At 63.3% G+C, this 55,781-nt stretch carries 54 protein-coding genes and 1 pseudogene; 23 read left to right on the top strand and 32 right to left on the bottom strand.

Annotated features, from left to right (window positions below):
- Positions 1-11: 11 nt before the first annotated feature.
- A complete protein-coding gene (locus tag AAFM29_RS06350) occupies positions 12-476 on the bottom strand; it encodes a peptidylprolyl isomerase (protein ID WP_341711961.1) in 465 nt (154 codons plus the stop codon).
- A gap of 101 nt (positions 477-577) precedes the next feature.
- On the opposite strand from AAFM29_RS06350, the gene mgtE reads away from it, so the two are divergent.
- From mgtE to AAFM29_RS06335, 3 genes are all read left to right on the top strand, one after another.
- Positions 578-2,038 carry a magnesium transporter gene (mgtE, locus tag AAFM29_RS06345; protein ID WP_371830719.1) on the top strand — a complete coding sequence of 487 codons (1,461 nt, stop codon included), beginning with the start codon at positions 578-580 and terminating at the stop codon, positions 2,036-2,038.
- Positions 2,039-2,095: 57 nt separating this feature from the next.
- Entirely contained in the window at positions 2,096-2,407 is a 312-nt protein-coding gene (locus AAFM29_RS06340) for a GFA family protein (RefSeq protein ID WP_341711960.1), read from the top strand.
- A 108-nt stretch (positions 2,408-2,515) separates the two neighbouring features.
- Positions 2,516-2,908, top strand: coding sequence for a DUF1489 domain-containing protein (locus AAFM29_RS06335; RefSeq protein WP_341711959.1), 393 nt, complete (start codon positions 2,516-2,518; stop codon positions 2,906-2,908).
- Here the strand turns inward: AAFM29_RS06335 and AAFM29_RS06330 are convergent.
- From AAFM29_RS06330 to AAFM29_RS06315, 4 genes are read right to left on the bottom strand one after another with little or no spacing between them, the layout of a single operon-like run.
- On the bottom strand, positions 2,905-3,696 hold the full coding sequence (locus AAFM29_RS06330; RefSeq protein ID WP_341711958.1) for an SDR family NAD(P)-dependent oxidoreductase: 792 nt from the start codon (positions 3,694-3,696) through the stop codon (positions 2,905-2,907). The genes AAFM29_RS06335 and AAFM29_RS06330 overlap by 4 nt on opposite strands.
- Positions 3,693-4,376, bottom strand: a complete 684-nt coding sequence (locus AAFM29_RS06325; RefSeq protein ID WP_341711957.1) for a DsbA family oxidoreductase — start codon at positions 4,374-4,376, stop codon at positions 3,693-3,695. Before AAFM29_RS06325 ends, AAFM29_RS06330 begins: the two co-directional genes overlap by 4 nt.
- Positions 4,373-5,230 carry an NAD(+) diphosphatase gene (gene nudC / locus AAFM29_RS06320; protein ID WP_341711956.1) on the bottom strand — a complete coding sequence of 286 codons (858 nt, stop codon included), beginning with the start codon at positions 5,228-5,230 and terminating at the stop codon, positions 4,373-4,375. Before nudC ends, AAFM29_RS06325 begins: the two co-directional genes overlap by 4 nt.
- 8 nt (positions 5,231-5,238) lie before the next feature.
- Positions 5,239-6,543 (bottom strand): serine hydrolase domain-containing protein, encoded by a 1,305-nt coding sequence (locus AAFM29_RS06315; protein ID WP_341711955.1) that lies wholly within the window; start codon positions 6,541-6,543, stop codon positions 5,239-5,241.
- 108 nt (positions 6,544-6,651) lie between these two features.
- On the opposite strand from AAFM29_RS06315, the gene AAFM29_RS06310 reads away from it, so the two are divergent.
- Positions 6,652-6,873, top strand: coding sequence for a hypothetical protein (locus AAFM29_RS06310; RefSeq protein ID WP_341711954.1), 222 nt, complete (start codon positions 6,652-6,654; stop codon positions 6,871-6,873).
- On the opposite strand, the gene AAFM29_RS06305 is transcribed toward AAFM29_RS06310, so the two are convergent.
- Positions 6,870-7,883 carry an A/G-specific adenine glycosylase gene (locus AAFM29_RS06305; RefSeq protein WP_341711953.1) on the bottom strand — a complete coding sequence of 338 codons (1,014 nt, stop codon included), beginning with the start codon at positions 7,881-7,883 and terminating at the stop codon, positions 6,870-6,872. The genes AAFM29_RS06310 and AAFM29_RS06305 overlap by 4 nt on opposite strands.
- 29 nt (positions 7,884-7,912) lie before the next feature.
- Here AAFM29_RS06305 and AAFM29_RS06300 point away from each other — a divergent pair, with 29 nt between their 5' ends.
- The 5 genes from AAFM29_RS06300 (at position 7,913) to AAFM29_RS06280 (ending at position 14,227) form a co-directional block, all read left to right on the top strand.
- A complete protein-coding gene (locus AAFM29_RS06300) occupies positions 7,913-8,455 on the top strand; it encodes a DUF721 domain-containing protein (protein ID WP_341711952.1) in 543 nt (180 codons plus the stop codon).
- Positions 8,456-8,457: 2 nt separating this feature from the next.
- A complete protein-coding gene (locus AAFM29_RS06295; protein ID WP_341711965.1) occupies positions 8,458-9,159 on the top strand; it encodes a thioredoxin domain-containing protein in 702 nt (233 codons plus the stop codon).
- Positions 9,160-9,270: 111 nt separating this feature from the next.
- Complete coding sequence (locus AAFM29_RS06290; protein ID WP_341711951.1) at positions 9,271-10,014, top strand: thioredoxin domain-containing protein; 744 nt, start codon at positions 9,271-9,273, stop codon at positions 10,012-10,014.
- 33 nt (positions 10,015-10,047) lie between these two features.
- Positions 10,048-13,470: an AAA family ATPase gene (locus AAFM29_RS06285; protein ID WP_341711950.1), complete on the top strand. Its 3,423-nt coding sequence runs from the start codon at positions 10,048-10,050 to the stop codon at positions 13,468-13,470.
- A gap of 52 nt (positions 13,471-13,522) precedes the next feature.
- Positions 13,523-14,227 carry a VIT family protein gene (locus tag AAFM29_RS06280; protein ID WP_341711949.1) on the top strand — a complete coding sequence of 235 codons (705 nt, stop codon included), beginning with the start codon at positions 13,523-13,525 and terminating at the stop codon, positions 14,225-14,227.
- Positions 14,228-14,270: 43 nt separating this feature from the next.
- Here AAFM29_RS06280 and AAFM29_RS06275 read toward each other — a convergent pair whose 3' ends face one another.
- Positions 14,271-14,861: a DUF2239 family protein gene (locus AAFM29_RS06275; RefSeq protein WP_341711948.1), complete on the bottom strand. Its 591-nt coding sequence runs from the start codon at positions 14,859-14,861 to the stop codon at positions 14,271-14,273.
- A 106-nt stretch (positions 14,862-14,967) separates the two neighbouring features.
- On the opposite strand from AAFM29_RS06275, the gene AAFM29_RS06270 reads away from it, so the two are divergent.
- A complete protein-coding gene (locus AAFM29_RS06270; protein WP_341711947.1) occupies positions 14,968-15,303 on the top strand; it encodes a GIY-YIG nuclease family protein in 336 nt (111 codons plus the stop codon).
- A 6-nt stretch (positions 15,304-15,309) separates the two neighbouring features.
- On the opposite strand, the gene AAFM29_RS06265 is transcribed toward AAFM29_RS06270, so the two are convergent.
- From AAFM29_RS06265 to rpmF, 5 genes are all read right to left on the bottom strand, one after another.
- Positions 15,310-15,696 carry a MerR family transcriptional regulator gene (locus tag AAFM29_RS06265; protein WP_341711946.1) on the bottom strand — a complete coding sequence of 129 codons (387 nt, stop codon included), beginning with the start codon at positions 15,694-15,696 and terminating at the stop codon, positions 15,310-15,312.
- A 19-nt stretch (positions 15,697-15,715) separates the two neighbouring features.
- Complete coding sequence (locus AAFM29_RS06260; RefSeq protein WP_341711964.1) at positions 15,716-16,012, bottom strand: integration host factor subunit alpha; 297 nt, start codon at positions 16,010-16,012, stop codon at positions 15,716-15,718.
- A 106-nt stretch (positions 16,013-16,118) separates the two neighbouring features.
- Positions 16,119-17,084, bottom strand: a complete 966-nt coding sequence (locus tag AAFM29_RS06255) for a beta-ketoacyl-ACP synthase III (RefSeq protein ID WP_341711945.1) — start codon at positions 17,082-17,084, stop codon at positions 16,119-16,121.
- A complete protein-coding gene (gene plsX, locus AAFM29_RS06250; RefSeq protein WP_341711944.1) occupies positions 17,081-18,118 on the bottom strand; it encodes a phosphate acyltransferase PlsX in 1,038 nt (345 codons plus the stop codon). Before plsX ends, AAFM29_RS06255 begins: the two co-directional genes overlap by 4 nt.
- 27 nt (positions 18,119-18,145) lie before the next feature.
- Positions 18,146-18,325 (bottom strand): 50S ribosomal protein L32, encoded by a 180-nt coding sequence (gene rpmF, locus AAFM29_RS06245; protein WP_173212176.1) that lies wholly within the window; start codon positions 18,323-18,325, stop codon positions 18,146-18,148.
- A 242-nt stretch (positions 18,326-18,567) separates the two neighbouring features.
- On the opposite strand from rpmF, the gene AAFM29_RS06240 reads away from it, so the two are divergent.
- Complete coding sequence (locus tag AAFM29_RS06240) at positions 18,568-18,966, top strand: MAPEG family protein (protein ID WP_341711943.1); 399 nt, start codon at positions 18,568-18,570, stop codon at positions 18,964-18,966.
- A 24-nt stretch (positions 18,967-18,990) separates the two neighbouring features.
- On the opposite strand, the gene AAFM29_RS06235 is transcribed toward AAFM29_RS06240, so the two are convergent.
- On the bottom strand, positions 18,991-19,632 hold the full coding sequence (locus AAFM29_RS06235) for an MBL fold metallo-hydrolase (RefSeq protein ID WP_173216077.1): 642 nt from the start codon (positions 19,630-19,632) through the stop codon (positions 18,991-18,993).
- Positions 19,633-19,753: 121 nt separating this feature from the next.
- Between AAFM29_RS06235 and AAFM29_RS06230 the strand changes: the two genes are divergently transcribed.
- Positions 19,754-20,089 (top strand): hypothetical protein, encoded by a 336-nt coding sequence (locus tag AAFM29_RS06230; RefSeq protein WP_341711942.1) that lies wholly within the window; start codon positions 19,754-19,756, stop codon positions 20,087-20,089.
- 11 nt (positions 20,090-20,100) lie between these two features.
- Here AAFM29_RS06230 and AAFM29_RS06225 read toward each other — a convergent pair whose 3' ends face one another.
- Positions 20,101-20,532 (bottom strand): hypothetical protein, encoded by a 432-nt coding sequence (locus tag AAFM29_RS06225; protein WP_341711941.1) that lies wholly within the window; start codon positions 20,530-20,532, stop codon positions 20,101-20,103.
- 535 nt (positions 20,533-21,067) lie between these two features.
- Here AAFM29_RS06225 and AAFM29_RS06220 point away from each other — a divergent pair.
- Positions 21,068-21,241, top strand: coding sequence for a hypothetical protein (locus tag AAFM29_RS06220; RefSeq protein WP_341711940.1), 174 nt, complete (start codon positions 21,068-21,070; stop codon positions 21,239-21,241).
- 8 nt (positions 21,242-21,249) lie between these two features.
- On the opposite strand, the gene AAFM29_RS06215 is transcribed toward AAFM29_RS06220, so the two are convergent.
- Positions 21,250-21,927 carry a LexA family transcriptional regulator gene (locus tag AAFM29_RS06215; RefSeq protein WP_341711939.1) on the bottom strand — a complete coding sequence of 226 codons (678 nt, stop codon included), beginning with the start codon at positions 21,925-21,927 and terminating at the stop codon, positions 21,250-21,252.
- A gap of 112 nt (positions 21,928-22,039) precedes the next feature.
- Between AAFM29_RS06215 and AAFM29_RS06210 the strand changes: the two genes are divergently transcribed.
- From AAFM29_RS06210 to AAFM29_RS06195, 4 genes are all read left to right on the top strand, one after another.
- The gene (locus AAFM29_RS06210; RefSeq protein WP_341711938.1) at positions 22,040-22,252 is read left to right on the top strand and encodes a hypothetical protein; all 213 of its coding nucleotides are present in this window, start codon (positions 22,040-22,042) and stop codon (positions 22,250-22,252) included.
- A complete protein-coding gene (locus AAFM29_RS06205; RefSeq protein ID WP_341711937.1) occupies positions 22,242-22,595 on the top strand; it encodes a hypothetical protein in 354 nt (117 codons plus the stop codon). Before AAFM29_RS06210 ends, AAFM29_RS06205 begins: the two co-directional genes overlap by 11 nt.
- 78 nt (positions 22,596-22,673) lie before the next feature.
- Complete coding sequence (locus AAFM29_RS06200) at positions 22,674-23,351, top strand: TonB-dependent receptor (protein ID WP_341711936.1); 678 nt, start codon at positions 22,674-22,676, stop codon at positions 23,349-23,351.
- Between the two features lie 243 nt (positions 23,352-23,594).
- The gene (locus AAFM29_RS06195) at positions 23,595-24,044 is read left to right on the top strand and encodes a hypothetical protein (RefSeq protein WP_341711935.1); all 450 of its coding nucleotides are present in this window, start codon (positions 23,595-23,597) and stop codon (positions 24,042-24,044) included.
- A gap of 41 nt (positions 24,045-24,085) precedes the next feature.
- Here the strand turns inward: AAFM29_RS06195 and AAFM29_RS06190 are convergent, their stop codons facing one another.
- The 3 genes from AAFM29_RS06190 to AAFM29_RS06180 form a co-directional block, all read right to left on the bottom strand.
- Entirely contained in the window at positions 24,086-25,519 is a 1,434-nt protein-coding gene (locus AAFM29_RS06190) for an aldehyde dehydrogenase family protein (RefSeq protein ID WP_341711934.1), read from the bottom strand.
- Positions 25,520-25,545: 26 nt separating this feature from the next.
- Positions 25,546-27,201, bottom strand: coding sequence for an acetolactate synthase large subunit (locus AAFM29_RS06185; RefSeq protein WP_341711933.1), 1,656 nt, complete (start codon positions 27,199-27,201; stop codon positions 25,546-25,548).
- 109 nt (positions 27,202-27,310) lie between these two features.
- Entirely contained in the window at positions 27,311-28,249 is a 939-nt protein-coding gene (locus AAFM29_RS06180; protein ID WP_341711932.1) for a D-2-hydroxyacid dehydrogenase, read from the bottom strand.
- Between the two features lie 15 nt (positions 28,250-28,264).
- Between AAFM29_RS06180 and AAFM29_RS06175 the strand changes: the two genes are divergently transcribed.
- Entirely contained in the window at positions 28,265-28,918 is a 654-nt protein-coding gene (locus tag AAFM29_RS06175; protein ID WP_341711931.1) for a 2OG-Fe(II) oxygenase, read from the top strand.
- Here the strand turns inward: AAFM29_RS06175 and AAFM29_RS06170 are convergent, their stop codons facing one another.
- The 9 genes from AAFM29_RS06170 to fsa all read right to left on the bottom strand — a co-directional run bounded on the left by AAFM29_RS06170 (position 28,919) and on the right by fsa (position 45,799).
- Positions 28,919-29,377 carry an RES family NAD+ phosphorylase gene (locus tag AAFM29_RS06170; protein WP_341711930.1) on the bottom strand — a complete coding sequence of 153 codons (459 nt, stop codon included), beginning with the start codon at positions 29,375-29,377 and terminating at the stop codon, positions 28,919-28,921.
- Positions 29,377-29,685: a DUF559 domain-containing protein gene (locus tag AAFM29_RS06165; RefSeq protein ID WP_341711929.1), complete on the bottom strand. Its 309-nt coding sequence runs from the start codon at positions 29,683-29,685 to the stop codon at positions 29,377-29,379. Before AAFM29_RS06165 ends, AAFM29_RS06170 begins: the two co-directional genes overlap by 1 nt.
- 1 nt (position 29,686) lies before the next feature.
- Positions 29,687-31,132, bottom strand: coding sequence for a cysteine--tRNA ligase (cysS, locus tag AAFM29_RS06160; protein ID WP_341711928.1), 1,446 nt, complete (start codon positions 31,130-31,132; stop codon positions 29,687-29,689).
- 58 nt (positions 31,133-31,190) lie between these two features.
- Positions 31,191-37,616 (bottom strand): hypothetical protein, encoded by a 6,426-nt coding sequence (locus AAFM29_RS06155; RefSeq protein WP_341711927.1) that lies wholly within the window; start codon positions 37,614-37,616, stop codon positions 31,191-31,193.
- Between the two features lie 2 nt (positions 37,617-37,618).
- Entirely contained in the window at positions 37,619-39,379 is a 1,761-nt protein-coding gene (locus AAFM29_RS06150; RefSeq protein WP_341711926.1) for a ShlB/FhaC/HecB family hemolysin secretion/activation protein, read from the bottom strand.
- Entirely contained in the window at positions 39,369-42,479 is a 3,111-nt protein-coding gene (locus AAFM29_RS06145) for a CHAT domain-containing tetratricopeptide repeat protein (RefSeq protein ID WP_341711925.1), read from the bottom strand. Before AAFM29_RS06145 ends, AAFM29_RS06150 begins: the two co-directional genes overlap by 11 nt.
- 154 nt (positions 42,480-42,633) lie before the next feature.
- Positions 42,634-43,305 carry a nitroreductase gene (locus AAFM29_RS06140; RefSeq protein WP_341711924.1) on the bottom strand — a complete coding sequence of 224 codons (672 nt, stop codon included), beginning with the start codon at positions 43,303-43,305 and terminating at the stop codon, positions 42,634-42,636.
- A 2-nt stretch (positions 43,306-43,307) separates the two neighbouring features.
- Entirely contained in the window at positions 43,308-45,131 is a 1,824-nt protein-coding gene (cobT, locus tag AAFM29_RS06135) for a cobaltochelatase subunit CobT (RefSeq protein ID WP_341711923.1), read from the bottom strand.
- 8 nt (positions 45,132-45,139) lie between these two features.
- On the bottom strand, positions 45,140-45,799 hold the full coding sequence (gene fsa, locus AAFM29_RS06130) for a fructose-6-phosphate aldolase (RefSeq protein ID WP_173212208.1): 660 nt from the start codon (positions 45,797-45,799) through the stop codon (positions 45,140-45,142).
- Between the two features lie 56 nt (positions 45,800-45,855).
- On the opposite strand from fsa, the gene AAFM29_RS06125 reads away from it, so the two are divergent.
- Positions 45,856-46,509 carry a DUF2490 domain-containing protein gene (locus tag AAFM29_RS06125; RefSeq protein ID WP_341711922.1) on the top strand — a complete coding sequence of 218 codons (654 nt, stop codon included), beginning with the start codon at positions 45,856-45,858 and terminating at the stop codon, positions 46,507-46,509.
- On the opposite strand, the gene AAFM29_RS06120 is transcribed toward AAFM29_RS06125, so the two are convergent.
- On the bottom strand, positions 46,506-47,201 hold the full coding sequence (locus AAFM29_RS06120; protein WP_341711921.1) for a DUF4197 domain-containing protein: 696 nt from the start codon (positions 47,199-47,201) through the stop codon (positions 46,506-46,508). The genes AAFM29_RS06125 and AAFM29_RS06120 overlap by 4 nt on opposite strands.
- A gap of 64 nt (positions 47,202-47,265) precedes the next feature.
- Here AAFM29_RS06120 and AAFM29_RS06115 point away from each other — a divergent pair, with 64 nt between their 5' ends.
- Complete coding sequence (locus AAFM29_RS06115) at positions 47,266-49,431, top strand: primosomal protein N' (RefSeq protein ID WP_341711963.1); 2,166 nt, start codon at positions 47,266-47,268, stop codon at positions 49,429-49,431.
- Here AAFM29_RS06115 and AAFM29_RS06110 read toward each other — a convergent pair.
- From AAFM29_RS06110 to AAFM29_RS06100, 3 genes are read right to left on the bottom strand one after another with little or no spacing between them, the layout of a single operon-like run.
- Positions 49,428-50,171 (bottom strand): isocitrate lyase/phosphoenolpyruvate mutase family protein, encoded by a 744-nt coding sequence (locus tag AAFM29_RS06110; RefSeq protein ID WP_341711920.1) that lies wholly within the window; start codon positions 50,169-50,171, stop codon positions 49,428-49,430. The two genes, AAFM29_RS06115 and AAFM29_RS06110, sit on opposite strands and share 4 nt — an antisense overlap.
- Positions 50,171-51,205, bottom strand: a complete 1,035-nt coding sequence (gene ada, locus AAFM29_RS06105) for a bifunctional DNA-binding transcriptional regulator/O6-methylguanine-DNA methyltransferase Ada (protein WP_341711919.1) — start codon at positions 51,203-51,205, stop codon at positions 50,171-50,173. The genes AAFM29_RS06110 and ada overlap by 1 nt, the downstream gene beginning before the upstream one ends.
- A complete protein-coding gene (locus AAFM29_RS06100; RefSeq protein ID WP_341711918.1) occupies positions 51,205-51,672 on the bottom strand; it encodes a DUF1203 domain-containing protein in 468 nt (155 codons plus the stop codon). Before AAFM29_RS06100 ends, ada begins: the two co-directional genes overlap by 1 nt.
- Positions 51,673-51,771: 99 nt before the next feature.
- Between AAFM29_RS06100 and AAFM29_RS06095 the strand changes: the two genes are divergently transcribed.
- Positions 51,772-53,316, top strand: a complete 1,545-nt coding sequence (locus AAFM29_RS06095; protein ID WP_341711917.1) for a serine protease — start codon at positions 51,772-51,774, stop codon at positions 53,314-53,316.
- A 36-nt stretch (positions 53,317-53,352) separates the two neighbouring features.
- Here the strand turns inward: AAFM29_RS06095 and AAFM29_RS06090 are convergent, their stop codons facing one another.
- The gene (locus AAFM29_RS06090; RefSeq protein ID WP_341711916.1) at positions 53,353-54,183 is read right to left on the bottom strand and encodes a TauD/TfdA family dioxygenase; all 831 of its coding nucleotides are present in this window, start codon (positions 54,181-54,183) and stop codon (positions 53,353-53,355) included.
- 207 nt (positions 54,184-54,390) lie between these two features.
- Here AAFM29_RS06090 and AAFM29_RS06085 point away from each other — a divergent pair, with 207 nt between their 5' ends.
- Positions 54,391-54,945, top strand: a complete 555-nt coding sequence (locus tag AAFM29_RS06085; RefSeq protein WP_341711915.1) for a F0F1 ATP synthase subunit delta — start codon at positions 54,391-54,393, stop codon at positions 54,943-54,945.
- Positions 54,946-54,960: 15 nt separating this feature from the next.
- Positions 54,961-55,781: pseudogene (locus AAFM29_RS06080) on the top strand (F0F1 ATP synthase subunit alpha); the annotation flags it as partial.

Below are 55,781 nucleotides of genomic sequence, written 5' to 3'. Positions count from 1 at the left end.
CTCGCGTTTCGTCAGGCCACAGTTGCCTTCACGATCTTGCCCGGCGCACGCGGCGGTTCGCCCTTGGGCAGCGCGTCGACGTGTTCCATGCCGCTCTCGACCTGGCCCCACACGGTGTACTGGCGGTCGAGGAAGGTCGCGTCGTCGAAGCAGATGAAGAACTGGCTGTTGGCGCTGTCGGGCACCTGGGTGCGCGCCATCGAGCACACGCCGCGCACATGCGGCTCATTGTTGAATTCGGCCTTGAGGTCGGGCTTGTCGCTGCCGCTCATGCCGGTGCCGGTCGGATCACCGCCCTGCGCCATGAAGCCGGGGATCACGCGGTGGAACACCACGCCGTCGTAAAAGCCTTCCTTGGCCAGCGTGGTAATCCGCTCGACATGGCCCGGCGCGAGGTCGGGGCGCAGCTTGATGACGACATCGCCGCCCTTTCCATCACCGCAGTCGAGCGTGAGCGTGAGTGTTTCATCGGCCATGTCGTATGTCTCCTGTAACTGGTTGGCGCCCGATATAGGGGCTGTGGGCCGCGTGTCACCCTCTGCTTGCTTTTGAAGCCCCCTCGCCTAGAGCAACCCGCATGACCGAGGATGAGCGACCCCCTCTGGATCGTGACGAAGACGATGTGATGCTGGCCGAAACGCCGGTTGAAGAAGCGCGCCCGGACGACCGCATCGACGACGAGCGGATGGACGAGGAGAACACGCTCAAGCCCGAATATGTCCGCGCGGTCGAAGATGCGCTGGAGGAAGGCGACTCGCAGGCGGTCTATGACCTGGTCGAGCCGCTCCACCCCGCCGACATCGCCGACCTGTTCGAACTGGTCGAGAAGGACGACCGCGCCCCGCTGGCCGCCGCGATCACCGATCTGATGAGCGGCGAGGTTATCGCCGAGCTGAACGATTACGTCCGCGAGGACATGATGGAAGCGCTGCCCGCCGAGGCGGTGGCGCAGATCGCCGAACAGCTCGACACCGACGACGCAGTCCAGCTGATCGAGGATCTGGACGAAGAAGACCAGCGCGCGGTCCTCGCCGAACTCGACGCGGAGGACCGGATCGCGATCCAGTCCGCGCTCGCCTATCCGGAAGAGACCGCCGGACGCCTGATGAGCCGCGAATTCGTTGCGGTGCCCGAAGCGATGACCGTCGGCGACCTGATCGACTTCCTGCGCGACGGGCGCGACCTGCCGAGCGAATTCCTCGAAGTCTTCGTGGTCGACGAACGCCATCACCCGGTCGGCACCTGTCAGCTTTCGTGGATCCTGCGCACCCCGCGCGCGATCGCGCTGACCGACGTGATGAAGCGCGACCAGACGCTGATCCCGGCGATGCTCGACCAGGAAGAGGTCGCGCTGATGTTCCAGAAATACGCGCTGATCAGCGCCGCCGTGGTTGACGAGAGCGGCCGCCTGGTTGGCCAGATGACCGTCGACGACGTGGTTCACATCATTTCCGAAGAGGCGGGCGAAGACGCGCTGCTGATGTCGGGTGCGGGCGAAGGCGACATCAACGAGCCGATCCGCGATGCCTATTCGGCACGCGTGCGCTGGCTGGTGGCGAACCTCGGCACCGCGCTGGTCGCCAGCCTGATCATCGCCGCCTTCGGCGCGGCGATCGAGAGGTTGGTTGCGCTGGCGGTGCTGATGCCGATCGTCGCCAGCATAGGCGGCAATGCGGGCACGCAGACCATGGCGGTGACCGTGCGCGCCATCGCCACCAACCAGCTGACCCGGTCGAACACCCGCCGTATCCTGTGGCGCGAAATGCGCGTCGCCATGCTCAATGGTGCGACCGTCGCATTGCTGGTCGGGGCGGCGACCGCGGCAATCTTTACGCCCCAGCTTGGCGCGGTGATCGCGCTGGCGATGGTGATCAACGTGTTGATCGCCGGTTCCGCCGGGGTCCTCGTCCCGGTCGCTTTCGAGCGGCTTGACCAGGATCCGGCTGTAGCTAGTAGCGTCTTCGTGACGATGATCACTGATTCCATGGGCTTTTTCGCCTTCCTCGGGCTCGCAGTGGCGAGCGGCATAGTGAGCTAGACCTTGAGCGGACACCGACCTGTCGCGGACTATCGTGGTAGCTGCCATTGCGGCGCCGTGACCTTCCGTATCACCACCGATTTTCCCGAACTCACCACCTGCGACTGCTCGATATGTCGCCGCAAGAACGCGCTGATGGTGAAGGTGCACGAAAGCGAGTTCGAGCTGCTGTCGGGCGCGGAAAGCCTGACCGAATACCAGTTCCACACGCATACCGCGCGGCACTTCTTCTGTTCGACCTGCGGCATCTACCCCTTCCACCGCAAGCGCGTGACGCCGGACTATGTCGGGATCAACGTCTTCTGCCTCGAAGATTTCGACCCCGAAGGCATCACGGTTCGTGCGACGGTCGGTGCGGGCATGCCCTGACGCTGCCAAACTACGCAGCGGGTTTCGCTAGGGTCGACCTTGCTACATGGAGAACCCTGCGCCTCTCCCCGGTTGAGCTTTGGGAGAGAGTCTCTAAATCGCAGACCGATGCCGTTGCACATGACCAAGATCGCCTTCGGGGCGAAAAGCTACGCCGATCTCGAAGGTTGGTTCGAGGAGCGCGAACCGTTCCTGATGACCACGCGCTACCTGCCAAAGCGGCACGAAGAGATGATCGGCGGATCGCTCTACTGGATTCTCAACCACACGCTGGTCGCCCGCTCTCCGATCATCGACTTCCCGCAGGCGAAGGACGGCCGCTGGCACATCCACCTGGAAACGCGACTGATCCGCACCTACCCACAGCCCAAGCGCGCGCACCAGGGCTGGCGCTATCTCTCCGAGGACAAGGCCCCGCGCGACCTGGAGGAGGGCGAGGATATCGGTGACGCGCTGCCGGGCCAGCTGGCCGGCACGCTGGAGAAGCTGGGGTTGATCTAGCGGCCTTCGCGCAATCGCGCGATCACGTCGCGGACGTCCATATCGTCGTCCACCCCGAATTCGGCGTAGCTTTCCCGCAATGCGTCGATCCGCTCATCGATGCGCTTCACATTGGTGCGGTGGCTAACCACGAAACGACGACGGGCGAGGATTTGCGGCACGGTGATGCGCGCAAACTCGCCCGCATCCATGCCGTTCCGCATGACGCGGGCATCGCCGATCGCCGTGAACACCCAACCGGGAACGATCAGCCCGGCGTGGACATGTTCGGGCAGGTCCTCGCGCAGGCTCTCGGTCAGGCCGAGTACGGCGTGCTTGGCGGCGATATAGGCGGCCGTTTGCGGGACCGCGCAGAACAAGCTGTTTTCGCTGCCGGTGTTGTAGATCGCCGATACGATCTGCTGGTCAGCCATCCGCCCGGCGAAGGCGCGGCAGCCGTTCCACACGCCCCAGAAATTGACGTCGAAATGTGCACGCGCCGCTATCGGATCGACTTCCCACAGCTTGCCGCGCGGGCCGCCGACACCGGCGTTGTTGAGCAGCAGTTCGACCGTGCCGAGCTGGTCGAACGCGGCAGTGGCCAGCGCTTCAACCTCACTCTCGCTCGCGACGTTGCAGGATTGCGCGAGCGCGCCCGGTATTGCGGCCTGTGCGGCGGAGAGCTTCTCGCCCGGAAGGTCCGCGAGCATGACCCTGGTTCCGCGCGCCGCCAGCTCTTGCGCAATGGCAAGTCCGATGCCCGACGCACCGCCGGTAATCACGGCGGTGGCGGGCAGCCAGTCGTTCACGCAGGAACCCGTTCGGCCACGCGGCGAAGCGCCGTCGCATAAGCCTCAGGCGGCTGCGCGCCGGGGATCATGAAGCGATTTTCGACGACCATCGCCGGGACGCCGGTGATGTTCATGTCCCAAGCCGCACGCTCTTCGGCGCGGACCTTGTGCGCCAGCTCCTCGCTGTCGAGCGCGGCCTGGGCCGCCGTCCGATCGAGCCCGATGCTTTCGGCAGTTTCAAGCAGCACTGCATGATCGCCGATCTCGCGCCGATCGTTGAAATGCGCGCGGAACAACGCGAGCTTGAGCTCGGTCTGCTTCTCTGGGCCGAATTCCTCGGACACCCAGGTCAGCAGCTTATGCGCGTCGAAAGTGTTCCACATACGGCGTTCAGGCGCGGGCTCCGGCCCTTCATAGTCGAGCGACACACCCGCGCCCTGTGCCGCCTCGCGCATGCGCGCCTGGTTCGCGCGCGACTGTTCGGGGGTCGAACCGTATTTGCGCGCGATATGCGACAGGGCTTCCTCGCCCTCGCGCGGCATATCCGGGTTCAATTCAAATGCGTGCCAGCGTATGTCGGCTTCGATCTCGCCATCGAGCAGTTCAAGCCCCTTCTGCAAATTACCCCAGCCGACCAGGCACCAGGGGCACATGACGTCGGACCAGATGTCGATACGCAGGGTTCTTGCTTCGCTCATTTTCTTACCCACCAATGCATCAAGTGATGCGCTATAGCATGCGTCGGCGGAGCCACGAAGGGACCGTTCCCCGCCAGCGCGTCCTTCACCTCGTCGCGAGTGAAGAAAACCACCTCGGCCATCTCGGTGGTATCAATGTCCAGTTCGTCGCTATCGGCGAAAGAGTGACACCCGATCATCAATTGGCTGGGAAAAGGCCATGGCTGGCTGGCGATATAGGTCACGTCGCGCACACGTACGCCGGCCTCTTCGAAGACCTCGCGTGCAACCGCTTCCTCGATGCTCTCGCCCGGCTCTACAAAGCCTGCCAGCGCGGAAAAGCGCCCTTCGGGCCAACCGAGCCCACGGCCCAGCATCAGCCGGCCTTCGTGCTCGACCAGCATGATCGTGACCGGATCGGTGCGCGGGAAGTGCTGGGTGCCGCAGGCCTCGCAATTGCGCTGCCACCCGCCCTTGGCGATCACGGTGGAACCTCCACATTGTGCGCAAAAGCGGTGTCGCGCGTGCCAATCGACCAGGCTGCGCGCCCCGCCGTACAACGCGAGGTCTTCGTGTTGCAACGTCGCCATGAGCGACCACAACTGCGGATTTGCCATGCGGGGGGAAGCATCGCCGCGCGGCGGGACGGCGGCGAAACAGGCCTTCCCATTTTCGATGCCGAGGAAGCACAGCTCGGCATCTTCGGCGGCATCGGCCAGCGTGCCCCAGGCCAGGCGCCCTTCATCGTCGAGCGAAGGCATCAACCCGTCCAGCGCGAGCAGCCGCGCCTTCCAGTTCATGTATCCGGCCAACTGGTCTGGGTCGGCGCGGACGTGATCTGCGCGGTCGAGGCGTGATCCGGTGAACGACAGCATGCCTGAACTCACGCGCCAGTCATCGCAGCAAGGTCGGCAAGGACCGCTTCGGGGAAGGCAGCATGCAGCGGATAGGCATCTGACGGCATGTATTGGGTCATCATGTTCGCGCGCAGACCGGCCTTGTAGCTGACGAAAGCGACCGTGCCGGCGGCACCGCCCCAGCCATAGGCACCATCGTTCGATCGCCCGCCAGCTCCGAAGCCCTGGCCTTCAACCCAGGTCCCCTTGGTCGTGGCGGATTCGGGCAGCAGGTTGGACGTACCGACGCGCACCGCCGCCTCGCTGATCACTCGCTTGCCGTCGATCACACCGTAGCCGAGCAGCATTTCGAGGAATCGGTCGTAATCGCGTGGGCTGGAGACGAGTCCCGCGCCGCCCATCGGGAAGGCCGGAACGTCGAGGTAGATCGAGCTTGCCGCCGGATCCATCGGCAGCGGCGTACCGTTAAGGATGCCGTAATTGGTCGTCAGGCGACCGACTTCGCTCTCCGGAACGGTGAACCAGGTGCTGGTCATCCCGGTCGGATCGAAAATGCGCTCCTTGAGGAAAGCATCGAAGCTTTGCCCGCTGACCACCTCGATCACGCGGCCCATCAGATCGAGTCCGACCGAATAGCTCCACTTGGTGCCGGGCTGCAGCACCAGCGGCGCCTTGGCCAGCCGATCGGCGAAGACATCGAGGCCATGCACGGGTTTGCCGCGGCCAAGGCCGGGAATAGGCAAGCGGCTAACCTGGCCGGGGATCAGTCCCTGGTCTTCGTAGAGATCCTTGATCGCCCCCTTCTGGACGATGCCATATCCCAGGCCCGCCGTGTGGGTCAGCAGCATGCGCATGGTGATCGGGCGTTCGGCCGGAACAAGGTCGGTGACCGAGCCGTCATAGGTCTTCTGGACCATCATCTCCGAATAGGCCGGAAGGACCTCCGCGAGCGGCTGATCGAGGCCAATCTTACCCTCGTCCACCAGGATCATCGCGGCCATGCCGGTGATCGGCTTGGTCATGGAATAGATGCGATAAAGGCTGTCGGGTCCGGCCTTGGTAGCGCCGCCGATGGCCAGGGTACCCTGCGATATGACCTGTGCAGCCTTGTCGCCCCAGCCCAGCGTGGCGACCATGTTCGCGACCTTGCGCGAACCGGCATAATTCTCAACCAGAGAGGTCACCGCGGGCCAGACGGAAGTGGATTCGCGCGCCAGTGCGAGGCTGGACAGCGGCCCCCCGGCCAGCGTTGCCCCGGCGGTGAGCCAGGCGCCCGAACGCAACAGGGCGCGACGCGACAATTGGGGGGATTCGAAACTGCGATAGGCCATGAATTTCCTCTCCGGTGTGGGCGGCGCATTAGTGGTGGAGCCATGCTGAACGGTCAATTGCGAAGTGAAACTGTTGCAATTCCATACTGTCTTATCTAGATAAGACACATGTTCAACCTGATCTCGATCCTGCTGGGCCTTGTCGCCCTGGTCATCGCCATTCCTTCGTCGATCCCGTTGCTCGGCTGGGGCAACTGGATTGCCCTGCCCTTCGCCGTGGCCGGGGCGGGACTGGGAGCGCTCTCGTCGAGCAACGGCGGGCGCAACTTCTGCCTGGTAGTGCTGGTCATCGCCGCGATCAGGCTCAGCCTCGGCGGCGGAATTATTTAGCGCGCAAGCGCTAGCCGCGCGGCCTTGGCGAACAGCGTCGGCAGGCCCGCACTGTCAAGCTCCTCAAGCGGCCACCATTCGCCGTCGCCAAATGGTTCGGCAACCTGTTCGACCGAAAGCTCGAGGTCGAAGTGAGTGAAACCGTGCCGAACGAGGCCCAGCGTTTCCCCCTTCGGCCCGCCTGCCCCATTGCTGCGCGCACTCCAACCGTCATCGGGCAAGGCACGCATCCCGCCGAGCATGCCCTTCCCCTCCCGCCGGACCAGCCAGACCGCATCATGGCGTTCGGCCCAGAATGCACGGCCCTGGCGCAAGGGCTTCGCCTTCTTCGGTGCCTTGATCGGCAGCCGAGCCGGATCGCCCGCGTGGCGGCCCACGCATTGGCTTGCAAGCGGGCATAGCAGGCATTTCGGATCGCGCGCGGTGCATATCCCCGACCCCAAATCCATCATCGCCTGGGCGAAATCGCCTGCCCGCCGGGCCGGAGTGATGCGCTCGGCATGGTTGCGGATCGCTTTGCGTGCGCCGGGCAGAGGCTCTTCGATCGCGAACAGCCTTGCGACCACGCGTTCGACATTGGCATCGACCACTACCGCGCGTTCGCCAAAGGCAATCGCGGCGACTGCGGCCGCAGTATAGGCACCCAGTCCCGGCAGTTTGCGCAGTTCCTCCTCGCTCGTCGGGAAACCGCCGAGTTCGGCTACCGCCCGCGCGCATTTCACCAGATTGCGGGCCCGCGAGTAATACCCCAGCCCCGCCCAGGCCGCCATGACGTCCTCTTCTTGGGCTGCGGCCAGTGCCTCGACACTCGGCCAACGTTGGGTGAAGGCGGCGAAATAGGGCTTCACCGCTGCAACCGTGGTCTGCTGCAACATGACCTCGGACAGCCAGACGCGATAGGGCCAGGAGCCATCGCTTGGCGGCGCGTGACCCGGCCTCGCACGCCATGGCAGATCGCGGGCATGCGCATCGTACCAGTCGAGAAGCAAGTCGGAGACGGTGGCGGTCACGCCCCGCCTATGGCATGGGCCCAGACGCAATGGAACGGGACGAGAGCAAACCGAAGCGCGCAAAGGGCGCCAAGCCCTACGAAAGGCAGCGCGGAGGTGCGGCCAAGCCGATCAGCGATCTGATGCCACAGATCGGGCGCAGCGCATTCCGCCGCTTCGGATTCGTGCAGAGCTCAGTGGTGAGCCGCTGGCCCGAAATCGTCGGCGAAACCCATGCCCGCGTCTGCACCCCGGAAATGATCCGCTTTCCGCCCGGCGAGAAATCCGAAGGGATCATGCATCTTGTCGTGCTGCCCGCCCATGCCCCGCTGGTGCAGCAGATCCTCCCGGAAATCGCAGAACGGGTAAACCGCTTCTTCGGCTATCGCGCCGTCGCGCGGATCAAGCTGCGGCAAGGTGAGGTTAAGCCACCGCCCGGCAGGGACCCTCCCAAAGCGCCGCCGTCGCTCAAGCCGATTCCGATGGAATTGGGCGACAGTCTGCGCGATATCGGCGATCCCGAATTGCGTGCGGTGCTCGAATCGCTCGCGCGCAGCTTCGGTGACCAAGACGACGGGAACGATACCAGGTGAAGATGAAAGCGGGTCTGCTCAAATCCATCCTCCTCCTTGCGGCCGGCGCCATGGCGCTTGGCGCCAGTGCAGAGGACAATCCAGCGCCCAAGCGCGGCAACTGGATTGCGACAGTCACCGAGACCGAGGGCGGCCACCTGCTGGGCAATCCCGATGCCCCGGTAAAGCTTATTGAATTCATGAGCTACACCTGCTCGCACTGCGCCGATTTCGCGCGCGAGGGCGATGGTGCGCTCAAGCTGTTCTACATCCCCACCGGCAGAATGAACTACGAGATTCGTCACTTGATCCGCGATCCGGTGGATCTGACGGCGGCACTGCTCACCCAATGTGGCGATCCGAAGAAATTCGCTCTCAACCACGAAGCGTTCACATCACGCTATCCGCAATGGATCGAGAAGGCGCGTCAGACCACGCAGGCACAACAGTCGCGTTGGCAATTCGGCACACTCGCCGCGCGCTTCCAAGCGATCGCGAGCGACCTTGGCTTTTACGAGATCATGGAAAGCCGCGGTTACAGCCGCATCGAAGCAGAAAAATGCCTGGCGGACGAGGGCAAGGCCCAGGAGATCGCCAGCACTTCGCGTGCCGACGTGACCAAATATGGCCTGCAGGGCACTCCCAGCTTCGTGCTCGACGGTAAACTACTCGATGGGACCCATGCGTGGGAAGTCCTTCGCCCCCAGCTCGACGAGGCCCTCTGACGAGCTTGAAACGCCGGAATCCGGGGGAAAGCCCTGTGGATACCCCCCCTTCCGCCTTTCATTCGCATCACCCCCTGCTCTAGCCTTCCCTGTACAGACACGAGGATCCAGATGACCAAGACCTTCCGTTTCGCCCTCGCCGCCCCATTCGCCCTGGCACTTGCCGCCTGCGGTGCGGGTGCAGATGACACGGCCAAGCTGGAAGGCGATGCGATCGCTGCAATCCCAGCCCCCGAAGGTACGCAGTGGATCGACAAGGCGATGGCCACTCCCGAAGGCGGAACACTGGTCGGCAACCCCGATGCGCCGCTCAAGCTGATCGAATACGGTTCGCTCACCTGCCCGACCTGCGCCCGCTTCGGGATCGAAGGCTCGGACGAATTGCTCAACGACTACGTCAATTCTGGTCGCGTCAGCTTCGAAGTACGTCAGTTCGCGATCCACGGCCCGATCGACTTGCTGCTTGGCCGTCTGACCAAGTGCGGGACTGTCGAAGCTATCGTGCCGCTGGCCGACCAGGTGTGGAAGAGCCACGAGGAGATCATGGCGCCACTCACCTCGAACCAGGCTGCCTTCGAAGCCGCGATGCGGCTTCCGATCGAACAACGCTTCGTGGTCGCCGCCGAACAGATGGGCTATCTCGAATTCTTCGCTCAGCGCGGTCTTTCCGAAGACCAGGCACGCTCGTGCCTTGCCGATGCGGCCAAGCTTCAGGAAGATGCCGACTTGACGCAGAAATATGCGAACGAGTTCAAGATTTCCGGAACCCCGACCTTCGTGCTCAACGGACAGACGGTCGAAGCCAACACCTGGTCAGCGCTAGAACCCATTCTCCAGCGCGCCGGCGCCCGCTAAGGCGTCGGGGCGGCTGGGGGGCCTGAGCCGACGATGCGCATCTCGAAGCTCCGATTGAGCGGCTTCAAGAGCTTCGTCGAACCTGCCACGCTGCATATCGAGCCGGGGCTGACGGGCGTCGTCGGCCCCAATGGCTGCGGGAAGTCCAACCTGCTCGAAGCGATTCGCTGGGTCATGGGCGAAAACTCGCCCAAATCCATGCGCTCGGGCGGAATGGAAGACGTCATCTTCGCCGGTACGCAAAGCCGCCCGCAGCGCGATTTTGCCGAGGTCGTCCTGCACGGCGCCGATGACGAGGGCGAGGAACTCGAGGTCGTGCGGCGGATCGAACGCGGCGCCGGTTCCGCGTATCGCCTCAACGGTCGGGACGTTCGGGCGAAGGACGTCGCGCTGATCTTTGCCGATGCGGCGACCGGAGCACACAGCCCGGCGCTGGTCAGCCAGGGCAAGATCGCCCAGGTCATCGCCGCCAAGCCGCAGGAACGGCGTATGATGTTGGAAGAGGCGGCTGGCATTGCCGGCCTGCACGTCCGCCGTCGCGATGCGGAAAGCAAGCTACGCCAGACCGAGACCAACCTCGAACGGCTCGAAGACATCATGGCTGGGCTGGACAGCCAGATCGCCTCGCTGCGCCGTCAGGCCAAGCAGGCGGAACGCTATACCAAGCTGTCCGACGAAATCCGCACGGCAGAGGCGCGCTTGGTCTTCGCGCGCTGGCGCGATGCGGCCGCGGCGGCCGAAGAAGCCAAGCAAGCCGCGCAGGCAGCCGAGGCGCGGGTCGCAGAAATGCAGAGGGCCGCCGACGAAGCGCAAAAGGCACAGCGCGCGGCTGCGGAAGCGCTCGCCGAGGCGCGGGACGAGCATGCCGACCGGCGCGACGATGCCACAGCGCATGGCCACCGCATGGCAACCCTCACCAGCCAGCTCGAGGCGGCGGAAGAGCGGCTCGCCGACCTCGACCGACAGAAGGCGCGGCTGGAGGCGGATCGCGGCGAAGCCGATCGCCTGACCAAGGATGCTGCCGAAGCGCTCTCGCGGCTCGAACGCGAACTGGCAGCGAGCGAGAAAGCGCTGGCTGAAGACGAAACCAAGCGCCCAGGCTTCGAACGGGCCTATGACGATGCCGAGAAAGCCAGCCGCGCTGCCGAACTGTCGCTGGCCAAGGCCACCGCGGACAATGCGGGTGTGGAGGCCGAATGGCGCGTCGCCGAAGCCGAGATCGCGCAGGCTCGCACCCGGCTTGATCGCGTCGAGGCTGAGGGTCGTCGCATGGCGGAACAGCGTGCTGCGCTGGCAAGCGAAAACCCCGGGGCCGATGTCGACGCTGCAAAGGCCACGCTGGCCACCGCGACCGCCACCTTGGCCACCCAACGCACCCGCCTCGATGCCATGCAGGCTCGCAAGACAGAGCTGCAGGCCTTGCGCGACGAGGCATCGACCACCCTCGCCGAAGCCAAGGCCGAACTATCGGGCGTCCAGCGTGAATGGGACGCACTCAAGCGCGACCGTGACGCCCGCGAACGCGCCGCGGAAAAGCGCAGCGGACGCAAACAGGCGATCGACGGTGTCCGCGCAGCCAAGGGCTACGAGCACGCGGTCGCGGCCGCACTGGGTCGCGACGGTCGAGCACTGCTTGGTGCGCCTGATGGCGATGCTGAGGGACGGTATTGGACGGGCGCAGCTGCCCCCGCACCAGTCGAGGGCGGCCTTGCCGCACATGTCGAAAGCGCCCCCGATGAGCTGCGCGCCTTGCTCGCATTGGTCCACGTCGCCGAGACCGATGACGGCCGCACACTTGCACCGGGGCACGCGCTGGTCACACTGGCGGGCCAGCTGCGCCGTTGGGACGGTCTGGTAGTCCGGGGCGAAGGCTCTGCTGAAGCGGCCCGGCTCGAGGCAGACAACCGCTTTGCCGATCTCGAAGCCCAACTCCCTGCATTGCGCGAAGCCGCCGAACAATCGCAGGCCGCACTCGATACGGCGAGTACCGAACTGTCCCAGCTCCAGCGTGACCTGGTCTCCGCCGAGCGTGACTTGGCCGCTGCAGCCGAGGCAGAACGGCAGGCATTGCGCGCCCTCGACCAGGCCGAGGCGGCGCGTGAGCGGCTTGCCGCAAAGCTCGAGGAACTCGCTCGTGCCGAGCGCGAGCAAGACGAGGTAATCACGGCCACCCAGGCGGAGGTGGCGACCGCTGAGGCCAAGCGTGACGCTCTGCCCGATCCGGCAGCCGGGCGGGCCACGCTTGAGGCTGCGCGGGCGCAGAACGAAGCCGCGCGATCGCTGCTGCAGGCACGGGCGGCGGAACTTGCCGCGCATGACCAGGCGCTTGCGGTCGCGCGCGAACGTACGAGCGCCCAGCGAAGCGACATGGCCGGATGGCAGGCCCGTTCGGGTGATGCCGCCCGGCGTCTTTCGGACATGGAGATCCGCGCCGAGGAGATCGAGCAGGAACGCGCCGTCGTCGCCGCCAAGCCCGAAGGCCTGTTGCGCGAGATCGAACAAGGCGACGTGGTACGCGAACGCCTGGGCAAGGAACTCGCCGAAGCCGAGGCGGCAGTCGCGGCGGCAAACGGGGTTGCGCAGGCCGCGGAACGTGCTTTCGCCACCGCCAACGAGGCATTGGCCGAAGCGCGCGAAAGCCGCGCCGGGCTGGCTGCCCGGGCGGAAAGCCAGGACGGCCGACGGATCGAGATGGCGCGCATCTCAGGTGAGCGCTTCCAGTGCCCACCACCGTTGCTCGCAGAGCGTTTTGCCTTCGATGAGACCAAGATCGGTAGTGCCGAGGCCGAAAGCGTGGAGATGGATCGCCTCACGGCCAGCCGCGAGCGCATCGGCCCGGTCAATCTCGTCGCCGCCGAAGAATTGGAGCGGATCGAGAGTGAACATGGCGCCAATGCCGAAGAGCAGGCCGAACTGCGCGAAGCAGTAAGCCGCTTGCGCGGATCAATCGGCAGCCTCAACCGCGAAGGCCGCGAACGACTGCGCACCGCTTTCGAGCAAGTCGACACCCATTTCCGCCGCCTCTTTACTCGCCTGTTCGAAGGTGGCGAGGCGCATCTCGCGCTCGTCGACAGCGACGATCCGCTGGAGGCGGGTCTTGAAATCTTCGCTCAGCCGCCGGGCAAGCGGCTGCAATCGCTTACCCTGCTGTCGGGCGGCGAGCAGGCGCTGACCGCGACCGCGCTGATCTTCGCGCTGTTCCTGACCAATCCCGCACCGATCTGCGTGCTCGACGAAGTCGACGCGCCGCTCGACGATGCCAATATCGACCGTTTCTGCGACCTGCTCGATGCGATGGTCCGCGAGACCGACACGCGCTACCTGATCGTCACGCACAATGCCGTGACCATGAGCCGCATGCACCGCCTGTTCGGCGTAACGATGATCGAGAAGGGCGTAAGTCGCCTGGTCAGCGTCGACCTCGGCGGCGCCGAGGAATTGCTCGCGGCGGAATGAGGGTTCCCACCCGCCGCATCGGACCAAGCGAGTTTATGAAAGGGATCCGGCGATGAGCCGTCTGCACAAACATATCGAAGCCCACGCGACATCACGGATCGGATGGCTGAGGGCGGCAGTGATGGGCGCAAACGACGGTATCGTTTCCACCGCCAGTCTAATCGTCGGCGTTGCCGCCGCGGGCACCGGTCGCAGCGAGATTCTCGTCGCGGGCATGGCTTCGCTGTTTGCGGGGGCCATGTCGATGGCGGCGGGCGAATATGTCTCTGTCAGTTCGCAGGCGGATACCGAGAAGGCCGACCTTGCGCGGGAGACGGCAGAGCTCGCGACCGACGGCGATTTCGAACACAAGGAACTGGCCAAGGTCTATGAGGACAGGGGTGTTGATCCGGAGACTGCAGCGCTCGTCGCAAAGCAGATGATGGTGCACGACGCCCTCGCGGCGCACGCCCGCGACGAGCTCGGCATTTCCGAGATAACAACAGCCCGACCGCTGCAGGCCGCCATGGCCTCCGCGTTGACATTTACTGCCGGTGCCGCAGCGCCGCTGCTGGTGGTGCCCTTGGCGCCAATGGACATGATGGTCCCGTCGGTCGCAGTTGCTTCACTGGTCTGTCTTGCGGTCTTGGGCGCGCTTGGCGCCCGAGCTGGAGGCGCCCCGACAGTTCCCTCAGTTTTGCGCGTTGCCTTCTGGGGGGCAATGGCGATGGTCGTAACCGCGCTTGTCGGAAAGCTGTTCGGCGCGGCTGTCGCCTAGACTCCTAAGTAAGGGATTAGGATGTTCAGCTAGGGCGGCGGGTCTAAGCTCCGGCAAGCCTTAACGCGTAGTTGCGCATATCCTGCGGCCAGGATTCCATGCGTTCGTCAAACCCCGCCCTGTCGCCTGCGAACAATGCGCGGATCACCTCTTCATAGCCGGGAAGATCGCCAGCCTTCGCCGATAGGAAACGATAGGCCCTCTCCTGCGCTGCACGCTGCGCCAAGCCGCCATCGGCACGGCGCGCCTCGTCGACAAGCTTGCGCAGCACCTGCGACACACTGCCGGGCTGGGCTGCGAGCCATTCCCACTGGCGCGGAAGCAGAGTGACTTCGCGCGGGACGACACCAAGCTTGGGGCGACCGCGTCTGCGCGGCTTGGCCACCTGACGAGTCTCTGCCGTCTTAGCCTTCAGAGATTCAGTCTCAGCCAGCCGCCTGATGGCATCTGCCGGCGTCCCCCTCAGGTCGAGGTCGACCACGCGCCCGTTGGCATCGTCGAAAACAAGCACCGGATCATGTGCCCCATCACCCGGACGGGTCATGATCGCCATCACCACCTCGACAAGCGGCCCACTGGCGATCTGGCGGTCACCGACAAAGGCAGTGCAGAGTTGAGAAAGGGAGTTGGCCATACCCTCCATTACCCGGGTAAATTTCTGGCAGTCAACATTTATCCGGGTAATATTGTGAAATGTCTGTGCCCTCGCTATGAGCGATCGACCCGAAAGGACGCGACTCATGAAAACCCAGCATCGCAAGGCAGCGATCACGGCGTACAAGGATCGAATGATCGAAAGCGGTATCTACGCGATCCGCAGCCTTGCGTCCGGCCAGGTCTGGGTCGGAAGCGCCCCCGATCTTTCAACGATCCGCAACCGCGTGTGGTTCACGCTCAGACAGGGCGGCAACCCGCATCGCGCGCTGCAGGCGGCGTGGAACGCGGGCGGCGATGAAGACCTGGCGTTCGAAGTACTGGAAGTGCTGGACGAGGACCTCAGTCCATCAATGCGCAGCCACGTGCTGCGCACGCAGTTGGGTCATTGGCTAGAAGAACTGGGCGCTGCCAGAATCTGACCTAGGTCAGGCTGCGAGCGCGCGCTTGAGTTCGTCGCGGATCGATTTGAGACGCAGCAGAACGTCATCCCCAACCGATAGTGTTTCAGCTGCTGGTGCCCGTGGTGCCGGCGTAGATTGGCTCGCGACCTCGTCCGCGGCACCACTCTTCAGCGCTGCCTTGGCCCCCTTGAGCGTATAACCCTCGCGATTGACGAGCCGATCGATAGTTTCGACCAGTGCCACATCTTCAGTCCGGTAATACCGGCGACCACCGCTACGAGTGAGCGGCTTGAGCATCGGGAACTGCTGTTCCCAATAACGCAGGACATGGGGTTTGATCCCGGTGGCCTTGGCTACCTCGCCGATCGTGCGCAGCGCGCCTTCGTCCTTGCCGTCGTCGAATACCGCCATGCCTTGCGTTCCCCTGGCCTCAGCCGTTGGCAATGCGTTCCTTGAGCAGCTGGCTCGCCCGGAACGTCATCACCCGGCGGGGCGTGATCGGCACCTCGACCCCGGTCTTGGGGTTGCGGCCGATCCGTTCCTTCTTGTCGCGCAGCACGAAGCTGCCGAAGCCCGAGATCTTCACATTCTCACCGGCCGCCAGCGCGTCACACATCTTCCCCAAGATCGCTTCGACCATGTCGAGCGATTCGGCACGCGACAGGCCCATCTTGCGGTTGATCGTTTCGGCGAGGTCTGCACGGGTCAACGTGCCAACGGAGCGCATGTTATCCATTTCCCTTCCCCCGGTGCGACCCTGAGTGAAGTTCGTCTGACAAACTAAGGGTTTGTCGCGCGAATCGCAATGTTGACGTTGGTTTTTTCGACCGACCTTACATGCGGGCCAGCGAAGCGCCCCAGGTGAAGCCCCCGCCCATGGCCTCGAACATGACCAAATCGCCTGGCTTGATGCGCCCGTCGCGCACCGCAACATCGAGCGCAAGCGGCACCGACGCGGCCGAGGTATTGGCGTGTTGATCGACTGTGACCACAACCTTTTCGGCGGGCAGGTTCAGCTTGCGCGCAGTCGCGTCGAGGATCCGGGCATTAGCCTGGTGAGGCACCACCCAGTCAATATCCGCCGAACTTAACCCCGTGTCTTCAAGGACTTCCTTAAGTACGTCCGCAAGGTTTACCACGGCATGCCGGAAGACCTCGCGCCCCTTCATCCGCAGCTTGCCAACAGTGCCCGTCGTCGACGGGCCGCCATCAACGAATAGCATGTCACAGTGTGCGCCTTCGGCGTGCAGGCGGCTGGCAATAATCCCCGGGCCGTCTTCCGCAACATCCTGCGCTTCCAGAACCACCGCACCCGCGCCATCGCCAAACAGCACGCAGGTAGTGCGATCTTCCCAATCGAGGATACGGCTGAAAGTCTCCGCGCCGATCACCAGTGCCTTCTTCGCCATGCCGGTCCGCAGCATCGCATCGCCCGTAGTCAGGGCATAGAGAAAGCCAGAACAGACCGCCTGGACGTCGAAGGCGATCCCGCCGCCGCAACCAAGCGCGGCCTGGACCTGCGTCGCCGTGGCCGGGAAGGTATGATCCGGGGTTGCCGTTGCCAGCACGATCAGACCGATCTCGCTCGCATCCATTCCCGCCGCTTCAAGAGCGGCGCGAGCTGCGGCTGTAGCCAGCGTTGAAGTGGTTTCACCCTCACCAGCGATATAGCGTTGGCGGATGCCGGTCCGCTCGACGATCCATTCATCCGAGGTATCGACCATCTGCGCCATTTCGGCATTGCTGACGCAGCGTTCGGGCAGTGCCGAACCGGTACCCCGGATAACCGAACGGATCACTTAGCGACCAACCCTTCTGTGCCCACTTCGCCCAGATCGTGACGGATGCGGTTGAGAATATCATCTTCGAGCAGTCGCGCTGCGACTTCTACCGCATTGGCAACGCCCTTGGCATTGGCGCTACCGTGGCTCTTCACCACAACACCATTCAGGCCCAGGAAAACCGCGCCATTGTGATTGTTTGGATCGAGATGGTGACGCAGCAGTTCAGTCGCAGGGCGCGAGACGAGGAAACCGATCTTCGAGCGCAGGCTGGAGGTGAACGCGCTGCGCAGCAGGTCGGTGACGAAGCGCGCCGCACCTTCGATCGCCTTGAGCGCGATATTGCCCGAGAAACCGTCACAAACGACTACGTCGCATTCGCCGCGATTGATCTTGTCGGCCTCGACATAGCCTTCGAAGTCCATCGCGAGACCGGTGGCGGCACGCAATGCCTCGGCCGCGGCCTGGATATCCTCGGTGCCCTTGGTTTCTTCTGTCCCGATGTTGAGCAAGCGCACGCGCGGACGTTCGCGCCCGGTCACGATACGTGAATAGGCTGCGCCCATGATCGCGAACTGCACAAGGTTGCGGGCGTCGCAATCCCGATTCGCACCAAGATCGAGCATGATGACGTCATCTTCGCCGAGTGTCGGCAGCAGTGCCGCGAGCGCCGGGCGATCGAGCCCGGGCATAGTACGCAGCGCCAGCTTGCTCATCGCCATCAGCGCACCGGTATTGCCGGCCGAGACGGCGGCACCGGCATGGCCCTGCTTCACCGCATCGACGGCGAGGCCCATGCTGGTGGTCTTGGCACGACGTAGCGCTTTCGAAGGCTTCTCGTCGCCCGCGATCACATCATCGCAATGGAGTATCTCGGATGCGCCCGACATGCCGGGATGATTCTCGAGCGCCGCTTTGATGCGCGCCTCATCACCGACCAGCAGGAACTTGAACTTGTCGTGGCGCCGACGCGCAAGCGCGGCGCCTTCGACCATCACGCGCACGCCTTCGTCGCCGCCCATCGCATCAACAGCGATACGCGGCAAACTCATGTGCGTCTCCGGGTCTTGGCTACGGTCTTAGAGACCGACGGCGATGATTTCGCGTCCGTTGTAGTGGCCGCAGTGCGTGCACAGGTTGTGCGGACGCTTCAGCTCGCCACAATTCGAGCACTCGTGGAAGGCCTCTGCCTTCAGCGAATCATGCGCACGACGGTTGCCGCGGCGGTGGGGCGATACTTTCCTCTTGGGGACGGCCATGGCGGCACCTGTTCCTCAAACAATTTCGATACAATTTCGGTGGCCGCCCTAGTGGAAGGTCCGGCAACGCACAAGAGCGCGTGAACCCGAATATTCCCGACCGTGGCGGTGAAGGCGGGCGATATAGCGAATTTTGCGGGGGATGCAAGCCAAGTGGCACCACCAGCCACGTTGCTTCGACATGCCCCTCCGACTAGCACATCCCGGGTCTGTACACAGACGCTTTCGAGAGGAGGGATCGCTTGGGTATTTTTCTGCCAGTAACACTGACGGCCGCTGCGGCTGCCGCAATTATCAATCTCTGGCTCGCCATTCGTGTCGGTCAGATGCGGGTGAAGCAGAAGGTTTCGATCGGCGACGACGGCGGTGGCCCGCTGACCGCGCGGATGCGAGCGCAGCTGAACTTCGTAGAGAATACAGCCTTCGTGCTGATCCTTGTCGCAGCGATCGAGCTGTCGTCCAAGGGCGGCGAGTGGCTCACCTGGGTCGTGGCGGTCTACATGCTTGCGCGCGTAGCACACGGGCTGGGCATGGATGGCGGCGCGCTCGCCAAGGGGCGGTCGATCGGGGTAATCGTCACGATGCTGACCCAGCTCGGCCTGGCGGTGACCGCCACGCTGATTGCGATGGGCGTGATGTAAATCGCGACTCGGGACAGCAGACCTTCAGCCCAGCGCGTAATCGCTGACAAAGGCGTTGGTCTTGCGCTCCCGACCAAAGGTGCTGGTGGGGCCGTGACCGGGAATGAAGGTCACGTCCTCACCCAGCGGCCACAACTTCTGCGTTATCGAATCGATCAGGTCCTGATGGTTCCCCATCGGGAAATCGGTGCGCCCAATGCTGCCCTGAAACAGCACGTCGCCAACGATCGCGAACTTGGACGGACGGTGGAAGAAGACCACGTGCCCAGGCGTGTGCCCGGGACAATGGATGACTTCGAGTTCAAGCTCGCCCACGGTAACCGTATCGCCATCCTGCAGCCAGCGATCGGGTTCGAACACCTGCCCGTTCACGCCGTAGCGTGCGCCGTCTTCGTCGAGGCGGCTGATCCAGAACCGATCTGCCTCATGCGGCCCTTCAATCGGCACGCCGAGTTCCTTGGCCAGGATGCCCGTCTCGCCGCAGTGATCGATATGGCCATGCGTGACGAGCAGTTTCTCGATCGTCACTCCGGTCTGCGCGATTGCTGCGCGCAATTTCGCCAGATCACCGCCCGGATCGACCAGCGCGCCCTTCATCGTCTTGGTGCACCAGATCAGCGAGCAATTCTGCTGGAGCGGGGTCACCGGAACGATTCCGGCTTTCATCGGCGGCTGGGTAGTGGGTTCTGTCATGCAACCGATTGTGGGGAGAATGCGGCCAGCCCGCAAGCGCGAGTTCGCGGGGCCATCGATTGCGCATGCCTGACCCAAGGGCTAAACTTGGCTCATGACCCGCTTTGCTGCACTTCCACTACTCGCGCTCATACTTGGCTGCACGACCGTCACCGACGAAGCACCGCCGCCGTCGTCACATGCCGACGCTATCGCATTCGTCGAAGAACAGTGCAGCGGATGCCATGCCGTCAGGCCCGGGACCGAATCACCCAACCCACGCGCGCCCTCGTTCGAGTTCGTGGCCAATGATATGGGCTTCACCCCGGTCACCCTGCGCGAATTCTTCAGTGATGGCCATGATGTCGCGGGCCAGATGCGCATCCAGCTGCCCGAGGAGAAGGCGGTGCTGGTTCGTGACTACATCATGTCACTGCGGCACCAGCACTAACTGGTCATCGGTCAGAAAGGCAGGTCCGCAAGGTCGGGCTCTATCCAGCCACGCCTTGCCGCAACGCTGAACAGCCGCTCTCGTGACCAATGCGCGAGAATCCAGTCCGACCGGCCGAACTTGCCAGCCATCATGAGGCTCAAGACGGTGGAGAGCGGAGTTTCCGGGCGCTCAGCAAGGCAAGCGGCGGTCGCGCGCAATGAGGCAACAGTGATCGTGTGGTGATAGCCCGAACTGTCCGTGTTGGCCGTCCCGTGCGCTTCATTGAGGCCAATGATGATCGAGCGGAAGCATTCGGGATCCGCTTTTTCCGGCATGTATCGCAGCGCCCAAAGCGCAAGGGCAAAATGCGCCTCGTGGGTCCAGGCTTCATGCGGCAAGCTGGTTGCCAGCACTCGGCCGGCGAGATCGGCGAAATCGGCTTCGGTAGCGAAAATGGTCATCGGGGCAGTCCTTCCTTATGGATTGCGCCCGACCGGCACGAAAAACCCCGCCGACCGGGCGGGGTGTTCGGTCGTCTGTGGCTGTTGGTCGAAAGCGTCAGCACACAGGCGCGCAGGAACCCGCCGCCATTTTCGGGCAGGGGCCTTGCTGGACTGCGGAGGCAACGTATCGAACCATGCGCGGCGGATGCGATGGCTGGAATGGCGAGTCAAGCAGCGAGGCGGGGCAGCTTGAGCTGGTGGCAGACGGAACTCCGCGCAGAACTAGGTGCCCGATCACCATTGCGCCACCCAAGGCCACGCGATAGGCCCGATCAAGATGATCGATTCAAAGGTCTTGCAGATGCGTTCAGTCCTGGCCCTCGCGCTTCTTGCGCTCACCGCTTGCCAAGCAAACGAAGTCGCGTCTGCCCCTGCCCCCACACAATCGGACGCGAGCGAGACTGGAATCCCTGCATTGGTCGCAACAACCTGTTCAAGCTGTCATGCCATCCGCCGCGACGAACTCTCTCCCCTCGCGCGCGCACCCAGCTTCGTGGATATTGCGAATACGCACGGGCTTACGCACGACACGCTGGTCGCCTATCTCAGCGATGCCCACAATTATCCCGATGTCATGGATGTTGAGCTCGATGCAGCGGATGTTGAAGAGATTGCAAATTACCTGCTGACATTGCGCAGCGAGGACTATCGCCGAATGCCGTCCTAGGACGACGCTCAGACGCGCCCACTCTTCCACACGACGCGACCAATCACCTCGATATCGTCGAGGGCAAGCTCGATCGGAGCATAGGCGTCATTGGCGCTGATCAGTGCGACACGACCCGGACCACGCGCCTGGACTTGCTTCACATGCAACGCATCACCGATGCGGACGACGTGAATGCCTTCTCCCGCGCGTTTGTTGCGATCGACGAAGATTTCATCACCGCTGCGCAACAACGGCTCCATGCTGTCGCCCTCTACTCGGATTGCCGAAAGGTCCGCCCCTTCCAACCCCATCTCGCGCAACCACCGGCGGCTGAAACGGAAATGGTCGAAGGAAATTTCCTCCGCCGAAAACGCGCCTGGTCCCGCCGAAGCATCGAGCGGAAGCCGTGGAACATCGATCCAATCGTCCAGGGGCGAGGCTCGGTGCTGCAAGGAGGCATGGTACCGAAATTCGTTGAAACGGCGCGTCTCGATCGCCTGGGGCGCGACCCCGAGAAACTCCGCAATCCGGCGTAGGTCGGGTTCGTCCAGATGCCGCGGGCTTCCCCGGGTGACATATTGCTGGAGATAGGCCGGGTTGCGCCCGATCAGGCGCGACAGGCCCGCAAGGCTGGCGCCGCTTTCCCGGACCAGATCCTGCAAACGCACCCGGGCATTCCGCTCGTCTTTCGAGAGGTCTTCCATGCCAATTCCTATAGCATAGGATTTTTCCTAGACAAGTAGGATTTGGGATGGAACAAATGAAGAACTCAAGGCACGAATCGCCTTTTCCTGCAAACGCTTGGGGAGACTCCGCATGTTGATCCGTTCGATCGAGAAATTCCTGCGTCACCATGAAATGCCCCCCACAAAGTTCGGCCGCCTCGCGGCACACGACCCACGCTTCGTGCTGGACCTCAGGATGGGGCGCGAGCCGCGCGACCGCACCGAGCAACGCATTCGTGGATTCATGGAAGGCTTCGAGGCTGCACGCAGCGAAGCGAACAAGGAGACCACACATGTCGGTTGAAGGGCGCACTCTGCGTCCCGCTCGCCCCCGCCGCACCGTGACTGATCGCCTGCGAGCCGCCGTGTTGCAGCTGGCCGAGCATCACGCGCAGCTCATCAGCCACAGCGAGACGCCCTGGGCCAGCATCACTTTTGCCGGCGCGCGGCATCGCTTGGCACTGGTCTTCGCGGGCGCCACCGCTGTCGAGGCAGGGGAACGCTTCGTTGCTGCCTTGCCCGAACACGAATTCGCGCTCCCCGGCCAGCTTGTCGCGGATGCCAACGTAATAGAAGTCGAACACCGCCTGCTCCCCTCACCTCGATTGGTCGTGCAATGCGAATTACTGCTGCTGGAGGATGCGTGACCGATTGACGGTCTCATCGGCAATGGTAATCCCAGCGTATCGGGAGAGCACAGCATGAAAAAGATACTAGCGCTTCTATTGGTCGCCGGAACATCCGCTCCACTTACTGCACAGGATCTCAAAGGTCAGGAAATAATTGTTACTGCGATCCGAATCGATCAAGTCGATTACTCCGACTGGATGCCTGCGGTCGGGCTGCGACAAAAGGCCGACTTCCTCATCCAAGAAGTCACCATACGCGGCGACAGCCGCGAGGATGAAAGGCGAGAGGCGGAAATCCGCGCTATGCTAAAGCGGGCGATCGAATTGGCTGACCGGAGTGGGGTGGTACTGGCGCAGGGCGAATACATCGTCACCCAATTGACGGTTGCCAATTCGGCGGAACTTGAGCTGCAGGATGACCGAAGGCCTGACAGTGAGAAGATTGAATTCCTGATCAAGGCACCCCTTGCCGGTACAACGGTCGAGCAAGCTCAGGCGCGCATTAGAAGCTTCGTCAAGGCTGTTCCCGAAGTAGGGCGGGCGCAAATGGAAGAGACGGGCGACCCGACGCTCTCGGTCGTCGATCCTGACAGCTACCGAGATCGGATCATTGCCACAATCGCGGAAGACGCACAGCGGCAAGCAGCAGCCCTAGGTGACAGCTACGCCGTCGAGTTAACCGGTCTCAATAGACCAGTGCAGTGGTCGCGCTCCGGCCCCGCCGAGGTCCTGCTCTTCGTTCCCTACGAATTGAAGGTGCTCCCCAAGCCCTGACATCAAGTCCTCCGGGTCACTTGACTCTGGATTTCCATTACGCCGTCCGTCGCGCGACTGCGGCGAGGGTCTGAGTTGTACGCCCTCAAAAAGGCACACTGCCGGCGCGGCACTTTAAGGACCGCCGGCATCTCAGCGGTTACGCAAGATTCGCAATTTTTGTAGCCATTCCCTAAGGTCGCTTCGCCTGGCAGGGTCGCTCTGAGTTTTGAGTGCCAGGTCAACCAAGTTGGGAGACCCGCTATGCGTAAGTTCGTCACCATTACCGCGGCCAGCATTCTCGCTGCCATTCCGACAGCAGCGCTTGCCGAACATCACGAGGAAGGGCCGACGATCCGCGAGAACGCGGAGTACATGGAGGTCGTGCTGGTCGATATCAAAGCCGGCAAACGCAATCGTGCCGAGGAGATAATCGAAAACTATTTCCAGAAGGCGTCCAAGGCCGCGGGTACGCCGATGCCCTATCTCGTGCACTTGCAGACGGGTGAATGGGATTTCATCGTCGCATTCGATCTCAAGGACGGACCCATCGAATATACCTACACGGGCTCACCCAATCGCAAGAAGTGGTGGGCCGCCATGGTAGAGATCGCCGGTGGCGAAAAGCAGGCGCAGGCCGTCTGGGACGAGTATCAATCGCTCATCGTGCGCAGCACTTCGATGCTGGGGCATCACCACAACGACGAAGAGTAAGCGCAGCGAACGCCGCCCCGTTCATCGCGGGGCGGCGCTTCTCAGGTCCGCCGGATCACCAGATTGCGGATCTCGGTCATGTCCTCCATCGCGAACTTGATGCCTTCGCGGCCGAGGCCAGAATCCTTCACCCCGCCATAGGGCATGTTATCGACCCGGTAGCTTGGGACATCGTTGATCACCACGCCACCGACTTCGAGCCGATCCCACGCATCGAACATCTTGAACAGGTCACGGGTGAAAATCCCCGCCTGAAGGCCGAACTTGGAGTGGTTCACCTCTTCGAGCGCTTCGTCGAAGTGCGAGAACTTCTGCAGGATCGCGAGCGGGCCGAAGGCTTCCTCGTTGAGCGCCTTGGCATCGCGGTCGACATGCTCGAGCAACGTCGCCTCGAGCATATTGCCTGCGCGGTGCCCACCACACAGCAGCTTCGCTCCGCCCTCAACCGCCTCGTCGATCCAGCCCTTGAGCCGCTTTGCTTCGCCTTCCGAAATCATCGGGCCAATGAAGGTGTTCCGGTCCTTTGGGTCGCCCGCGACCAGCGTCTTGGTCCTCGCGACAAGCATATCCTTGAATCGGTCGTAGACGCTTTCGTGGATGATGATCCGCTGCACCCCGATACAGCTCTGCCCGCTCTGGTAGAAAGCGCCGAAGATCACCCGCTCGAGCGCATCGCCGAGATCGGCGTCATGGTCGATAATCACGGCGGCGTTGCCGCCGAGTTCGAGCACCACCTTCTTCTTGCCGCTCTTCGCCTTGAGGTCCCAGCCCACCCCCGGCGAACCAGTGAAGCTCAGCAGCTTGAGCCGCTCATCTTCGGTAAACAGGTCAGCCCCGTCACGGCTGGCGGGCAGGATCGAGAATGCGCCTTCAGGCAAATTGGTCTCGGCCAGCACCTCACCCATGATCAGTGCACCAAGCGGCGTCTTGCTGGCTGGTTTCATCACGAAAGAGCAGCCAACCGCGATCGCCGGCGCGATCTTGTGCGCGGCGAGATTGAGCGGGAAATTGAACGGCGAGATGAAGCTGCACGGCCCGATCGGATAGCGCTTCCAGATCGCCTGGTAGCCCTTGGCCCGCGGACTTATGTCGAGCGGCAGGGCTTCGCCATACATGCGCACCGATTCCTCTGCAGCGATGCGGAAGGTATCGATCAGGCGGGTGACTTCACCTTCGCTATCCTTGATCGGTTTGCCCGCTTCCACACACAGCGCATAGGCCAGCTCGTCAAACCGCTCCTTGAAGCGGTCGACGCAGTGCTGCAGCACAGCCTGCCGCTCGTAACTTGGCATCCGCGCCATGGGTTCAGCAGCGCGTACGGCCCCTGCAATACCCTCGTCGATCACGTCGGGCGTCGCCAATGCGGTGCGAAAGGCAACCTCACCCGTGAACTTGTCGGTCACTTCGAGATCGGTATTGGGCAGGACCGCCTTGTTGTTGAGGTAGAGCGGGTAGGTATCCTTGAGCTGGGGCATTCGTGTCCTCCGTTACCCGGCCAGCCTCACAGCTGCTTCGACAGGTCCTTGATATCCTTGTTCAGGATCTGGTCGTTCTCCGAATAGTCGACCGGGCAATCGATCAGATGGACGCCGGGCGTATCGCGGCAATGGGCGAGCAGCTTGCGTAAGTGGTCGCTGCTTTCAACACGATGGCCGCTTGCACCATAGCTCTCGGCATATTTGACGTAATCGGGGTTGCCGTAGGTGAGGCCAAAATCCTCGAACCCCATATTCGCCTGTTTCCAGCGGATCATGCCATAGGCATCGTCACGCAGGATCAGCACGGTGAGGTTGAGGCCCAGGCGGACGGCAGTCTCCATCTCCTGGCTGTTCATCATGAACCCGCCATCGCCACAGATCGCCATGACCTTGCGCTGGGGATAGAGCATGGCGCTCATCATCGCGCTGGGCAGGCCCGCCCCCATGGTGGCAAGCGCGTTGTCGAGCAGCACGGTATTGGGCAGGTAGGCGGTGTAACCCCGCGCGAACCAGATCTTGTAGACGCCATTGTCGAGGCAGATGATCCCGTCTTCGGGCATGCAGTCACGCACCTGCTGGACGAGGTGCGGTGGGAAGATCGGGAAGCGCGCATCCTCTGCCAGCTTGCCGGTGTGTTCGAGCTCGGCATGATGGTAGCGCTTGAGCGTGCCGCTCTCCCAATGTTCCTGCCGCGAGATCGCTTCCTTCATCTGCCAGATAGCGTTGGCGATATCGCCAATCACTTCGATTTGCGGGAAATAGACCGGATCGACTTCAGCCGACCGATTGGAGACATGGATCACCGTGTGGCCATCCGCGCGCATGAAGAACGGCGGCTTCTCGATCACGTCGTGACCGATGTTGACGATGCAATCGGCCTCTTCGATCGCGCGATGGCAGAAGTCGCCGGCCGATAGTGCCGCGCAACCGAGAAACAGGCGATGCCGCTCGTCGAGCACGCCCTTGCCCATCTGCGTGGTGACGAAGGGAATGCCGGTCTTCTCGACGAATTCGGCGAGCATCTTGCCGGTCAGTTTGCGGTTGGCACCTGCGCCGACCACCAGGATCGGCTTCCTGGCCTTGGTCAGGGCAGTGACGGCGAGCGCGACCGCCTTGGGTTCGGCGCTGGGGCGGCGCGCCACACTGCGCGGGATCGGTCGTGAGGAGGTCGGTTCCTCAGCAATATCTTCGGGCAGTTCGAGGTGGACCGCGCCGGGCTTTTCTTCCTCGGCCAGGCGGTAGGCCTCGCGCACGCGACTGGGGATGTTATCGCCCGCATGGAGCTGGCGGGTATATTTGGTGATCGGGTCCATCATCGCGACCACGTCGAGAATCTGGAACTGACCCTGTTTCGATTTCTTGATCGGCTTCTGACCGGTGATCATCATCATCGGCATGCCGCCGAGTTGTGCATAGGCGGCGGCCGTGACGAAATTGGTCGCACCGGGGCCCAGCGTGGCAATGCAGACGCCGGTCTTGCCGGTGTGGCGGCCATAGGTCGCGGCCATGAACCCCGCGCCCTGTTCATGTCGGGTGAGGACCAGCTTGATCTGTTTCGAGCGGCTGAGGCTGTCGAGGAAGTCGAGGTTTTCCTCGCCGGGAACGCCGAAAATATACTCGCAGCCTTCGGCTTCGAGGCATTCCACGAAAAGGTCGGACGCTTTTTGAGTCTTGGTCATGGTACGCGAAGTCTCCCCCTGGCGCCGCCCGCCGGCACCGCTCCAGTCGCGACCATACTAAGCCCGTTTACGGGTCTTTCGTTACGCCTAACAGACACATGGCCGCGAGTCAGTAGCCCAATGCGAGGTCGAGTTGCGGCTCGACCGGTTCGCCGCGCTGCCAACGTTCGAGGTTCTCGACAAAGCGATCGGCCGAGCGCTGGAACATCTTGGTCTGCGCCCTGCCCGACAGGTGCATGGTAACCTGCGCGTTGTCGAGTTCCCACAAGGGGTGATCTGGCGGCAGGGGTTCCGGATCGGTCACGTCGAGCAGTGCCGCCTCGATCTGCTTCTTGTCGAGTGCCGCAACCAGCGCGCCCTGATCCACCACATCGCCACGGGCAATGTTCACCAGCACGGCATTCGGCCGCATCGCGGCGAGCTCTGCCGCGCCGATCATATGACGAGTTTCGGGAGTCGAAGGGACAGCGAGCACCACCCAGTCGAAGGAGCCAAGTTCGCCACGCCATGCATCGGGAGTCAGAGCTCCTTCGGCTCCCGAACGGCGTACCGGAACCACTTCCATGTCGAAGGCCTCGAGCCGGGTCTTGATCAGCTTGCCGATCGCGCCGAGCCCCAGCAGCAGCACGCGCTCACCCGACAGCTCACGCTTTCCAGGGCTATCCAGCAGCCACTCATGACGTTCCTGCGCGCGCACCACCTCGCGATAACCCTTGGCATGGGCGAGCATCAGCATGACGGTATATTCAGCGATGGTGATGGCATTGATCCCCACACCGTTGGTCACCACCACCCCGCGCTCTGCCAGCACGTCGAGCGGCATGAAATCGAGCCCCGCATAGATCGAGTTGAGCCATTTGAGATTGGTCGCCGCATGGGCGATCTCGATCATCGGCTCCTTCTCGTTGAGATCGAACCAGCCGATTTCCGCCTGCGGCGCGAATTCAAGCGCCTGCTCCTTGCTCATGAACCACATAGGCTCGACCCAATCGGGCAATCGCGGCTCGACCAATGGGCGGATCAGGGCAGACAGGACAGCTTTGGTCATTTACTCACCTCTCGTATGGAAGAGGTCGAGCACGATGCGGACGGGGGCGTCAAGGAAAAGGCGCAGGCCCGCGTGCCCTATGCGGCAATCGATCGCTTCATGGGCGAAACTTTCGCTTCGCAGCTGCTCAAAGAGGCCTGCGCGCGGGAGGTCGATTTCGACCGTACCGAAGTCACTTCGGATGAAGAGTCGCGCGCACTCGATCTGAACTCACGCCGGTCATGGATGCTCCGCAATGGCAGGGTCTTGCTCGGCGAATTCGAAGCGCAGGCGCGCCATCAGGCTAGCAATTTGCTGGCTTCGATCGGGATGGAACCAATTGCGGACCTCATCTTCGAATGCGGGCTGTTTGCGCATCGCGACGGCGACTATTTCCGCAAGCATATCGACCTGTTCGCAGCCGAGCGACGACGACATGCCAACCATGACCGGATCGCGACACTGGTCTATTACCTGCACTTGCAACCGAAGCGGTTCGAGGGTGGCGAACTCGTACTCTACCCAGTCGCTGGGCCATCCGAGCCCGTGCGACTGGCCCCCGAGCATGACCGGCTGGTGGCGTTCCCGGCCTACCTTCCGCATGAGGTCGAGCCGATCACCATTGCAGGCGACGTATTCGCCCACGCGCGCTTCTCGATCAATTGCTGGCTTGGCCGCCCGCGCGAATAGTCACTCGGCAATGCGGTACGTATCGAGCATGGGCGGTCGATGCAGGCATTGGTCGAAGTCAAAGGGCCGCATACGCAGCGGAGCAACCTTGGCAGCATCGGGGTGAAGCGGGTTCATCATGATGATGTCCGCTTCGGGGAGGACTCGCGAAGGGAGAGCCGCCAGCAAGGAGCGCCGGCTGTCGAGCCATTCGTCGACCCAGACGCGGATCGCGGGTTCGTTTCCATCAGGCACATGCTCCGGCAAGGCCTCGATTTCGGTCCAGCCTAGTACGAAGTCGGAAGGCCGCTCTCCCGGATCTTCCGGCAGGTAACGCAGCGCGACCAACACCGCCAGCCCAGCTTCGGAAGCGAAGTTGACTACCGGCCGCCCCGGCGAGGAATAGCGGGCGCCATGGCGCATTGGCCCAGACCCATCGAGCGCTGTGAAGCCCACCCGGGTTAGCCGCCAGACGCGCATCAGCCCCCCGCGAACCGTTCCTTGCGCGGAGCGGCAATCGAAACGATTGCATCGGCGACTTCCGAGGCGTTTTGCAGCACATGACTGGGCGGAACCTGCATCACGTCGACACGATTGGCTTCCTGCCAAGCCTCCCGCGCAGCATGGGCCTTTGATTTGAAAGGGTCCGCTTCAATCTCGATCGCGAGGTGCGCTGCCTCGCAGTAAAACGGGAGAATGAAACCATCGGCTTCGAAGTCGCGAACGAACTCCAGACCCTGCGGCGCATCCTTGAGGTGTTGCCAGAGAAGGGTCTGAGGGTCGGCCATATCAGAGCCTCCATTCCCATCCGAGCGGGTCGCCGTCCATTACTTCGACCCCGTGCGAAACCAACTCGTCGCGCAGCGCGTCGGAGGTCGCGAAGTCCTTCTCGGCGCGCGCCTGCCGGCGACTTGCGAGAATTTCCTCGATCTGGGCGTCTGCGATCACAGCCACCTTGGGGCGGATGCGCAGATCGACACGTTCGAGGCCGAACAGCTCAAGCCCCAGCACCCTATCCATGTCCTCGATCACGGCGCGTTTAACGCCTGCGTCCACCTTCTTCACCGCCAAGGCCTCTTCCAGCGCGACAAGCGCGACCGAGGTGTTGAGGTCTTCGGACAGCGCGGCGTCGAATTTCTCACGCATGGGGGCAAATTTCTGGTGACCGGGATCGCCCAAGGCGACATCGCGCAGCGGCGCCACCGCCATGACGATCCGCTTCAGGCGAGTCAGCGCCGCGCCCAGTCCTTCCCACGAAAACTCCAGCTCGCTGCGGTAATGCGCCTGAAGGCACATCATGCGGTAGGCAAGCGGGTGGTAACCCTTGTCGATCAGCAACTGCAGGCGCAGGAATTCGCCCGCGCTCTTCGACATCTTGCCGCTGCGTTCGACCAGGAAGTTGTTGTGCATCCAGATGCGCGCACCGCTGTTCTCGGCCAGGTCGAGCCCATTGGTGCAGCAGAAGGCCTGGTTCTGGGCGATCTCATTGGGATGGTGGATCTCGCGGTGGTCGATCCCGCCGGTGTGGATGTCAAACGGGAAGCCGAGCAGTTTGCCGCCCATCACCGAACATTCAAGGTGCCAGCCCGGCGCGCCACGCCCCCAGGGGCTGTCCCATTCCATCTGACGCTTCTCGCCCGGCGGGGTCTTGCGCCAGATCGCGAAATCGGCGGCATTGCGCTTGCCTTCGACCGCGTCGATCCGGCCCTCACCATCTTCGGTAACCGCACGCGCCAGCCGCCCGTAATCGGCGACGCTTGAGACATCGAAATAGAGGCCGCTATCGAGCTCGTAGCAGTGCTTGTCCGCAATACTCTTGGCGAACTCGAGCATATCCTCGATGTAATCGGTCGCGATCGACCACTTGGCCGGCTGTCGGATATTGAGCGCCTTCACGTCCGCCCAATAGGCCTCGGTATAGTGCTTCGCGATGTCCCAGATCGACTGCGCGCGTTCGGCAGCCATCTTTTCCATCTTGTCTTCGCCCGCATCGGCGTCGTCGGTCAGGTGGCCGACATCGGTGATGTTGATGATGTGGGTGAGCTTGTAGCCTTTCCAGCTCAGCGTACGGCCCAGCACATCGGCAAACACATAGGCGCGCATGTTGCCGATATGCGGATAGTTATAGACCGTCGGCCCGCAGGTATAGACGCGCGCCTCACCCGGATGGACCGGGGTGAAGGTTTCGAGTTCGCGAGTAAGCGAGTTGAACAGCTTGAGCGGCGTCGCAGTCATTGTGCTGCGGCAATAAGGGCGCGCTCGCAGCGGTCAAGCCGCGAGCTACACGGCGCACCTACTCGTTCGCTTCCGGCCGCTCTTCTTGCACAGTGCAATCGAGGCCGCCTGTACCGCCACCGGCGCAATAGCCCTCATCTTGCCAGAAATCGTCATTGCCAGCGCCCGTCACCGGTTCGTCGATCAATGGATCGTCGCGGAATTCGTCCTGTTCGGCCAGCTCGATCAGCATTGCGCCTGGTGCGGCGAGCGGTTCTTCCGGGTCGACGATGACTTCCTCGATCAGGTCCTGGACATCGTCAGGCGGGATCTTGTTACCAAAGCTGCAGGCTGCAGGGCTGATGATGAAGCAGCCGTTGATGGTCGACCGCGGATCATAGCTGGCCTGCACGTCGGTTGCCGCGATCGCGTCGACGCCCTGCGCCTGGCCGATAATGCCGTTGATGACGATCGGCATCACGGTTCCGGCCGAATCGGTGAGAACCAGCGTGCCGACCACGATCCCGCGACGGTCGACAAATTCCGTGCTCGGCGCGGTGTTCTGGATGAAGACGCTGCTGGCCGAAGTCGAGATCGTGAGTGAATCCGCCTGGATCACCCCATCGGGACGATCGACTCCATCGTTGAGCGCCAACCGGTCAGTGATCTGATCGATCGACAAGCCATCGAGATCCGCCAAAGCCTCATCGGTCACCGCGTAGACGTCGGTCGCCGCGAGGAACACTTGCCCGGTCGCCGCGCCATTGGGGTCTTCCAGCCGCAGGTTGCCGATACGCGAATCGATCCGCAGTACCTGCCCGGCGATGATTTCCAGCGCGGTGTTCGGCCCCGCTCGATCGACCAGCAGGGCGCCATTCACCAGAACCCCACCATCAGTGCTGAAACCGAGTGTTCCACCAATCCCGATCTGCCCCGCATTCGCACTGTCGCTCACGCCAACAGTCAGATCGCCGATAACGAGCGCAGGTCCCGCAGCAGAAGGAGCAATGGCGTCGAAACCGAGATTGCCAACGCCGAATATCTGCCCGATTTCCGCGGCGCTCAAGGCAAAGCCGGCGGCAGTTCCATCACCGCCCAGCGTCATCGGTCCCGAACCGTCGCTGCCGATGAGTATGTCGACCGTGCGGGCAGCATCACCGAGCTGACCCGTTGCAGTGATATTCATATCCGCGCTGCGCGTTGATATGGTCTGGCCAGTAGCCAGGGCTTCGATCGAAATCAGACCGCCTGCGGCCAAGACCAGGCTTTGGTCGGCATAGAGATCCCCGGTCACGACGATATCCTGCGCAGCGAACAAATCGACGGTCAGGCCGCTTGTCGCCGGGCCGGGAGGGCCATCGATCACCGGCAGGATCAGCAGATCGCCGCCGTCGGCTGCCAGGGCAACCGAACCCGTTGCTTGCGCCAACTCGACCGCAAGGTCTCCGGCGGCACGCACGTCGATGCCGCCATTCGTCGCGTTGGCCTGCAAGGAGAGTGAGCCGGTGGCGCGTAGGAAAATGTCGCTGCCATCCGCATAGATGAAATCGGCCGTTGCAGAATTGACCCGCACCGGTCCACCATCGGCAAAGAGTGTCGCAAAAGGCGCAACCAGAGCAGCTAGGTCGATACCACCCGGTCCGGCCGCGAAGAAGGCGCCGATGTCGGCCTGGGCAGTCCCGGTTCCGGTGATTGCCTGGTTGGCCCCGAAATCCAGGAAACCGCTCGTGGCCGCATTGTCGAACAGGATCGAATTGCCTGCCTGCGCGATGAAGTTGCCACCCGCCGTGCCACTGCCGAACTGGATATCACCCGCCGAGTCCAGCGAGATGGCTCCACCTGCCACAAGCGACCCGGTACCGCCGAAGGGCGTTGTGGGCGCGAACGGTCGATTGGCCAGGAGCCCGCCCGTGATATCGCCCACGGTCGAGACCAGTGAAATCGTATTGGCCGCAGCCAGATCGTCGAATTCGATCGACTCGGCGGTCACGTCGATCGAGCTCGCACCAATCGCGCTCGTCGTTCCGAGATAGGCGGTGCCCGTGTTCGCAGTGAGCTGGATGGCCTGCCCCGGGGTAACAATCGATCCGATCGAAATGTCACCGCCAGCGATGATATTCGCAGCGGTCGCAGCACCCTGGACCAGGCTGCCCACCGTGAACGAACCTGGCGCTGAATAGCTAGTCTCAAGCGCTCCGCCGACACCTGCCACCGTGGTCAACTGGCCGCCTGCATCGATCAGCGCGGCGTTGATATCGCCGGCCACGGTAATGCCGATGTCGTTTGCGGAAACCAGCGAAGCCGAACCGAGCAGGCTGCCAGCGGCGGAAATCTGGATCAGATCCGATGTGATCGTGGCGTCGAGCAGGTTGACATCGCCGGTCAGGCTGATCGCCGAAAACTGGCTTGTCGCGTTCAACGATGAAGGAAGCCCGACGGTGCCGAAAGTAAGGTCCTGGCGGGTCGTGATCAGGATCGTGTCCGCGTTCGCATCCCCGGTTTCGGCATAGAAGGCGATCACATCATTGTTGCTTGCCTGGCCGATTTCGATCCGGTTGGTCGCGCTGACCGTACCTAGGCAGATATTGCCTTCGAGGCAGGGGTCGGTCAGCAGGCCGTCGTCATCGCGTTGGGCAACGCCCGCTCCCGGCGCGTCATTGATATCCGCCGCGATGTAGGCACCGGTCAGGACCCCACCCGTGCCAAAGATCGCATTGGCAGTGAGTACCGCGGCGAAGGTGTTCGAATTGATCGTCCCGGTAGAGACGATCGAGGAAATCGGGCTGTTTATCGGCGAGATCAGTTCGGATCCGCTGATGTCGCCCGCCAGCAGGAACAGGTTGTTGGGATTGGTGAACAGGAACGCCGGGTTCACCGCAGTCGCCGGATTGGCCGCAGCCTCCACCAGTGCCCCGGACCCAATGATGATATCGTCCCCGGTCCGCACCAGCAGGCCGTTGTCCGAAATCGTGCTCGATCCGGGACCGAAGATTGCGGTTCCGCCCGCCTCGACCTGGATATAGCCGGTCGAGGTAACGGTCCCGGTGATTTGCGCACTGTAGCTTGGATCGAACTGTTCGACCTCGCTGTTGTCGTCACCGCCTGCAGTGATCGTCAGGCCCGAGACGACCAGCGACAGCGCGCCGATGGGTACGATGGTGGGTGCACCACTGACCGAGGCGTTGTTGACAGTGTTTCCGAGCCCCGCGGACAGATCCATAAACCCGACACCGCGAATGTCATCGACATCGATGGCTCCTTCGGCCCGCACGATCACGGTATCGTCGCTACTGACGATGGCACCGCTGCCGATGGTGAAATTTCCGCCAGCAGTCGCGGTGAATGCGCCAAGGCTGTCGATCGACAGGGTTGGTCCCACGTTGTTCGCGTGGTTTACCGTTATCGAACCGAGTGCCGACAGCGTGGTGACACCTGCGGCATCGAGCTGTCCGGTCCCCGCGAAATCGAACAGGATATTGCCATCGACATCGACGATGACGTTACCATTGACGGTAATAGGCCCACTGTCACCGGCCATGGTGAAATTGCCCGGCGTGCCCGATCCGCCCGCCGATACGGCAAATAGCGACCCCAGGGTGATCAGACCCGCAGGATCGGTCGATGCATCGGTGATGGTGATCGCGCCGCCGACTGTCGGGACGGTAATATCGCCTCCACCCGCAAGGCCACTGGCATCGATGCCAACTGAGCCCAACGAAATGATGCCAGGACTGCCCTCCAGCGCGCTAAGCGAAACCGTACCACCGGAACCTGAGCCGTTGATGCCATTGGGGCCATAAGAGCCCGGCGCGCTCGGATTATAGGCGTATCCGCCAACCCCTGCCGCGCCGCCGGTGCCGGTCGAAGTCAAATCGATACTACCGCCGACCAGCGTCCCCCCTTGCGCCACCAGGCTCAGCGAACCGCCGAAACCCGCGCCGCCATCGCCACCGGCACCGGCCGTTCCACCATAGCTGCCGCCACCGTTGCCGCCCGCGCCGCCATAGCCGTGGGCCGAAAGCAAATCCGAACCTGAGGGGATTTCAAGATAGGCACCGGTGCGCGATTCGATCGTCAGCGAGCCGCCGGTGCCATCGCCGCCGGAATAGCCGTTGGTACCGCCAATGCTAAACCCATAGACCCCCGCGGCCCCGCTTCCGCCAGTCCCGGTAACATCGAGGAACAGCGTGCTGAGCCCAGTCAGGGTAGTTCCGGCACCGCGTGCGGTCAGCGTGATCGAACCGCCAAAACCCGCGCCCCCCGCGCCCCCCGGATAGGGCCCCGAACCATAATAGCCGGAACCTCCATTGCCACCCGTACCGGTAGCTGACAGGTAGATCGACGAAAGTCCGGAGATCGTGGAACCGGTGTCGACGACGATCGAGCCGCCTCGCCCTTCACCGCCATGGCCGCCAGGGCTGGAAAAGAATGCGTTCGTGCCATCTTGCCCGACGCCGTCAGCCACGACGGTCAGGTCGGTCACCGACAGCGCTCCGGTATTGGTGATGTTCACGTCGCCACCAATGCCGGCGCCGGAAGTGCTGGATGGCCCACCGCTCGCCCCGTGGCCCGAAGTATCGATATTGACCGAGCCAAGGTCCGCCGATCCACCGATAATATCGATGGTTACCTTACCCCCGGTTCCATCGTAGGTCGTACTCGAGGTGTTTGCAGAATATCCCGACGCAGCCTGGGCACTGCCGAATATCGACAGCCCACCGATCGAGACCGTCGAACCGACGAAATCGATGTCGACGTCCCCGGCCGTGGCTGGCGCACCATAGGAATAGCCGCCCTCGATCGGTCCGGCATCGGTCGCAATCGTAAGGTTTCCGGCGATGGTTAGGGTCGCGCCGCTTCCCACCGATAGAGTGACCGTCCCGCTCTGAACCTCGGAAGACTGGTAGGGGCTCGTCCCCTCGATGAAGCTCGAATAAGTCGATGTATCGAGCCTCGCCCGGCCGCCCACGGTGAGTGATGCGCCATCGGCCACGGTAACATTGATATCGTCGGAGACCGCAGGCTGGATGGGACTACCCGAGTAGAAAAGGCTGGTGCTGATCGAAAGATCGCCGCCGATCGCCAAACTTCCCGACGCCAGGGCGCCCGCCGGGTCGTTCCCTGCAAACAGGCTGAAAACGCCCGATCGATCCGGTCGGCCGTCGAACACCGACAGATCGCCGTCGATCTTCACCGTGCCGCCGGCTTCCGCACCGATCGAGACCGAGTTGGCCTCGACCGAAAGGCTCAGCGGTCCCCAGCCGTCCGTGCCCAGTGAGATAGCCTCACCCGCACCCGCGATGATCGACACATCATCGAAACCGTAGATCCGGGTTCCCGATGTAAAGGCAGTGCCAGTAATCGTCACCGAATTGGCCGGGCTATCAACTGTGCTGGGCAAGGTGGCGAACGGGTTGTCCACGCCGCTGATGATGACCGAACCGTTCGATCCTGCCGCGGCGGCCGCTGCCGCGTCGTATCCGACACTGCCCGATATCTCGAGCGTCAGAGCACTGTTCGGCGCGAAGAATTCGATGAAATGCGGATCGGCCGAAAGGACGTTACCGTTGACGTCCTGGACCTGTAGCGAAGCCACCCCGCCGGTCGATCCCGTGTGGACCAGGTAATTGCCGTCGGCCGCCGCGCCTTCGATGGTCAGCGGATCGCCGTCTAGATCGATCACGCGCGCGTCGAGCCCACCCAATCCATCGAGCAGGATGGTCCCGGAATCGGTCACGAAATAGGTCGTGCTACCATTGACCCTGACCGAACCGTGTTGTTCGATCGTGGGTGCGACCACCGCAAAATAGCTTGCATCCTGCGTCAGGTTGATGGTTGCGCCAGCGTCGATGTAGACCGACGAGAAATCCTGCGATGCGCCGGTAAAGTCGATCTGCCCGGCGGTGATTGCGTTCACGTCGCTGGTCGTCAGGACCAGGCTGCCCACGTTGATCGCGGCGCCATTGCCGACGAGTATGCCGCCCGGGCTGTAGAACCATATCTGCCCGGCGCGGGTCGTGCCGTCGATCAGCGTGCTGGCGACCTGGCCATTGATCGCAATCCCGCGAAAGTTCCCGGCGGAATCGGGTGTCCCGAAAATACGGTTCAGCACCACAAAGTCTGAATCCGGACCGCGGAAATTCAGCGAAGTGCCTTCGGGTATGAAGTTCACATAGGCTGAGGTGTCTGCCAGTGTCGCCGTGTCAAAGGTCGACCAATTGATTATCGCGGCAGTCGTATCGACGTTGATCGTGTCCGAATTCGCCGTGCGCGCTCCCCAGGAAACGCTGGCGGGCAATGTCGGGCTGCCCTGCACTGCTTGTGTCTCGTCAACCCGCGGGGCCACCGTTGGGACTATTCCACCCCTGCCCGGAGCCGCCTGCGCCGGCGCTCCGAAACACAGCCCGAGTGCGATCGCCATGCCGGAACCCTGCGCCAGCCATCGCGAACGATGTACAGCCGTTCCAGGGTTGCGACCGGAGGCGGCAAGGTTGCGCGTGCTCATGATCATGACCCCAGATTGATCGAGAGATTGAGAAGCAGGCGGAAATCATCGCGCTTCGTTTCGAGTGGTGCGCGATCGAGCGGGACTGCACCCACCACTTCGAGATAGGCCCGGCGGGCAATGTTGAAGCGTACCCCCGCGCCCACCGAGTTGATCGTGTAGGGATCGTCAGCGACATCCTTGATCCACGCCGACACCGTGTCCCAAAAGGCAAAGCCCTGCCAGGCGATGCCTTTGGGCGTTTCAGGCTGGAGCGTGCCATAGGCAAGCTCGATACGGGCACCGAGCCCGCTATCGCCAATCAGCTCGCCCGGATCATAGCCGCGCCCGATCGTGAAATTGCCCCCGGAAAACTGCTCGTAGGAAAGCAGGGCATCAGGCGAATATTGCGCCCTTGGCGCCACCTTGATGAGCCAGAGTGGCGAAGGGCGGAAGCTTACCTGTCCCTCATACCGGAGCACAAGCGCAGAAGGGTCCGCATCGAGGCGCGCAATCGGGACGATATCCGGTGCCGCGCAGGCCAGGAAGCCCGGCCCGCAACCGTCGCTCGCGCCCAGCGCGCCGATCCCATGGCGGACTTCGAGCGCACTATGCGCCGCAAAGCGCGGCTCGGCGATGGTATAACCGCCACGCCCCTCGGCACTGGCGCGGTCCATCATGCTGGCATCGATCCGGACAAAGGGAACGCGCAGCTTGTCGCGGCTCAGGTCCAGGCCGGCAAAGTCGATCCGCTGGTCGATCCAGTCCAGGCCGAACGAAAGCACGACGTTCTTCACCTGACGTCGCACAATCGGATAGCTGCCGTACAGTGTACCGACGAAGGTCGTGGAATCGAAAATATCCGGCCCATCAATGTCCGGCTGGGTCCAGGCATAGACCGCGTTGACACCAACGCGGAACCCGTCGGTCCCGATACCGAACTCGTGCCGCCCCTGCAGCACCAGCTGCTCCTGCGGGTCCTGGCTCGAATAGATCGAAAGCTCGGTGAGGTCGGCGAGGCCAGTCAGCCCGTTGATCTGACCACGCAACAATGCCCCGAAACGCCCTGTGCGGTCGGAGCTGAGGTTCTGTATCGACAGGTCGGCCTGGACGCGGTCCATCACCACATCGACGATGCCGATCAGGTCGCCGGCCTTGGCATCGGGCCCGACATCGCGTGCCAGCGACAGGCGCACATCCATCCCCGGGATATCGCGCGCAAGCATCAGCGTACGCTCCGCCTCGCTGCGGCGGAACACCGGCTGACTGCGGAGACTCTCGAAATTGCGGCGAAGCTGCTCGCCCGAAGGGCCGGGCTCACCGCGGATGACGAGCCCTGTCATGCGGGCGACAATCACGTCGAAGCGCACCGCGCCGCCTTCGATCCGCTGCGGCGGCACCTGCACAGAAGCGACATAGCCGGCTTCGTTGAGGATCGCGCTGGCCCGGTCGCGGATATCGCACACGGCGGATATCGGCAGATCCTGTCCCGCCACGCTACTCCAGGCGGCGTCGAGTAGCCCCGGCTCAACCTCTTCGGCACCGACGAAACTGGCGCTCGAAAGCGTGAAGCGAATCTGGTCGTATTGGGGATCCGCCAGGGGACAGGGCGCGCGTGCCAGGGAAGCATCGACCGAGACACCTTCTCCCGGCGTGCTCAATCGATCGTCCAACTGATCCCGACGAACCTGTTCGCGGGTCGGCGGTTGCACGGCTTGTGCAAGCACCGGCGTGGCTGTGAGGCCGCCCAGAAGGGCAGCGGCGATTATCGCTTTATTGGCCAAGACGAAGATCCTCTGCACGCGCAAGAGCAGGCTCGCGGTCGGTCAGGAGCGGGCGGGCGGCGTCACCGACAATGGCAAATCCGGCCCAGTAATAGGGGTGCGACGTGTCGAGCTGGTCCATCAGCAAGGCCTGCGAGCCGCGCAGTGCATGACCGATGTCCTGCGTCCGGCCCAGGCGGAACATCTCGCTCACCAGGCGAGTGGTCGCATTGTAGTCATCGGGGACCGGCCAGTGGCTGGCCAGTACCGCCCGGCTGCCCGCTCCAACGAAGCTGCGCACCAGCCCATCGAGCGCCGTCCCACCGCCACTGCCGACACCCGCTGCACGGGTTGCCTCGATACTTGCGGCTCCAGCCGTGTCGCAGGCTGAGAGGATGACGATATCCGCATCTAGGTTGAGGTCGAATATCTCTTCGAAGGATAGCAGCCCATCCGAACCTTCGCCTCCGAATGACGTGAGCAGGGCCGGCTTGGCCGGACATGATGGGTCCGGCGGGGTCACCAGGCCATGGGTGGCGAAATGGAGCACACGGTACTGGTCGAGGTCGTTGCGCGCCACCAGCCCGTCATCGGTGAAGGCATTGCCGGTCACGAGCTCCGATTGACCCGCGCCGACGAGCCCCCGGACCGCGACGAGCTCTGCATCGTCGATCGGATTGTTCCAGGTAGCCACCGACCAGCCGCACTTGGCGTTGCCAGAGGCCATCACGGCGCGATTGTATGGCGCCGCATTGCTCCCGAGCGGTGTGTTTTCTCCCAGCCCGAGATATTCGCGCGCCGCCCGTGAACGCGCGGTACGCCGCGCATCGACGAAGGCCTGCGCCGAAACCGCAGTGCTGACGCGGGTCTGACGCGCGAGCCATGCCGTCCCGGTGAAGTCGTATGGATCGCCACCGGAGGCAACTCGTGCGTCATAGCGGTCGACCGATGCATCGTCGGCGACGAGGATATCGATTGGCAACCGCAACAGTGCGCCATCGGGTTCGAAGATCAGGTGATCCGTCGCCGCCAGGCGATCGGCAACGGGCTCGAACAGTTCCTTGTAGAGTTCGCGCGCAATGCCGATCTCGTAGGGGTAGGTGAGCAACTGCCCGCCCTGCTCGATGGAGATCGTGGCGCGCAGCATATCGACCTGGAAATCCAATTCGTCTTCGCCGACGCCCAGCTTCCACGCTGCCGCCCCGGCGCGATCGGTCCAGAACATGTAGAGGTCGCGCCCGACCAGTGCGAGGCGGGCATAGGCCTCGCCCGGTTGCAGGATCGCGCGGAACTCCTCCAGCGTAAGCGAGCGTGGTGCGACGACGCGATATTCCGGATAATCGGCCAGTTCCGCCTGTGTGCGCAACTGATCGCGCTGCAACTGTTCGATCAGGCCGGCCAGTTCGGCACGACGCGGATCATTGGCTGCGACATCGGTCGCGATCAGCTGCTGCAGCCGGATTCTACTCCGTTCGATATCGCGCGAAAGGTCGTTCGACTGGAGGATCAGGCGTGATGCATCGTCGGTGCGTGCCGACAGTTCGCGCGACAGGATCGCCTGCGTTTCGGCAACACCCGGGCGCACCAATACTTGAATGGCCTTGAAGAACGCCTCTGCCGCGGCCGGATCACGCGCCACTTCGGGCGCCAGCGTGGCGAAATAAGGGGTGAGCCGGTTGGCAAAGCCGGTCGCCGCATCGCTCTGCCCCACCGCCTGGTCGATAACCTCGGAAAACAGAACCAGTGCTTCATTGCGGCGGCCCTGGCGCAGATAGAAATCTGCCAGCCGCGCCCGTGCCGCGCTAACCGTGCGGCGTTCCGGATATTGCACTTCGAGCAGCGTCAATGCGTTCTTGAGGTAGCCTTCTGCCTTGGCAGGCTCGCCTTGCAGCTCGGCAATGATCGCCAGTTCGCTCAAGGTCTGGGCGCGCAGGCGCGTGATCGAAGTCACCCTTCCGTCACGAACCGCAACGGCGCGGGCAAAGCTGTCGAGCAGCAATGACCTGGCCCCAGCCAGATCGCCTTCGAGCCGCAGGGCGCTACCACGCAGTTGCAGTGCTTGCGCATCGAGGATTTCCGCCCTTTCGCGCTGCGACAGGCGTACTTCGTCGATAAAGCCGAACAGCCCGTCACCCGAACCGTTAAGGCGTTCCGACAGCGGCAGGCTGATCTCCAGCCTCATTGCATCCAGATCGACCTGCAAAGCCGCGGTGCTGAGCGATTGCCCGGCGCGCACCGCCGCATCTCGCGGCAGGCGCTGGTTGAGCAGGTGGATGGCTTCGAAATTGCGCTGCAGCCGTTCACCGATCGGATCGCCCGCCGTTTGCGGCCGGGCATCCTCGAATAGCCTGTCCGCGGTTGCGAATTCACCCATGTTGCTGCGCTGGAGTGCGCGGTTCACGGTGAATTCGCCAACCGAAATTGTGCTCGTCTCCCCGCTCTGCTCGAGCCTGTCCTGCAAGGTTTCGAAGTAGGCTGCGGCTTCGGCATAATCGCCGCCGAGATTGCGGCGATAGCCCTCTGCCAACGCCTGTTCGGGCTCGAGCGTTTCGGCCTGCACGCGGGCAAAGGCGAAGGGATCGCTGACCATCGTCGTCGCTACGTCGATGGTCCCTTCGGCAACCGCGTTGTCCAGCAAGGAACGAAGGGCCAGCAACGTTGCGCTGTCGTAGGCAGAAAACCCATCGGCAAGGTAATGGAGACCGGTCCCCTGCGCCTCGATGACCGACCATTCGAGGCCGGTGCCGATGACCTTGCAATTGGTTAGCGAGGCGCCGACCAGATCTGTCTCGATACCGCGAACGCCCGCACTGCAATCGACGCTTTCGCGGCGCCAGCGCGCCACAGCGTCACCCGATGCGGCTGCCTTGTCCTTGAAGGCATAGATTGTCGCGACCGGCAGCGCCGAATCGCGACAGACCACAGCCCAGCGTCGATCGAACACCGATTGTCGCGCTGGATTGCCGATGCTGCGGTCCTGGACCTGACACAGGATACCGCGCTCGCTCCCTATCGAGAAGGAGTCGCGCAGCAGCACGGGGCCCGATTGCGCCTGAGCCGGCGCGCAGACAACCAGGGCGGTCAACACCACCCCAAGCAGCAGGTAAATCCGCTGGAACACGCTGGTCACTCCTCCCCGGAGCGGCCGAACGACCACTCCTTCCCATGACAGCGAACCCGATTCTTTTCTTATGCTTAGGCCATCCCTACGCCTTTGAACGCGAATGGCAAAATCCGTTTACGCTACATCGCGGGGGCTGGCTTGTAGTGAAGCGTCACCAGCCTTCCCAACGCACCGATTCCTCGATCGGCGCGCGGGCTACGGGGAAGTTGTTGACCGGCGCATCGGGATCGCGCCAGCCAATCGCCACACCGCAGAAGAAAATGTGATCGTCAGGAATGTCGACCATCTCGCGAATTTGCGGCGAATAGACCGCCCATGCTTCCTGGAAGCAGCAATCGAGCCCTTCTTCGCGCAGCAGCAGCCCAATCGTCTGCAGCCACATCCCTATGTCCGACCATTGCGGCGGGCCCATATACTTGGGCGTGTGAACCAGCATCAGCACTGGCGCCCCGAAGGCACGGAAGTTGTTGGCGAACCACATCAGTCGCTTGCCCTTCTCCTCGCGAGAGATTTCGAGCGCGCCATACATATCCTCGCCAACCCCGCGACGACGCTCCTCGTAGGCGCCTTCGAGTTCGGGCGGATAGACGTGGTACTCGGGGGCGAATGCCTCGCGGCCTTTGGGCAAATCCTGCGCTACACGTGCGAAGAGCCGCTGCATGGGTTCACCGGTGAGGACGATGCCATGCCATGGTTGGGTGTTCCCGCCTGAGGGCGCCCGCTGCGCCTTTTCCAGCACCCGTTCCAGCATGGTCCGGTCGACCGGCTTGTCGAGAAAGGCACGAACGGATCGGCGGGACTCAACAGCTTCGGAAACGGTCATGCTCACTCCACTTCAAACAGGCCGGCCAGTTGTTCGATGATCGTGCCACCCAACTGCTCGACATCCATGATCGTCACCGATTTCTTGTAGTAGCGCGTGACATCGTGCCCGATGCCGAGGGCGGCAAGCTGGACCGGTGACTGCTTCTCGATCCAGTCGATCACCTTGCGCAGGTGGCTTTCGAGATAGCCCGCCTGGTTGACGCTCAGCGTGCTGTCGTCGACCGGAGCGCCATCGGAGATCACCATCAGGATGCGGCGATCCTCGGGCCGGGCGAGCAGGCGGGTGTGCGCCCACAGCAGCGCCTCGCCGTCGATGTTCTCTTTGAGAAGCCCCTCACGCATCATCAGGCCGAGGTTGCGGCGCGCGCGGCGCCAGGGCTCGTCAGCCCGCTTGTAGATGATGTGGCGCAGGTCGTTGAGCCGGCCCGGGTTAGGAAGGCGGCCGTCGGAGAGCCACGCCTCGCGGCTCTGCCCGCCCTTCCATGCGCGCGTGGTGAAGCCGAGTATCTCGACCTTGACCCCGCACCGTTCGAGCGTACGCGCCAGGATATCGGCGCTGATCGCGGCAATGCTGATCGGGCGGCCACGCATGCTGCCCGAATTGTCGATCAGCAGCGTGACGACGGTGTCCTTGAACTCGGTATCACGTTCGATCTTGTAGCTGAGTGCATGGCCCGGGCTGATGACGACACGGGTCAATCGCGCCGCATCGAGCAGGCCTTCTTCCTGGTCGAAATCCCAGCTGCGGTTCTGCTGCGCCATCAAGCGGCGCTGGAGACGGTTGGCGAGCCGCGTCACTACGCCCTGCAGGCCTGCCAACTGGCTGTCGAGGTAGGCACGAAGGCGATCGAGTTCCTCGTTGTCGCACAACTCGGGCGCCTCGACGACTTCGTCGAATTTCTCGGTATAGGCCTTGTAGTCGAAGCCATCGGGGATCTCGGTCCAGGGACGGTTGGGACGGACGGGCTGCATGCCCTCTTCTCCGTCATCCGACGGGTCGCCGTCGGCCATCTCCTGCTCGCCTTCGACTTCCTGCTGGGCGTCGCCATCGGCCTCGCCATCGGAAGCCTCGGAGCGCATGTCGGCCGCCTGCGGCTCGGCCGCACCCTGGTCTTCGTCCTCGCCGCCCTCCTGGTCCTCGGGCGTTTCGCCTTCGTCGTTCTCGCCCTCATCGGCATCGGTCGCATCGGGGGTATCGGGCAGCGTCAGTTCGAGATGCCGCAGCATGTCGAGCGTCAGGTCCTGAAACGCCCGCTGGTCATCGAGCGCGCCCGCCAGCCCTTCCATGTCGGTGCCGATCTTCGCCAGGATATCCTGGCGAACCATCTCGACACCTGCCTTCGCGCGATCGGGGATTGCCTCGCCGGTCAGCGCCTCGCGCAGCATCAGCGAGAGGGCGGTCGGCAGGGGCACCTGCGAAGCCTCGTCGGCGCGAACGATCGGATCGCTCGCGGTGCGCATCGTCACCGCCGAAGCGAGATTGTCGCGCATCCCTGCATAGGAGTTCGTACCGATCGCTTCGTAGCGAACCTGTTCGATTGCATCGTAACAAGCGCGCGCGACAGGTTCCGGTGGAGCGCCACTATTATGCAGCTTCTCGTTGTGATGGCGCAGCTTGAGCGCGAAGCTGTCGGCAAAGCCGCGCGCCTCGGTGGCCTGCTCCTTGGGCAAGGTGCGTCCCGGCAAAGGAACGCGGAAATTCTTGCCCGACTGTGCGGGGGCATCCGCGCTCCACGCCACCTCGATCTCAGGCTCGCGCGCGATCGCCCGTGCGGTGCCGGTCAGGGCCTGCTTGAAGCGGTCGAGAGGTGTCTGCTCGGTCATGCTCGTGCTTACTCGGTCGGGATCGACTGCCCGGTCTTGGCCCAATCGGCAAGGAAGCCTTCGATGCCCTTGTCGGTGAGGACATGCTTGAACAGGCTCTTGATGACCGACGGAGGAGCAGTCATCACGTCGGCACCGATACGTGCGCTTTCGAGCACGTGCACCACATGACGCACGCTGGCGACGAGAATTTCGGTCTCGAAGGCGTAATTGTCATAGATCAGGCGAATATCGCGGATCAGGTCCATCCCGTCGAAGCCATTGTCGTCATGGCGTCCAACGAAGGGCGAAACGAAGGTAGCTCCGGCCTTGGCCGCCAGCAGCGCCTGGTTGGCGCTGAAGCACAGCGTAACGTTGACCATGGTCCCGTCACCGGTGAGCTTCTTGCAGGTCTTGAGGCCGTCGATCGTCAGCGGCACCTTGATGCAGACGTTGTCGGCGATCTTCCGCAGCGTTTCCGCTTCGCGCATCATGGTCTCGTGGTCGAGTGCCACAACCTCAGCGCTGACCGGGCCGTCGACAATGCCGCAGATCTCCTTGGTAACTTCGATGAAATCACGACCCGACTTGGCGATCAGCGAGGGATTGGTGGTGACGCCGTCGAGCAGGCCGGTTTCGGCCAGTTCCTTGATGTCGGCGATTTCAGCGGTGTCGACGAAGAATTTCATGGGTAGGCTCCCGAATCCGGATAGGCGAATGTTTCGCTCGCCCCTATGCGATTGCCATGGGGAGAACCAGTCGCTTCATTGCAACCTGCTTTGCCGCCGCCATCGCCGCATGGCAACCATGCGTGGCCCACGCTGCTGAGGAAGAAACGCAGCTTTGGCTGATGTTCGATGCCTCGATGCCGATCGACCAACGCACCGATTTAACGCTGCTGGCCATGCCGCGGTTCCGGGATTCGGCCAGAGGTCAGGACCAGCTGATTTTGCGCGCAGCGGTCGATCACGATCTCAACGACACGATCAGCATCGGCAGCGGGCTTACCTATGTTATCGGCCCTGAGTCCTTCAGGCCCTTCCAGCAAGTCGAGCTCTCCCAGGGCTCTTTCAAGATTCGTTTTCGACTGGAAGAGATTACCGGGACCGATGTCGACAGGGTCGGCCTGCGCGAACGCATTCAACTACGTTACAAGCTCAAGCTTGATGCCGATACCAGCGCCACTTTCGCGGGCGAATGGATCGATTCTGTCCGCTCGGAAGACAGCGACAAGCTACCTGCACGCGATCAGTGGCGCGGTGTCGTTAGCGTGAAGCATGATTTCGGCGAACATCTCCATGCCGGTGTCGGCTATACCGTGATTGCTGCCCCGGCGCGCGATCACCGGCCGACTAGGATCATCCACGCCCCTCTGATCTCCGCGGGCTGGTCCTTCTAGAGCCGCACCCCAGCGCCAAATACGCCGATGATCAGCGGATCCCGCGTCGCATCGGGATCGGCACGGATGGCGCTCTCTTCAACCCCGATCTCGCGCCAGATCGTGTTGTCCAGATTGGTGGCGAAGCGGTTGGTCGCACCCGGCAGGTCGATCCCTGTAAGGCCGCGCAGCAGCTCACCCACCAGCGGGTCTTGCGCGACACGCATCGCGGAGCCGATTTCGGGAACCATCGCCTCGACAAGGGTGGTTCCCATCGAGTTTCGCAGAAAAGCGGTCGCTGCGGTCGGGCCGCCACGCACCAGGTCGATTGCGTTCTGGATGCCGATGGTGCGCACGGCTTCGGTCACCAGCGGGGCGGCGCGCTCCGCTCCTTGGTACGCTATATCGCCGAACGCGCTTTCGAGCCGGTCCTTGAACAGGGCCGAAGTAAGAATCCGGCTGAGGACATCACCGCGCGTGCCCAGCAAATTGCCGAGGCCAAGCTGGGCGACCTGCCGATCCCAGAAGCCGTCCGCCTGAAGCATGCGCGCAAATGCGCGTTCGCTCGATAGGTAGAGCAACCGCTGCACGGCATCGACAAGGCTGTAGCCGGGAATCCCTGCACAACCGGGAAGCGCAAGCGCAGCGCCCCCAAGCGCCAGCCCGCCGATGACGGAGCGCCGGTGGGTAGGCCATTGGAGAATGTCGTTCATATTTCCAGTCCTCTTGCTTCCCACCCTTGTTTCTCTCGTGCAGCGCCGCCCATATGGCCGGGCCATGAACCGCGTGCGCTGCCTCATCCTCAATGCCGCCCTGGGTCCGCTGGACTACAAGGTGCCAGAAGGCATGGCAGTCGAGCCCGGAGCAGTGGTGGAATGTCCGCTGGGCCCGCGCACCGTGGTCGGCATCGTCTGGGAGGCTGAACGGCTACCGGGCACTGAGGTTCCGGCTGAAAAACTGCGCAACCTGCGCGGCGTAATGCCGGTTCCGCCCTTGTCCGCAGCGCTCAGGCGGTTGATCGAATGGACCGCCGACTATTACGTCGCATCACTCGCCAGTGTGGCCCGAATGGCGCTGTCATCGGGTGGCGCGCTCAAGGGCCCGGCGACGATGACCGAATATCGCCTGACCGGTGGCATGCCCGAGCGGCTGACCCCGCAGCGGCTCGCCGCGATGGAGGCACTCGAAGGCGAACAAGCCAATATCCGCGAACTGGCGGGGCTGGCAGGCGTCTCTGAAGGTGTGCTGAGAGGCCTGGTCAACCAGGGCGTGCTCGAGCCGGTCGAGGTCGACTGTGATCGTCCCTATGATGAGGCGCGACCCGACTTCACGCAGGTGGATCTCAGCCCCGAGCAGGCCGAAGCTGCAGCCACCTTCGCCGAAGCCGTGCGCGAGGCGGAGTTTGCACCCTTCCTGCTCGACGGGGTGACCGGGTCCGGCAAGACCGAAACCTACTTCGAACCCGTCGCGGAAGCACTCCGCATGGGGCACCAGGTACTTGTGCTGCTGCCCGAGATCGCGCTGACGGAAAACTTCCTTCACCGGTTCGAAGAGCGTTTCGGCGCGGCACCAATACTGTGGCATTCCTCGCTCAAGTCGACCGAACGCCGCCGTGCCTATCGCGCGGTCGCGCACGGAACTGCGCAGGTCGTGGTCGGCGCCCGTTCGGCGCTGTTCCTGCCCTTTCGCAAGCTCGGCCTGATCGTCGTCGACGAAGCGCATGAGGTCAGCTTCAAGCAGGAAGACGGCGTGCGCTACAATGCGCGCGATGTCGCGGTGATGCGCGCACATTTCGAACAGGTGCCGGTGATCCTCGCCAGCGCGACGCCCGCACTCGAAAGCCTGCAAATGGCCGAAAGCGGGATCTACAAGAAGATCGACCTGCCAAGCCGCTTTGGCGGCGCGGAGCTTCCCAGCATCGACACGATCGACCTGACGCAGGAGAAACCCCCACACGGCATGTGGCTGGCCCAGCGACTTGTCGACGGGATCGAAGAGCGACTCTCCCGGGGCGAGCAATCGCTGCTGTTCCTCAATCGCCGCGGCTACGCTCCCCTGACGCTGTGCCGCAATTGCGGCTTTCGCTTCCAATGCCCCAACTGCAGCGCCTGGCTGGTCGAGCATCGCTTTACCCGGCGCCTGGCCTGTCATCACTGCGGGCACGAAACGCCCAGCCCCGAAGTCTGCCCCGAATGCGGCGAGCCCGATTGCCTCGTCGCCTGTGGCCCGGGGGTCGAGCGGATCGCCGATGAAATCGCCCAGCGACTGCCCGAGGCTCGGGTGTTCGTGGCCACCTCTGACACGCTGAATTCGCCCGGGCGTGCTGCCGAATTCATTGCTCTGGTCGAAGCGGGCGAGGTCGACGTCATTGTCGGTACGCAACTGGTAACCAAGGGGTTCCATTTCCCCGAGCTGACGCTGGTGGGCGTGGTCGATGCCGACCTGGGCCTGGAGGGCGGAGACCTGCGCGCGGGCGAGCGGACCTACCAGCAGGTTGCACAGGTCGCGGGGCGTGCCGGGCGCGGTTCCAAGCCAGGCGAAGTGCTGATCCAGACCCGCCACCCCGAGGCGGCAGTGATCGCCGCGCTCGCAGCCGGCGATCGCGATGCCTTCTATGCGGTGGAGACCGAAGGCCGTCGCCATGCCGGAGCACCGCCCTTTGGCCGTTGGGCCGCAATCATCATTTCAAGCGAGGACGATGCGGAAGCGCGCGAGGCCGCCAACCGCCTCGGCGCCTTTCGCCCGCAGGTCGAGGATTGCCAGATCCTCGGGCCGGCCCCCGCACCGATGGCTCTGCTGCGCGGAAGGTACCGCTACCGCTTCCTGATCAACGCGCGGCGCAGTGTCCAATTGCAGGACGTCATTCGCGACTGGCTGGGACAGGTCGATCACCCGCCCGGTGTGCGTGTCGCCGTGGATGTTGATCCGTATAGCTTCGTCTAGCCGTCCTTGAAGACTGCTTCGGCCTGCTGTTTGAGCCAGTTCATCGCGGCGGCCCACGGGCCATGCCCATAACTGATCCGCGCCACACCAAGCGCCGCGAGTTCGGCATGGGTACCGCGGCCCGGGCCCCATAAAACGTTCACCGGCAGCGGTGAGCCTTCGCAGATCGCCCGGATCGTCGGGTGATCACCGAGGAAGGGCACAAACAGGCTCCCTACCCCTGCCACGGCATAGACGCGGGCCCGTTCGAGCGTTTCGTCGATCATCGCCTGCGAATAATCCGCCGGATCCTTGCCGCGATAGACATCGGTGCGGGCGTTGACGTGGATGCCGGTCGCGGCGGCTGCGGCAAAGCGTTCCGCGGCGATCTCGATCGGCAACAGCGCCGTTTCGCCGGGCAGGCGGTCTTCCATATTGATGCCGACCGCGCCCATCGCACGAGCCTTGCTGACCGAGGCCGCGACCTCCTCCGGCGTGTCGCCGTAGCCAGCTTCCATGTCGAGCGTCACGGGCAGGTCGGTAACCGAAAGGATCCGCTTGAGGTTCTCCAGCACGATTTCGAGCGGGAGCGTCTCGCCATCGCGGAAGCCGTTGGCTTCGGCCACACCGTAGCTCCCCGTCGCGATAGCCTTGGCGCCCGCATCCGCCACGGCGCGCGCCGAGCCCGCATCCCAGATATTATAGAGAATGAGCGGCTTGCCCGGGACGTGCAGCGCCCGGAATGCCTCGACCTTGTCCATTACTTCGCTTCCCTTCGCAGCAGTTCGGCCTTGATATCGGTGCCGTAGGCATATCCGCCCAACCCGCCATTATGGGCAATCACGCGGTGGCAGGGGATCAGCACGGCAATATTGTTCGCTCCATTGGCGCCGCCGACTGCACGGCTGGCCTTGGGGTTGCCGACCATCGCGGCGAGTTCGCCATAGCTTCGCGTTTCGCCAGCGGGGATTTCCCGCAGGGCGGCCCAGACGCGCTGCTGGAAGGCTGTGCCTTTGACGTCGAGCGGGATATCGGCGGTAGTGGCGTGGATCGGTTGTTCGACCGCGGCGGTTACCATTTCGAATAGTTGACGAAACACATCCGCCCCGCGAACAAGCTCGGCGTTGGGAAAGCGTTCGCGCAATTCCTCCTCGCCTTCGTTGAACGACAGGCAGCACACGCCCTTCTCCGTCGCCGCGACGAGCATCGCGCCGAGGCTGGTATCGACCACCGTCCAGTGGATTGTGCGGCCCTTGCCGCCATCGCGCCAGTCGCTTGGCGTCATGCCCAACCGTCCTTTCGTATTGTCATAGAAGCGCGAGGCGGAGGAATAGCCCGCCTCGTAAATGGCATCGGTCACGCTGTCGCCCGCACTCAAGGCATCGCGCGCGCGTTCTTCACGCAGGGCGCGCGCATAGGCTGCGGGCGAGAGCCCGGTCGCCCGCTTGAACACGCGCTGGAAATGGGTCGGCGAATAGCCCGCGATTTCCGCCAGCGCGCTGAGCGAAGGCACATCTTCGGCCTGCCTGATCTCGTCGATCGCGGCGAGAATGGCCGCCTGATCGCGTGAAACATCATCAGGCAGGCAGCGCTTGCACGCCCGCAACCCCGCGGCTTGCGCCTCTGGCCCGCTGGCGAAGAAACGCACATTGTCGCGGGAAGGGTGGCGCGCGGCGCAGGATGGGCGACAATAGATGCCGGTGGTCAGCACGCCGGTTACGAACCGGCCGTCGAACGCGCGGTCGCGGCGCATCACCGCAGCCCAGGCGGTATCGCTGTCAGGCATTGTGGTCATCACGCCCTCCTCGCCCGGGCGGCGAAACATCCGCGCACCGCATTGTGGACGTCGATCTCGACGATCTCGGGGTTGGCGAAGAGGGTTTCAAGGCCTCCTGCAGCCTCCCCGGGTTCGGTGATCATGGCATCGATCATCATGCCGCTGGCATCGAACCCGCGCAAGGAGAGCTTCCGTGGGCCGAACACCGGCGGGACACTATCGACGAAGCGCGCAGGCGCCGTACCAGCTTCGCGCACAAAGATGGCATGACTGGCGCAATAGGGCGTGTCTCCATCTCGACTGGTGTGGTTGAGCAAAAGCAGGGTCTCGCCCACTTCCGCCTCGTCGAGCGTAACACGGCAGGGGAAGCCGGGCTTCCCGTCCGCCGTAACCCGAACGATGTTTCGCGCAGCGAGCGCCGCATCGTCGAGCTCGAAGAGCTGGCGATAGGGGGCGGGATCAATCCCCTCGATCAAATAATGCATCTGAGCCTCCATAGGATGAAGGCGAGATAGCCGGGACCGTCATATGCCTGCATCCCGCCGCTTGCGATCAAAGCATTTGCCCGTCACAACGACGCACGAATGGGACGCTTTCTCACCTACTTTGCCGCGCTGTTCGCGCTGCTCGCTCCGGGCCTTGCGCTGGCCGACCCTGCGGACATCGACGCGGCCGCGCGCGGCGTGGTGCGCGTGGTGATCATCGACAGTCAGGGTGGCGAACTGGTCCCGGTCAGCCACGGCACGGGATTTGGGGTGGCGAGCGACAAGGTGGTCACCAACGCCCATGTCGTACGCGACGCCATGCGCGACGAGGACCTGCGGATCGGCATCATTCCTTCAGGAGGCGGCGAAGCGGTTTACGGCCAGCTGATCGCCGCCTCGGCCAAGACCGACCTTGCGCTGATCCGGGTAACCGGGTCGCTCCGCCTGCCGCCGCTGGCGCTTGCCGGCGGGGCTCCGCCCGACAGCGGCGACGTCACCAGCGTCGGTTATCCGATGAATGTCGACCGCGCGCAGGGGCTGGACTTGGGCGACATCTTCCGCAGCCAACCCCCGGTGAAGAGCCGGGGCTTCGTTTCGGGAACGCGGCCCAGCCGCCAGTTCGATTCGATCCTCCACACTGCACCCATCGCGCGCGGCAATTCGGGCGGACCTCTTTTAGATAATTGTGGTCGCGTGCTGGGCGTCAACAGCTTCGGCGCTGACAGCGATGGCGGCGACGCGGAATTCTTCTTTGCGGTTTCGAACCGCGAACTGCTGCCGTTTCTAAAGGCCAATGATGTCGAGGCCCGGGTAAACGACATGCCCTGCCGATCGATGGCCGACCTCGACGAGGCCGAGCGTCAGCGCATGGCGCGCGAACAGCTGATCGCCCGCCAGGACCTGGCCCAACGGGCGGAGATGACGCGCGAACAGCGCGATCGCGCCCAGTTCGAGGCGGAGCAGAGCGTGTTGACCGACCGCGAAGACCGGGTGTTCCTGGCTTTCGTGCTGCTGCTGGTCGCCTTCGGCCTGGGTCAATGGGCACTGGCCATCCGCAAGGCTGAGCCCCGCGACGAGAAACGGCTGCGGCTGGTTGGCGCCGGGACAGCGGTTATCGTGCTGGCGGCCCTCGCCGCATATCTGACGCGACCGGGCCTGGACGAGATCGACCGCCGCGTCGCTGCGGCTATGACGCCGGAAGGCACAGGCGACGGCGAGGATGGCGAGGCATCGCATCAGGGCGATCTCAAGCTGACCTGCCGCATTATTCCTGAGCGCAGCCGGGTGACCAGTTCGGAAACCGAGGACCTCGATTTCGACTGGACCAAGGAAGGCTGCGTCAATGGACGCACGCAATATGGCTTTTCCGGTGGCACATGGTCGCGGGTCTTCGTTCCCGAGAACGAGGATGCGGTGTCGGTCGCCAGCTTCGATCCCGACCGCCGGATGTATCGGGTGGAACGCTACCTGCTTTCGCGCAACGCGATGGAAGAAGCCCGTACTGCCCGTGCCAAGTATGAGGCCCCCATGTGCAACCAGGAAGGCGTAGCCGCCCAGTTGGGCGACCTGCAGGCCGAGGTTCTGGGCCAATTACCCCAGCAACCCAACGAACGGCTGGTCTACGAATGCAGCGCCCGGCCCTAGGGTCGGAATCGCGAGAGCAGGCTCAAGACAATTGCGTCACGCCGCCAGCGCTTCTCCGCTGAGCGTGATGCGGTGCATTTCGCGGGCATAGCCCTGATAGTCGTTGAGCGCGTAGTGCCAGGTCGTACGGTTGTCCCAGATCGCCACCGTTCCGGGCTTCCATTCGAGGCGGCAGGTGTTGTCGGCCGCCGTCGCTGCCGCATAGAGGCGTTGGAGCAGCGGCATGCTTTCTTCACGCGACTTGCCGACGATGTTCCAGGTGAATGCGCTGTTGACGTAGAGGAGCCTGCGGCCTGTTTGCGGGTGGCGGATAACGATCGGGTGCGTCGCCCCGGTCTTTAGCGACTGGCCGCGCAGCTCACTGCCCATGTCGGTCTTCGCGTAGAGCCCGCCCTCTTCATATATGTGGTCGGCAGTATGATAGGCCTCAAGCCCTTCGATCTCGGCTTTGAGGTCGTCGGGCAGCGCGTCATAGGCTTCACCCATATGTGCCCACATCGTGTCGCCTCCGCTGGGCGGAAGGTGCCGGGCGACGAGGACCGACCCCATCGCCGGGACCTGATCGTATGAATGGTCCGTATGCCAACCGCCACCGATGTTGGTGGTCTGGTCCTCGCGCTTGCGCACTATCGCGATTTCGGGGTGCTCTTCGGTCAGCGGGAAATAATTGTTGATGTCGATCCCGCCCCAGCGTTGGGCGAAAAGGATATGAGCTTCCGGGGTGAAATCATCCTGGTCGCGGAAAACGGCGACACCGTGTTCATAGATAGCCTGTTTGATCGCCTCCAGCGTTTCGCCTTCGGCCTCGGCCAAGCGCACGCCTTTGACTTCTACCCCACATTTCGCGGCCAGCGGCACGGTTTCCATCGCATCTCTCCCAAGCGACCGGTTGCCTATCGAGACCATTCTATGCGGCGCCGGGAAAGAGTCCAAATCTTTCCCGCTGTGAGTCGGGTTGCAAGTGCGAAGGGGCTTTGCTAGGCGCGCGCCAGCCTTGCCGGGGCCACCTCTGCGTGTGCCCGGATTCGGCAGGCTATGACAGTTTCTTTCCGGACCCGAGAGGACCCCAAGCGCGTGGATATTTCCGCCGGTATTCAGGCTAGCCTGGCAGGGCGTTACGCATCGGCCCTGTTCGACCTTGCGAGCGAGAACGGGACCGTGACTGCGGTCGAATCGGATCTCGACAAGCTGGCCGCTGCGCTCGCCGAATCGAGCGAGCTCGGCCTGTTGACCACCAATCCCAAGGTGACCCGTTCCGCCGCGCAGCAGGCGCTGGCCGCAGTCGCCAAGCTCCTCGGCCTCAGCGACCTGACGCAGAACTTCCTCGGCGTGCTGGCACAGAACCGCCGACTGTCGCAGCTGCCGCAGGTGATCCGCGCTTTCCGCACCATTGCCGCCGCCCAGCGCGGTGAAGTCAGTGCGGAAGTCACCAGCGCCCACGCGCTCAGCGATGCCCAGCTCGATCAGCTCAAGACCAAGCTGACCGCGCGCGAAGGCCGCACCGTCAAGCTTTCCACGAAGGTCGACCCCGATCTGCTCGGTGGCCTCGTCGTTACAATCGGATCGAAGCGCATCGACGCCTCGATCCGCACCCGTCTCAATTCCCTCGCCCAGGCGATGAAGGCCTGATCAAAGGACATACTCATGGATATCCGCGCCGCAGAAATCTCCAAGGTCATCAAGGACCAGATCGCCAATTTCGGCACTGAAGCCGAAGTCAGCGAAGTCGGTTCCGTGCTGTCGGTGGGTGACGGTATTGCCCGCATCCACGGCCTCGACAACGTCCAGGCGGGCGAGATGATCGAATTCGCCAACGGCATCCAGGGCATGGCGCTCAACCTCGAAGCCGACAATGTCGGCGCCGTGATCTTCGGCTCCGACGCCGAAATCAAGGAAGGTGACAGCGTCAAGCGCACCGGCACCATCGTCGACGTTCCGGTCGGCAAGGGCCTGCTCGGTCGCGTGGTCGACGCGCTGGGCAACCCGATCGACGGCAAGGGCCCGATCGTGGACGTGACCCGCGCTCGCGTCGAATCGAAGGCTCCGGGCATCATTCCGCGCCAGTCGGTTTCCGAACCCGTGCAGTCGGGCCTCAAGGCGATCGACGCGCTCGTTCCCGTCGGCCGCGGCCAGCGCGAACTGATCATCGGCGACCGCCAGACCGGCAAGACCGCCGTCGCGATCGACACCTTCATCAACCAGAAGGAAGCGAACGCCGGCACCGACGAAGGCAAGAAGCTCTACTGCATCTACGTTGCCGTCGGCCAGAAGCGCTCGACCGTCGCGCAGATCGTCCGCGCGCTCGAAGAAAACGGCGCGATGGAATATTCGATCGTCGTCGCCGCGACCGCTTCGGAGCCCGCTCCGCTGCAGTACCTCGCGCCCTACACCGGTGCCGCGATGGGCGAATTCTTCCGCGACAACGGCATGCACGCCGTGATCGTGTATGACGACCTTTCGAAGCA

Source organism: Erythrobacter sp. (assembly GCF_038133525.1).
Taxonomy (GTDB): Bacteria; Pseudomonadota; Alphaproteobacteria; order Sphingomonadales; family Sphingomonadaceae; genus Qipengyuania.
The sequence above is the reverse complement of the archived record's forward strand: the minus strand, read 5'-3'. Positions and strand labels throughout refer to the sequence as shown.

What these genes read in the sequence shown, in the direction of transcription:
- nudC (WP_341711956.1), bottom strand. Translation starts at nt 5,230, where the DNA reads ATGCTGTCGTTCACCGGATCACGCCTCGACCGCGCAGATCACGTCCGC.
- fsa (WP_173212208.1), bottom strand. Translation starts at nt 45,799, where the DNA reads ATGAAATTCTTCGTCGACACCGCTGAAATCGCCGACATCAAGGAACTG.
- ada (WP_341711919.1), bottom strand. Translation starts at nt 51,205, where the DNA reads ATGACCACAATGCCTGACAGCGATACCGCCTGGGCTGCGGTGATGCGC.
- AAFM29_RS06180 (WP_341711932.1), bottom strand. Translation starts at nt 28,249, where the DNA reads ATGACCAAAGCTGTCCTGTCTGCCCTGATCCGCCCATTGGTCGAGCCG.
- AAFM29_RS06290 (WP_341711951.1), top strand. Translation starts at nt 9,271, where the DNA reads ATGACCAAGACCTTCCGTTTCGCCCTCGCCGCCCCATTCGCCCTGGCA.
- rpmF (WP_173212176.1), bottom strand. Translation starts at nt 18,325, where the DNA reads ATGGCCGTCCCCAAGAGGAAAGTATCGCCCCACCGCCGCGGCAACCGT.
- AAFM29_RS06275 (WP_341711948.1), bottom strand. Translation starts at nt 14,861, where the DNA reads ATGGCCAACTCCCTTTCTCAACTCTGCACTGCCTTTGTCGGTGACCGC.
- AAFM29_RS06165 (WP_341711929.1), bottom strand. Translation starts at nt 29,685, where the DNA reads ATGGCCGACCCTCAGACCCTTCTCTGGCAACACCTCAAGGATGCGCCG.
- AAFM29_RS06335 (WP_341711959.1), top strand. Translation starts at nt 2,516, where the DNA reads ATGCCGTTGCACATGACCAAGATCGCCTTCGGGGCGAAAAGCTACGCC.
- AAFM29_RS06260 (WP_341711964.1), bottom strand. Translation starts at nt 16,012, where the DNA reads ATGCGCTCCGTTGGCACGTTGACCCGTGCAGACCTCGCCGAAACGATC.
- AAFM29_RS06100 (WP_341711918.1), bottom strand. Translation starts at nt 51,672, where the DNA reads ATGCATTATTTGATCGAGGGGATTGATCCCGCCCCCTATCGCCAGCTC.
- AAFM29_RS06190 (WP_341711934.1), bottom strand. Translation starts at nt 25,519, where the DNA reads ATGCCCCAGCTCAAGGATACCTACCCGCTCTACCTCAACAACAAGGCG.
- AAFM29_RS06315 (WP_341711955.1), bottom strand. Translation starts at nt 6,543, where the DNA reads ATGGCCTATCGCAGTTTCGAATCCCCCCAATTGTCGCGTCGCGCCCTG.
- AAFM29_RS06270 (WP_341711947.1), top strand. Translation starts at nt 14,968, where the DNA reads ATGAAAACCCAGCATCGCAAGGCAGCGATCACGGCGTACAAGGATCGA.
- AAFM29_RS06215 (WP_341711939.1), bottom strand. Translation starts at nt 21,927, where the DNA reads ATGGAAGACCTCTCGAAAGACGAGCGGAATGCCCGGGTGCGTTTGCAG.
- AAFM29_RS06115 (WP_341711963.1), top strand. Translation starts at nt 47,266, where the DNA reads ATGAACCGCGTGCGCTGCCTCATCCTCAATGCCGCCCTGGGTCCGCTG.
- AAFM29_RS06235 (WP_173216077.1), bottom strand. Translation starts at nt 19,632, where the DNA reads ATGAAAGCCGGAATCGTTCCGGTGACCCCGCTCCAGCAGAATTGCTCG.
- AAFM29_RS06185 (WP_341711933.1), bottom strand. Translation starts at nt 27,201, where the DNA reads ATGACCAAGACTCAAAAAGCGTCCGACCTTTTCGTGGAATGCCTCGAA.
- AAFM29_RS06140 (WP_341711924.1), bottom strand. Translation starts at nt 43,305, where the DNA reads ATGACCGTTTCCGAAGCTGTTGAGTCCCGCCGATCCGTTCGTGCCTTT.
- AAFM29_RS06090 (WP_341711916.1), bottom strand. Translation starts at nt 54,183, where the DNA reads ATGGAAACCGTGCCGCTGGCCGCGAAATGTGGGGTAGAAGTCAAAGGC.
- AAFM29_RS06175 (WP_341711931.1), top strand. Translation starts at nt 28,265, where the DNA reads ATGGAAGAGGTCGAGCACGATGCGGACGGGGGCGTCAAGGAAAAGGCG.
- cobT (WP_341711923.1), bottom strand. Translation starts at nt 45,131, where the DNA reads ATGACCGAGCAGACACCTCTCGACCGCTTCAAGCAGGCCCTGACCGGC.
- AAFM29_RS06295 (WP_341711965.1), top strand. Translation starts at nt 8,458, where the DNA reads ATGAAAGCGGGTCTGCTCAAATCCATCCTCCTCCTTGCGGCCGGCGCC.
- AAFM29_RS06210 (WP_341711938.1), top strand. Translation starts at nt 22,040, where the DNA reads ATGTTGATCCGTTCGATCGAGAAATTCCTGCGTCACCATGAAATGCCC.
- AAFM29_RS06195 (WP_341711935.1), top strand. Translation starts at nt 23,595, where the DNA reads ATGCGTAAGTTCGTCACCATTACCGCGGCCAGCATTCTCGCTGCCATT.
- AAFM29_RS06310 (WP_341711954.1), top strand. Translation starts at nt 6,652, where the DNA reads ATGTTCAACCTGATCTCGATCCTGCTGGGCCTTGTCGCCCTGGTCATC.
- AAFM29_RS06350 (WP_341711961.1), bottom strand. Translation starts at nt 476, where the DNA reads ATGGCCGATGAAACACTCACGCTCACGCTCGACTGCGGTGATGGAAAG.
- mgtE (WP_371830719.1), top strand. Translation starts at nt 578, where the DNA reads ATGACCGAGGATGAGCGACCCCCTCTGGATCGTGACGAAGACGATGTG.
- AAFM29_RS06155 (WP_341711927.1), bottom strand. Translation starts at nt 37,616, where the DNA reads ATGAGCACGCGCAACCTTGCCGCCTCCGGTCGCAACCCTGGAACGGCT.
- AAFM29_RS06110 (WP_341711920.1), bottom strand. Translation starts at nt 50,171, where the DNA reads ATGGACAAGGTCGAGGCATTCCGGGCGCTGCACGTCCCGGGCAAGCCG.
- plsX (WP_341711944.1), bottom strand. Translation starts at nt 18,118, where the DNA reads ATGAGTTTGCCGCGTATCGCTGTTGATGCGATGGGCGGCGACGAAGGC.
- AAFM29_RS06285 (WP_341711950.1), top strand. Translation starts at nt 10,048, where the DNA reads ATGCGCATCTCGAAGCTCCGATTGAGCGGCTTCAAGAGCTTCGTCGAA.
- AAFM29_RS06095 (WP_341711917.1), top strand. Translation starts at nt 51,772, where the DNA reads ATGGGACGCTTTCTCACCTACTTTGCCGCGCTGTTCGCGCTGCTCGCT.
- AAFM29_RS06205 (WP_341711937.1), top strand. Translation starts at nt 22,242, where the DNA reads ATGTCGGTTGAAGGGCGCACTCTGCGTCCCGCTCGCCCCCGCCGCACC.
- AAFM29_RS06225 (WP_341711941.1), bottom strand. Translation starts at nt 20,532, where the DNA reads ATGACCATTTTCGCTACCGAAGCCGATTTCGCCGATCTCGCCGGCCGA.
- AAFM29_RS06230 (WP_341711942.1), top strand. Translation starts at nt 19,754, where the DNA reads ATGACCCGCTTTGCTGCACTTCCACTACTCGCGCTCATACTTGGCTGC.
- AAFM29_RS06325 (WP_341711957.1), bottom strand. Translation starts at nt 4,376, where the DNA reads ATGAGCGAAGCAAGAACCCTGCGTATCGACATCTGGTCCGACGTCATG.
- AAFM29_RS06265 (WP_341711946.1), bottom strand. Translation starts at nt 15,696, where the DNA reads ATGGCGGTATTCGACGACGGCAAGGACGAAGGCGCGCTGCGCACGATC.
- AAFM29_RS06280 (WP_341711949.1), top strand. Translation starts at nt 13,523, where the DNA reads ATGAGCCGTCTGCACAAACATATCGAAGCCCACGCGACATCACGGATC.
- cysS (WP_341711928.1), bottom strand. Translation starts at nt 31,132, where the DNA reads ATGACTGCGACGCCGCTCAAGCTGTTCAACTCGCTTACTCGCGAACTC.
- AAFM29_RS06170 (WP_341711930.1), bottom strand. Translation starts at nt 29,377, where the DNA reads ATGCGCGTCTGGCGGCTAACCCGGGTGGGCTTCACAGCGCTCGATGGG.
- AAFM29_RS06125 (WP_341711922.1), top strand. Translation starts at nt 45,856, where the DNA reads ATGGGGAGAACCAGTCGCTTCATTGCAACCTGCTTTGCCGCCGCCATC.
- AAFM29_RS06120 (WP_341711921.1), bottom strand. Translation starts at nt 47,201, where the DNA reads ATGAACGACATTCTCCAATGGCCTACCCACCGGCGCTCCGTCATCGGC.
- AAFM29_RS06300 (WP_341711952.1), top strand. Translation starts at nt 7,913, where the DNA reads ATGGAACGGGACGAGAGCAAACCGAAGCGCGCAAAGGGCGCCAAGCCC.